General features: G+C 64.2%; 58 protein-coding genes (2 of these 58 running past the window's edge). 21 read left to right on the forward strand and 37 right to left on the reverse strand.

The annotated features are described in order from the left end of the window. From H2509_RS03620 to H2509_RS03630, 3 genes are all read left to right on the forward strand, one after another. A protein-coding gene (locus tag H2509_RS03620; protein WP_182162386.1) for a putative bifunctional diguanylate cyclase/phosphodiesterase crosses the window boundary here: on the forward strand, positions 1–731 show its end. The gene continues 1,519 nt to the left of window position 1, outside the view; 731 of the gene's 2,250 nt are visible here — the last part of the coding sequence; its start codon lies beyond the left edge, outside the window; the stop codon is at positions 729–731. Positions 732–835: 104 nt separating this feature from the next. Further along, complete coding sequence (gene argB / locus H2509_RS03625; RefSeq protein ID WP_182162388.1) at positions 836–1,723, forward strand: acetylglutamate kinase; 888 nt, start codon at positions 836–838, stop codon at positions 1,721–1,723. Between the two features lie 5 nt (positions 1,724–1,728). Further along, entirely contained in the window at positions 1,729–2,469 is a 741-nt protein-coding gene (locus H2509_RS03630) for a pyrimidine 5'-nucleotidase (RefSeq protein WP_408022661.1), read from the forward strand. 9 nt (positions 2,470–2,478) lie between these two features. Here the strand turns inward: H2509_RS03630 and H2509_RS03635 are convergent, their stop codons facing one another. Then, entirely contained in the window at positions 2,479–3,384 is a 906-nt protein-coding gene (locus H2509_RS03635) for a DMT family transporter (RefSeq protein ID WP_182162392.1), read from the reverse strand. A 243-nt stretch (positions 3,385–3,627) separates the two neighbouring features. Between H2509_RS03635 and dapD the strand changes: the two genes are divergently transcribed. The 5 genes from dapD to H2509_RS03660 all read left to right on the forward strand — a co-directional run bounded on the left by dapD (position 3,628) and on the right by H2509_RS03660 (position 7,876). Then, positions 3,628–4,485 (forward strand): 2,3,4,5-tetrahydropyridine-2,6-dicarboxylate N-succinyltransferase, encoded by an 858-nt coding sequence (gene dapD, locus H2509_RS03640; protein ID WP_182162394.1) that lies wholly within the window; start codon positions 3,628–3,630, stop codon positions 4,483–4,485. A gap of 97 nt (positions 4,486–4,582) precedes the next feature. Further along, positions 4,583–5,011 carry a DUF805 domain-containing protein gene (locus H2509_RS03645; RefSeq protein ID WP_182162396.1) on the forward strand — a complete coding sequence of 143 codons (429 nt, stop codon included), beginning with the start codon at positions 4,583–4,585 and terminating at the stop codon, positions 5,009–5,011. Between the two features lie 29 nt (positions 5,012–5,040). Then, entirely contained in the window at positions 5,041–6,210 is a 1,170-nt protein-coding gene (dapE, locus tag H2509_RS03650) for a succinyl-diaminopimelate desuccinylase (RefSeq protein WP_182162398.1), read from the forward strand. 27 nt (positions 6,211–6,237) lie between these two features. Continuing rightward, a complete protein-coding gene (locus H2509_RS03655) occupies positions 6,238–6,831 on the forward strand; it encodes a hypothetical protein (RefSeq protein ID WP_182162400.1) in 594 nt (197 codons plus the stop codon). Positions 6,832–6,994: 163 nt separating this feature from the next. After that, positions 6,995–7,876, forward strand: coding sequence for a DUF2189 domain-containing protein (locus H2509_RS03660; protein ID WP_182162402.1), 882 nt, complete (start codon positions 6,995–6,997; stop codon positions 7,874–7,876). Here H2509_RS03660 and truA read toward each other — a convergent pair. The 5 genes from truA to def all read right to left on the reverse strand — a co-directional run bounded on the left by truA (position 7,828) and on the right by def (position 11,454). Next, positions 7,828–8,673 carry a tRNA pseudouridine(38-40) synthase TruA gene (gene truA, locus H2509_RS03665; protein ID WP_182162404.1) on the reverse strand — a complete coding sequence of 282 codons (846 nt, stop codon included), beginning with the start codon at positions 8,671–8,673 and terminating at the stop codon, positions 7,828–7,830. The genes H2509_RS03660 and truA overlap by 49 nt on opposite strands. Before the next feature lie 12 nt (positions 8,674–8,685). Further along, entirely contained in the window at positions 8,686–9,225 is a 540-nt protein-coding gene (locus tag H2509_RS03670; protein ID WP_182162406.1) for a GNAT family N-acetyltransferase, read from the reverse strand. A 72-nt stretch (positions 9,226–9,297) separates the two neighbouring features. After that, positions 9,298–10,224, reverse strand: coding sequence for a methionyl-tRNA formyltransferase (fmt, locus tag H2509_RS03675; RefSeq protein ID WP_182162523.1), 927 nt, complete (start codon positions 10,222–10,224; stop codon positions 9,298–9,300). Between the two features lie 33 nt (positions 10,225–10,257). After that, entirely contained in the window at positions 10,258–10,893 is a 636-nt protein-coding gene (locus H2509_RS03680) for a MarC family protein (protein WP_182162408.1), read from the reverse strand. Positions 10,894–10,935: 42 nt separating this feature from the next. Continuing rightward, complete coding sequence (def, locus tag H2509_RS03685) at positions 10,936–11,454, reverse strand: peptide deformylase (RefSeq protein WP_182162410.1); 519 nt, start codon at positions 11,452–11,454, stop codon at positions 10,936–10,938. Positions 11,455–11,572: 118 nt separating this feature from the next. Here def and H2509_RS03690 point away from each other — a divergent pair, with 118 nt between their 5' ends. Together H2509_RS03690 and H2509_RS03695 are read left to right on the forward strand one after the other, a co-directional pair. Further along, positions 11,573–12,790, forward strand: coding sequence for a DNA recombination protein RmuC (locus H2509_RS03690; protein WP_182162412.1), 1,218 nt, complete (start codon positions 11,573–11,575; stop codon positions 12,788–12,790). A 30-nt stretch (positions 12,791–12,820) separates the two neighbouring features. Next, positions 12,821–13,765 carry a 2-hydroxyacid dehydrogenase gene (locus H2509_RS03695; protein WP_182162414.1) on the forward strand — a complete coding sequence of 315 codons (945 nt, stop codon included), beginning with the start codon at positions 12,821–12,823 and terminating at the stop codon, positions 13,763–13,765. A gap of 12 nt (positions 13,766–13,777) precedes the next feature. On the opposite strand, the gene H2509_RS03700 is transcribed toward H2509_RS03695, so the two are convergent. The 3 genes from H2509_RS03700 to H2509_RS03710 form a co-directional block, all read right to left on the reverse strand. Next, a complete protein-coding gene (locus tag H2509_RS03700; RefSeq protein WP_182162416.1) occupies positions 13,778–14,662 on the reverse strand; it encodes a C40 family peptidase in 885 nt (294 codons plus the stop codon). A gap of 40 nt (positions 14,663–14,702) precedes the next feature. After that, positions 14,703–15,053, reverse strand: a complete 351-nt coding sequence (locus tag H2509_RS03705; protein WP_182162418.1) for a MarR family transcriptional regulator — start codon at positions 15,051–15,053, stop codon at positions 14,703–14,705. A 107-nt stretch (positions 15,054–15,160) separates the two neighbouring features. Continuing rightward, positions 15,161–16,549: a leucyl aminopeptidase family protein gene (locus H2509_RS03710; RefSeq protein ID WP_182162420.1), complete on the reverse strand. Its 1,389-nt coding sequence runs from the start codon at positions 16,547–16,549 to the stop codon at positions 15,161–15,163. A gap of 45 nt (positions 16,550–16,594) precedes the next feature. Here H2509_RS03710 and H2509_RS03715 point away from each other — a divergent pair, with 45 nt between their 5' ends. Beyond that, on the forward strand, positions 16,595–17,827 hold the full coding sequence (locus H2509_RS03715; RefSeq protein ID WP_235974668.1) for a tetratricopeptide repeat protein: 1,233 nt from the start codon (positions 16,595–16,597) through the stop codon (positions 17,825–17,827). An 88-nt stretch (positions 17,828–17,915) separates the two neighbouring features. Here H2509_RS03715 and H2509_RS03720 read toward each other — a convergent pair whose 3' ends face one another. The 9 genes from H2509_RS03720 to H2509_RS03760 all read right to left on the reverse strand — a co-directional run bounded on the left by H2509_RS03720 (position 17,916) and on the right by H2509_RS03760 (position 27,035). Beyond that, positions 17,916–18,899, reverse strand: coding sequence for a type II secretion system F family protein (locus H2509_RS03720; protein ID WP_182162422.1), 984 nt, complete (start codon positions 18,897–18,899; stop codon positions 17,916–17,918). 46 nt (positions 18,900–18,945) lie between these two features. Continuing rightward, the gene (locus H2509_RS03725) at positions 18,946–19,968 is read right to left on the reverse strand and encodes a type II secretion system F family protein (RefSeq protein ID WP_182162424.1); all 1,023 of its coding nucleotides are present in this window, start codon (positions 19,966–19,968) and stop codon (positions 18,946–18,948) included. Continuing rightward, positions 19,961–21,460, reverse strand: a complete 1,500-nt coding sequence (locus H2509_RS03730; RefSeq protein ID WP_182162426.1) for a CpaF family protein — start codon at positions 21,458–21,460, stop codon at positions 19,961–19,963. The genes H2509_RS03725 and H2509_RS03730 overlap by 8 nt, the downstream gene beginning before the upstream one ends. 66 nt (positions 21,461–21,526) lie before the next feature. After that, positions 21,527–22,837, reverse strand: a complete 1,311-nt coding sequence (locus tag H2509_RS03735; RefSeq protein ID WP_182162428.1) for an AAA family ATPase — start codon at positions 22,835–22,837, stop codon at positions 21,527–21,529. 19 nt (positions 22,838–22,856) lie between these two features. Further along, positions 22,857–23,576 carry a CpaD family pilus assembly protein gene (locus H2509_RS03740; protein WP_209001777.1) on the reverse strand — a complete coding sequence of 240 codons (720 nt, stop codon included), beginning with the start codon at positions 23,574–23,576 and terminating at the stop codon, positions 22,857–22,859. An 11-nt stretch (positions 23,577–23,587) separates the two neighbouring features. Further along, positions 23,588–25,000, reverse strand: a complete 1,413-nt coding sequence (locus H2509_RS03745; protein WP_182162430.1) for a type II and III secretion system protein family protein — start codon at positions 24,998–25,000, stop codon at positions 23,588–23,590. A 43-nt stretch (positions 25,001–25,043) separates the two neighbouring features. After that, entirely contained in the window at positions 25,044–25,820 is a 777-nt protein-coding gene (gene cpaB / locus H2509_RS03750; RefSeq protein WP_182162432.1) for a Flp pilus assembly protein CpaB, read from the reverse strand. Positions 25,821–26,264: 444 nt separating this feature from the next. Next, positions 26,265–26,771 (reverse strand): A24 family peptidase, encoded by a 507-nt coding sequence (locus H2509_RS03755; RefSeq protein ID WP_182162434.1) that lies wholly within the window; start codon positions 26,769–26,771, stop codon positions 26,265–26,267. Positions 26,772–26,864: 93 nt separating this feature from the next. Beyond that, positions 26,865–27,035, reverse strand: coding sequence for a Flp family type IVb pilin (locus tag H2509_RS03760; protein ID WP_182162436.1), 171 nt, complete (start codon positions 27,033–27,035; stop codon positions 26,865–26,867). Between the two features lie 405 nt (positions 27,036–27,440). On the opposite strand from H2509_RS03760, the gene H2509_RS03765 reads away from it, so the two are divergent. From H2509_RS03765 to H2509_RS03785, 5 genes are all read left to right on the forward strand, one after another. Then, positions 27,441–27,917, forward strand: a complete 477-nt coding sequence (locus H2509_RS03765; protein ID WP_182162438.1) for a pilus assembly protein N-terminal domain-containing protein — start codon at positions 27,441–27,443, stop codon at positions 27,915–27,917. 54 nt (positions 27,918–27,971) lie between these two features. After that, a complete protein-coding gene (locus tag H2509_RS03770; protein ID WP_182162440.1) occupies positions 27,972–28,553 on the forward strand; it encodes a TadE/TadG family type IV pilus assembly protein in 582 nt (193 codons plus the stop codon). After that, positions 28,532–29,155 (forward strand): TadE/TadG family type IV pilus assembly protein, encoded by a 624-nt coding sequence (locus H2509_RS03775; RefSeq protein ID WP_182162442.1) that lies wholly within the window; start codon positions 28,532–28,534, stop codon positions 29,153–29,155. The genes H2509_RS03770 and H2509_RS03775 overlap by 22 nt, the downstream gene beginning before the upstream one ends. Before the next feature lie 204 nt (positions 29,156–29,359). Continuing rightward, entirely contained in the window at positions 29,360–30,787 is a 1,428-nt protein-coding gene (locus H2509_RS03780; protein WP_182162443.1) for a bifunctional enoyl-CoA hydratase/phosphate acetyltransferase, read from the forward strand. Continuing rightward, positions 30,787–31,965 (forward strand): acetate/propionate family kinase, encoded by a 1,179-nt coding sequence (locus tag H2509_RS03785; RefSeq protein WP_182162445.1) that lies wholly within the window; start codon positions 30,787–30,789, stop codon positions 31,963–31,965. The genes H2509_RS03780 and H2509_RS03785 overlap by 1 nt, the downstream gene beginning before the upstream one ends. 144 nt (positions 31,966–32,109) lie before the next feature. Here H2509_RS03785 and H2509_RS03790 read toward each other — a convergent pair whose 3' ends face one another. Continuing rightward, a complete protein-coding gene (locus H2509_RS03790) occupies positions 32,110–33,135 on the reverse strand; it encodes a phosphate/phosphite/phosphonate ABC transporter substrate-binding protein (RefSeq protein ID WP_182162447.1) in 1,026 nt (341 codons plus the stop codon). A gap of 116 nt (positions 33,136–33,251) precedes the next feature. Between H2509_RS03790 and H2509_RS03795 the strand changes: the two genes are divergently transcribed. Then, a complete protein-coding gene (locus tag H2509_RS03795) occupies positions 33,252–33,896 on the forward strand; it encodes an HAD family hydrolase (RefSeq protein ID WP_182162449.1) in 645 nt (214 codons plus the stop codon). Positions 33,897–33,899: 3 nt separating this feature from the next. On the opposite strand, the gene H2509_RS03800 is transcribed toward H2509_RS03795, so the two are convergent. The 18 genes from H2509_RS03800 to H2509_RS03885 form a co-directional block, all read right to left on the reverse strand. After that, complete coding sequence (locus H2509_RS03800; RefSeq protein ID WP_182162451.1) at positions 33,900–34,934, reverse strand: histone deacetylase family protein; 1,035 nt, start codon at positions 34,932–34,934, stop codon at positions 33,900–33,902. A 116-nt stretch (positions 34,935–35,050) separates the two neighbouring features. Beyond that, a complete protein-coding gene (locus H2509_RS03805) occupies positions 35,051–35,551 on the reverse strand; it encodes a retropepsin-like aspartic protease family protein (protein ID WP_182162453.1) in 501 nt (166 codons plus the stop codon). 291 nt (positions 35,552–35,842) lie between these two features. Further along, positions 35,843–36,748: a ribokinase gene (locus H2509_RS03810; protein ID WP_182162455.1), complete on the reverse strand. Its 906-nt coding sequence runs from the start codon at positions 36,746–36,748 to the stop codon at positions 35,843–35,845. A gap of 22 nt (positions 36,749–36,770) precedes the next feature. After that, complete coding sequence (locus H2509_RS03815) at positions 36,771–37,535, reverse strand: SDR family NAD(P)-dependent oxidoreductase (RefSeq protein WP_182162457.1); 765 nt, start codon at positions 37,533–37,535, stop codon at positions 36,771–36,773. A gap of 67 nt (positions 37,536–37,602) precedes the next feature. Further along, entirely contained in the window at positions 37,603–38,232 is a 630-nt protein-coding gene (gene upp / locus H2509_RS03820) for a uracil phosphoribosyltransferase (RefSeq protein WP_182162459.1), read from the reverse strand. Between the two features lie 329 nt (positions 38,233–38,561). Further along, a complete protein-coding gene (locus H2509_RS03825) occupies positions 38,562–39,563 on the reverse strand; it encodes an adenosine deaminase (protein ID WP_182162461.1) in 1,002 nt (333 codons plus the stop codon). Between the two features lie 13 nt (positions 39,564–39,576). After that, positions 39,577–40,479, reverse strand: coding sequence for a phytanoyl-CoA dioxygenase family protein (locus H2509_RS03830; protein WP_209001778.1), 903 nt, complete (start codon positions 40,477–40,479; stop codon positions 39,577–39,579). Positions 40,480–40,503: 24 nt separating this feature from the next. Continuing rightward, positions 40,504–41,511, reverse strand: a complete 1,008-nt coding sequence (locus H2509_RS03835; protein ID WP_182162463.1) for a proline racemase family protein — start codon at positions 41,509–41,511, stop codon at positions 40,504–40,506. 42 nt (positions 41,512–41,553) lie between these two features. Continuing rightward, positions 41,554–42,774 carry a phosphopentomutase gene (locus H2509_RS03840; RefSeq protein ID WP_182162465.1) on the reverse strand — a complete coding sequence of 407 codons (1,221 nt, stop codon included), beginning with the start codon at positions 42,772–42,774 and terminating at the stop codon, positions 41,554–41,556. Between the two features lie 15 nt (positions 42,775–42,789). Beyond that, positions 42,790–44,115 carry a thymidine phosphorylase gene (gene deoA, locus H2509_RS03845; RefSeq protein ID WP_182162531.1) on the reverse strand — a complete coding sequence of 442 codons (1,326 nt, stop codon included), beginning with the start codon at positions 44,113–44,115 and terminating at the stop codon, positions 42,790–42,792. Between the two features lies 1 nt (position 44,116). After that, positions 44,117–44,893, reverse strand: a complete 777-nt coding sequence (gene deoC / locus H2509_RS03850) for a deoxyribose-phosphate aldolase (protein ID WP_182162467.1) — start codon at positions 44,891–44,893, stop codon at positions 44,117–44,119. After that, positions 44,886–45,701, reverse strand: coding sequence for a purine-nucleoside phosphorylase (locus H2509_RS03855; protein WP_182162469.1), 816 nt, complete (start codon positions 45,699–45,701; stop codon positions 44,886–44,888). The genes deoC and H2509_RS03855 overlap by 8 nt, the downstream gene beginning before the upstream one ends. Beyond that, the gene (gene cdd, locus H2509_RS03860; protein ID WP_182162471.1) at positions 45,698–46,102 is read right to left on the reverse strand and encodes a cytidine deaminase; all 405 of its coding nucleotides are present in this window, start codon (positions 46,100–46,102) and stop codon (positions 45,698–45,700) included. Before cdd ends, H2509_RS03855 begins: the two co-directional genes overlap by 4 nt. Further along, positions 46,099–47,067, reverse strand: coding sequence for an ABC transporter permease (locus H2509_RS03865; RefSeq protein ID WP_182162473.1), 969 nt, complete (start codon positions 47,065–47,067; stop codon positions 46,099–46,101). The genes cdd and H2509_RS03865 overlap by 4 nt, the downstream gene beginning before the upstream one ends. A 12-nt stretch (positions 47,068–47,079) precedes the next feature. Then, complete coding sequence (locus H2509_RS03870) at positions 47,080–48,186, reverse strand: ABC transporter permease (protein WP_182162475.1); 1,107 nt, start codon at positions 48,184–48,186, stop codon at positions 47,080–47,082. Then, positions 48,183–49,712, reverse strand: coding sequence for an ABC transporter ATP-binding protein (locus H2509_RS03875; RefSeq protein ID WP_182162477.1), 1,530 nt, complete (start codon positions 49,710–49,712; stop codon positions 48,183–48,185). The genes H2509_RS03870 and H2509_RS03875 overlap by 4 nt, the downstream gene beginning before the upstream one ends. Positions 49,713–49,819: 107 nt before the next feature. Next, positions 49,820–50,788 (reverse strand): BMP family lipoprotein, encoded by a 969-nt coding sequence (locus H2509_RS03880; protein ID WP_182162533.1) that lies wholly within the window; start codon positions 50,786–50,788, stop codon positions 49,820–49,822. A gap of 59 nt (positions 50,789–50,847) precedes the next feature. Beyond that, a complete protein-coding gene (locus tag H2509_RS03885) occupies positions 50,848–51,831 on the reverse strand; it encodes a sugar-binding transcriptional regulator (RefSeq protein WP_209001779.1) in 984 nt (327 codons plus the stop codon). A 711-nt stretch (positions 51,832–52,542) separates the two neighbouring features. Between H2509_RS03885 and H2509_RS03890 the strand changes: the two genes are divergently transcribed. From H2509_RS03890 to glk, 4 genes are all read left to right on the forward strand, one after another. Continuing rightward, positions 52,543–53,277: a DUF1194 domain-containing protein gene (locus H2509_RS03890; protein ID WP_235974670.1), complete on the forward strand. Its 735-nt coding sequence runs from the start codon at positions 52,543–52,545 to the stop codon at positions 53,275–53,277. Between the two features lie 570 nt (positions 53,278–53,847). Further along, positions 53,848–54,801, forward strand: coding sequence for a DUF1194 domain-containing protein (locus tag H2509_RS03895; protein WP_235974671.1), 954 nt, complete (start codon positions 53,848–53,850; stop codon positions 54,799–54,801). A gap of 96 nt (positions 54,802–54,897) precedes the next feature. After that, positions 54,898–55,341, forward strand: coding sequence for a methylglyoxal synthase (locus H2509_RS03900; protein WP_182162483.1), 444 nt, complete (start codon positions 54,898–54,900; stop codon positions 55,339–55,341). Then, positions 55,338–55,837, forward strand: partial view of a glucokinase gene (gene glk / locus H2509_RS03905; protein ID WP_182162485.1) — the beginning only. 547 nt of this gene lie beyond the right edge of the window; only the first 500 of its 1,047 coding nucleotides appear in the window; it begins with the start codon at positions 55,338–55,340; the stop codon falls past the right edge of the window. Before H2509_RS03900 ends, glk begins: the two co-directional genes overlap by 4 nt.

The raw sequence follows: 55,837 nt of genomic DNA on the forward strand, positions 1-55,837 counted from the left end.
AGCCGGTCGTCCGGCTTCCCAATGAAGATATCTGCGGTGTCGAGGCACTGTTGCGCTGGAACCATCCGGTGCGTGGCCAGCTGTCGCCAAGCGCCTTTCTGGGCGTGTTGGAGACAAGCCGGCACGCCGCCGATATCGGCTATTGGGTTCTCGAGCGCGCCTGCATGGAGGCGGGATCCTGGCTTGCGGGCGCAGGGCGGGACAGTCGGCTGGCGGTCAATCTTTTCTCCGCCCAGCTGCGCGATCCGGCGCTGGTTTCCCAGGTGCGCGCGATCCTCGACAAGACCGGCTTCGACGGCAGGCAGCTGGAGCTTGAAATCACCGAGGACGTCTTCCTCAATCAGGCGGACGACCTGCTCGACACGTTGGGCGGGCTGAAGCGGCTTGGAATCTCGCTCGCTCTCGACGATTTCGGCACCGGTTTCGCCTCGCTCAGCCACCTGCTGCAATTTCCCGTCGACCGTATCAAGATCGACCGGCAGTTCGTCCACGGCCTCGGCCGCAACGTCGATTACGGCAAGGTCACCAACGCGCTGGTCAAGCTTGCGCTGGAACTCGGACTGAAGGTCACGGCGGAAGGAATCGAGAGCGAGGAACAGCGCAATTTCCTCCGCCTCATCGGCTGCAATGACGTGCAGGGCTACTATTACGCCAAGCCCCTGCCGGCATCGCAAATCAGCACGCTGCTCGCCGAACCGGGCCCGCGGCTCGCCGGCATGAAGCGCCTTTGAGCAGCCTCAATGCGCCGGCCGAAGATGCCGCTGCGGATTGAGAAGGCCGGGCAAAAGGTCTATAGACCGGGGTTCATTCGCCAGGATCGACCAGCAGAGCCGTCATGACCGTTACCGACACGCAGAACCCCGCCCAAGTCATCTCCAAGGCCCTGCCCTACATGCTGCGCTACGACGATCAGGTGGTCGTCGTGAAATATGGCGGCCATGCCATGGGTGATCCCGAACTCGGCAAGGCTTTCGCGCGCGACATCACCCTGCTTCGCCAGTCCGGGGTTCTTCCCGTCGTCGTCCATGGCGGCGGTCCGCAGATCGGCAGCATGCTGGACCGGCTCGGCATCAAGAGCGAGTTCAAGGGCGGCCTTCGCGTCACCGACAAAGCGACGGTGGAAGTGGTGGAGATGGTGCTTGCGGGCGCCATCAACAAGGAAATCGTCCAGCTTATCAACGTGGAAGGCGGTCGCGCGGTCGGGCTTTGCGGGAAGGACGGCAATCTCGTCACGGCCGAGAAGCTGCACCGCACCCATCGCGATCCCAATTCCTCCATCGAGCAGATCCTGGATCTCGGCTTCGTCGGCGAGCCGGTCGAGGTCAAGCCGAAGGTGCTGGAACTGGTCATGAAGGAGGAATTGATCCCGGTGGTAGCCCCGGTCGCTCCGGGGCGGGACGGCGAGACCTACAATGTCAACGCCGATACCTTCGCCGGCGCCATTGCCGGCGCCCTCAACGCCAAGCGGCTCCTGTTCCTGACCGACGTGCCCGGCGTGCTTGACCGCGAGGGCAAGCTGATCAAGGAACTGACCGTTTCCCAGGCGAAGGCATTGATCGAGGACGGCACGATTTCGGGCGGCATGATCCCGAAGGTGGAGACCTGCATCGAGGCTTTGGCGCGCGGCGTGGAAGGCGTCGTCATCCTGAACGGCAAGGTGGCGCATTGCGTGCTGCTTGAGCTGTTCACCGAACATGGCGCCGGAACGCTGATCAGGCCGTGAGCGACATCCCCTTCATTTCTTCCGAGGGACCGCACGCACATCTCAACGACCTGCGCGCGTTTCAGGGCGTGGAAGCGTGGGTCTTCGATCTCGACAACACGCTCTACCCGGCGCATGTCGATCTTTTCGCGCAGATCGACGAACGCATCTCCAATTACGTCTCGCGCCTGCTCGGCATCGCCAAGGAAGAGGCGCGCATCAAGCAGAAGGAATTCTATCGCGACTACGGCACGACACTGCGCGGACTGATGAACGAGCACAAGATCGATGCGGACGAATTCCTGAACTACGTCCACGACATCGACTATTCGCCGGTACCGCCCGATCCGGAACTGGAAGCCCAGATCGCCGCCCTGCCGGGGCGCAAATACATCTTCACCAACGGCGACCGCCCGCATGCGGAACGCACCGCCGCCCGCCTCGGCGTGACGAAGCATTTCGAGGAGATTTTCGACATCGTCGCAGCCGGCCTGCTGCCGAAGCCGAACCGGGAAACCTACGACCGCTTCCTCAAGCGCACCGGCGTTTCGCCTGCCCGCGCCGCCATGTTCGAGGACCTGTCGCGCAATCTTGCCGTGCCGCACCGTCTCGGCATGCGCACGGTGCTCGTCGTGCCCGAGGGCACGCGCGAGGTCTTCCGCGAGGATTGGGAGATGGAAGGCGACGAGGCTCCGCACGTGGAATTCGTCACCGACAGCCTGTCCGGCTTCCTGAAGGCGGTGAACGGCGTTATCCGGGCCGGCTAGCCAATACGGCTAGCGCCCGAGGAGCAGCAGCACGATCCCGCCTGCGATCATCGTGCAGCCGATCACGTCGAGGCGGCTTACCCTCTCCCGGAAGATGAACCAGGACGCGAGGAAGGTGAAGACCAGCTCTATCTGGGCGAGCGCCCTGACATAGGCCACCTTCTGCAGAGTCATCGCCGTAATCCACCCCGCCGAGCCGAGCACGCCGACGAAACCGACCCAGACGGCGATACGCCAGTGGACCAGGCTCGCGGTCAATTGCTCCGGTTCCCGCCAGCGCATCCATGCCGCCATCACGACAGTCTGGAACAGCGTGACGAAGGCGAGCGTGAAAGCCGCCTGCATCAGAAAATTCGGCCCGCCCAGCGACAGCGAGGCGAAGCGGTAGCTGGCAGCCGATGCGCCGAAAGCGGCCGCGGACGAAAGCCCGATCATTGCCGGTCGGCCCATCACGGACGCCGAGAGCGACCGCCAGGATAGCGGCGCATGGGCGACGGAAATCACCGCAACGCCGAGAACGCCGATCAGGATCGCCAGCAGCGCAACGGGCGTCACCGTTTCGCCCAGGATCAGCAGGCCGAAGATCGCCGCCTGCACGGGCTCCGTCTTGGAATAGGCCGTGCCGACCGCGAAATTGCGGAACGAGAACAGGTGCACCAGCAGGAAGGTTGCCAGGATCTGGAATATCCCGCCGGCTGCCCCCGCAATGAAGAAATCCATCCCCGGAACGGGGAACGGATGGCCAAGGCCTTCATGCAGGAAGAAGAGATAGATCAGCGCGAAGGGAAAACCGTAGCCGAAGCGGATGAAGGTCGCCCCGGTCGTGCCGAGTTTGCCTTTCAGATGCTTTTGCAGCGCCGAGCGCAGATTCTGGCAAAAGGCAGCGGCAATGGTGATCGGGATCCACAATTCCATGGGGGACCTGTATCGGAAGACGTGCGTCGGCAGGAAGGCGACTGCCTGTTTAATGCATGTCTCCCGAAAGTGGCTACCGGTTTCGGGCTGCGCGACGCATCAAACGGCGTATTACGGCATGGCAGGCCGCTTTACCGACAATAGCGGCCTGCATTGGCCGGTTCGCCGCCTTTCGGTTGACACCTGCCCGTCGCGGCGCTTACTTCCGCCGAAACGAATGCCATCGAGCGGGAGCCTTTGCCCATGACCCATGCCCATCCGGATCTTGCCGCCCTCGCAAGCACCATCGACACCGCCTTCGACAATCGCGACGAGGTGACGATCCGCACCACCGGCGCAGTGCGCGAGGCGGTGGAGACGACGCTCGATCTTCTCGATCGCGGCGTCCTGCGCGTGGCCGAAAAGAAGGATGGCAACTGGGTCGTCAATCAATGGGCGAAAAAGGCGGTTCTGCTCTCCTTCCGCCTCAACCCGATGACCGTCATCAAGGGCGGTCCCGGCGAAGCCGTGTGGTGGGACAAGGTTCCCTCCAAGTTCGACGGCTGGTCGGCCAATGAATTCGAGGCCGCCGGCTTCCGCGCCGTGCCGAACTGCACCGTGCGCCGCTCCGCCTTCATCGGCAAGGGCGTGGTGCTGATGCCGTCCTTCGTCAATCTTGGCGCCTTCATCGACGAAGGCACGATGGTCGACACCTGGGCGACCGTCGGTTCCTGTGCCCAGATCGGCAAGAACGTGCACCTGTCGGGTGGCGTCGGCATCGGCGGCGTGCTGGAGCCGCTGCAGGCCGGTCCGGTCATCATCGAGGACAACTGCTTCATCGGCGCACGTTCGGAAGTGGTGGAAGGCGTCGTGGTGCGCGAGGGCGCGGTGCTTTCCATGGGCGTCTTCATCGGCGCGTCGACCAAGATCATCGACCGCGAGACCGGCGAAGTCTTCGTCGGCGAGGTGCCGGCCTATTCCGTCGTGGTGCCGGGTTCCATGCCGGGCAAGCCGCTGCCGGACGGCCGCCCCGGCCCGAGCCTCTACTGCGCCGTCATCGTCAAGCGCGTGGATGCGCAGACCCGCGCCAAGACCGCGATCAACGAGCTTCTGCGCGACTGATCCTTCAAAACGGCCCTCCGGCGCAGCGGCGGTCGCCGTGGTGCCGGATCGCTCTGCGCTCTTTGAAGACAGGACGCAAGCTGGTAGACACCGGTCCATGTTATCGCCCGTTCCCCATCAAGGCCCCAACAGCATCTTCTGGCTCCTTCTCAATCCGATCGGAAGGATCTCGCGGGAGCCCTATTGGCTGGGTTTCGCGCTGATGTGGGCGCTGATCGGCATTCCGATCAACATCTGGCTGCGATCCGTCGATTTCGCCGCCGTCGAACGCCTGTCGCTCGAGGATTTCGTCAATTCCAATCCGCTGATCCCCTTGCTGCTCTTTGCCACGCAATGGGTGCAACTGGCACTGGTGATCAAGCGGCTGCAGGATTGCGGCCTGACCGGTTTTCTCGCCATCTTCACTTTCGTGCCACTGTTCAACATCCTCTTTATCATCGGCCTCGGCCTCATTCCCGGCGAAGCTAAGCCCAACCGCTACGGGCCTGGACCGAATTCGCGCTGGCGAAGGCCCGGCCGCACCTGACATTGCCCATTCGAGAGGCCGTCGCTTTCATGACCGAACCGCTTTCGCCCGCCGTCACCATCTGCCGCGACCTGATCCGCTGCCCGTCCGTGACGCCGAACGAGGGCGGTGCATTGACCGTGCTGGAAAAGCTCCTTTCGGCGAACGGCTTCACCGTCTCGCGCGTCTTCTTTCGCGAGGAGGGAACGCCGGACGTGGAAAACCTCTTCGCGACGATCGGCTCCGGGAGCCCGCACCTTGTCTTTGCCGGTCATACGGACGTGGTTCCGGCCGGCGACGAAGAGGCCTGGTCGGCGCCGCCCTTCTCCGGCGAGATCGTCGACGGCACGCTCTACGGGCGCGGCGCCGTGGACATGAAGGGCGGGATCGCCTCCTTCGCCGCGGCGGCCCTTGAGTTCGTGCGCAACCGGGGCGCCGATTTCGGCGGCACCATCTCCTTCCTCATCACCGGCGACGAGGAAGGTCCGGCGATCAACGGCACCGTCAAGCTGCTCGACTGGGCGCAAAAGGCCGGTCATCGCTTCGACGCGGCCATCGTCGGCGAACCGACGAACCCGCAGAGCCTGGGCGACGCCATCAAGATCGGCCGGCGCGGCTCGCTCTCGGGGCAATTGACGGTGACCGGCATCCAGGGCCATGTCGCCTATCCGCATCTGGCGAAAAACCCTATCTCGCTGCTCCTGCGCCTGACGTCGGCTCTCGACACGCTGCAACTCGACGCTGGCAACGAACGGTTCGAACCGTCGAACCTGGAAATCGTCACGATCGACGTCGGCAATCCGGCCTTCAACGTCATCCCCCGCAAGGCGGAGGCGCGCTTCAACATCCGCTTCAACGACGAATGGACGCTGGAGAGCCTGAAGGCGAAGATCGTCGAGACGCTCGACGCCGCTGCTGACGGCGCCCCCTACGAACTGGCCTTCCGCCCGGATGCGAGCCAGAGCTTCCTGACGCGCGACGAACGCCTTATCGACGCCCTGTCGGTCTCCATCGAAGCGAAGACCGGACGCCGGCCGGCGCTTTCCACCGGCGGCGGCACGTCGGATGCCCGCTTCATAAAGAACTACTGTCCGGTGGTGGAATTCGGCCTCGTCGGCCAGACGATGCACCAGGTCGACGAGCGCGTGGACATCCGCGATCTCGACGCGCTTGCCGCCATTTACGGCGACTTCCTCGAGCGGTATTTCCCGCAAGGCTGATTTCTGCAGGACAGGAGTACCGGGCAGGTGCTGACCGGGGAAGAAATCCGACGTTCGTTTTTTGCTGCCTGGGCGCTCTTCAAGGGGCAACCCGAGGGCATGCGCGACTTCGACCTGAGCGTCACAGGCTTCTGGCGCTCCTTCCTCGTCTACTTCCTGCTGCTGCCGCCCTTCTTCCTGTCCGCGCTTGCCGAACGCAAGCTGATCTTCGAAAACGGCAGGCGATTGACCGGCGACTATACCGACGGCCTTTTCTTCACGTCACAGGCCGTCGGCGCGACCGTCGACTGGCTTCTGCTGCCAACCGTGCTGCTCGCGCTGGCCCGCCCCCTCGGCATACAGCGCGGCTATGTGCCTTTCGTCATTGCCCGCAACTGGTCCTCCCTCGTCGCTGCCATAGCCTATACCGTTCCGGCTCTTCTCTACCTCATCGGCATCCTGTCGGCGGGACTGATGATCTTTCTGACCTTCGTCGCCATGGTCGTGGTGCTGCGTTACCGCTACTTCATAGCCCGCGTCGCCCTCGACGCTCCGGTCGGACTTGCAGTCGGCGTTGTCGCGCTCGACTTCCTGCTCAGCGTCATGATCGGTGTGATGCTGAGCCGCATCACCGGCATCTGAACTGGCATCTGATCGGATTTTTCGCTCCTGCCGCGCTTCGCGTTCCTTCGCCAATGCGGGAATACTACGGATCAAAAAGCCCTTGAGCCGGCTCTCGCCTTGCCAATACGATCTATCCCGCAAGAAGGGTGATGATCGATAAAGACCTCGCGGGAGAAAGGCCATGTCGACTACCGAGACCAACGGCTCGGACGGAGCGCCGCCGCCGGCCGCCACGCCCCGCATTGATCCCACGAGGGTCAATGCCGTCACCTTCAACGCCATCGTCGATGCGCTTGCCGCGGGGATGCGGGACTTTCGCACCGCGCCCACCTACGGCATCTTCTTCGGCGCCGTCTTCACCTTCGGCGGCATCCTCGTCGTGCTGACCGCCGCCGCGCTGAAGATCGGCTATCTCAGCTATCCGCTCGCCATCGCCTTCGGCATGATCGGCCCGTTTGCCGCCGTCGGCCTTTACGAGGTCAGCCGCCGGCTTGAAAGGAACATCCCCCTCGACTGGCCGGGCGTCCTCGGCGTCATCTGGGCGCAGCGCAAGCGCGAGCTGGCCTGGATGGCCTTCGTCGTCCTCTTCATCCAGATCATGTGGATGTACCAGGTGCGCCTGCTTCTGGCGCTGTTCCTCGGCTTCCAGTCCTTTGCCAGCTTCGGCGACTTTCTCCAGGTGGTCGTCACCACCCCGGAAGGGATCACCTTCCTCATCGTCGGCAACCTTGTCGGCGCCGCGCTCTCCATCATCCTCTTCTCGCTGACGGTCGTTTCCTTCCCGATGCTGCTCGACCGGGACGTCGACTTCATCACCGCGATGATCACCAGCGTGCGTTCGGTCGTCACCAGCCCCAGGGCGATGATCGGCTGGGCGTTGGTCGTCACCATCACGCTGGTCCTGTCGATGCTGCCGCTGTTTCTCGGCCTGCTCGTGACCCTGCCCGTGCTCGGCCACACGACCTGGCATCTCTATCGCCGGCTCGTGCCCCCGCAGGAAGTCCTGGCCGGCCCTCAGCCGGAAGCGTCGTCCTCGGGATCCTCGGACGGCGATCCGGCCTGAGCGCCGCCGCGCAGCGCGCCATAGGCGGCAAGAGCCGCCAGATCATCCTCGGCCGGACGATAGTCGACCTGCGTGAGGTAAAGCCCGTCCGCCGGCGCCACGGGACCGCAGGCCTTGCGGTCGCGCGCGGCAAGCGCCGCCCGAACGTCCTCCACGTCCCAGCGTCCCTCGCCCACCAGCTTCAGGGTGCCCACCATCGAGCGGACCTGATTGTGCAGGAAGGAGCGTGACGAGCATTCCGCGAGGATCACCTCGCCCTCGCGCCAGACCACAAAACGCTCCAGCGTCTTCACCGGGCTCTTCGCCTGGCAGCGGGTGTGGCGGAACGTGGTGAAGTCGTGGTGGCCGACCAGAACCTTCGCCGCCTCGTTCATCGCCGCCGCGTCCAGCCGGTCCTTTTTCACGTGCCAGGCAAGGCCCTTCTCGTGGGTCAAGGGCGGCAGGCGATTGACGATCCGATAGCGATAATGGCGACGGATCGCGGAGAAGCGGGAATCGAAGCCCTCATGCATTCTTTCCGCCGCAAGGATTGCCACCGGATCCGGCTGGCAATGGAAATTCAGCGCGTTCATAACCGTTTCGGCCGGCCAGTCGCGTTCCAGATCGACATGGGCCACCTGGCCCAGCGCATGCACGCCGGAATCGGTGCGTCCCGCGCCGCCGATCGTCACGGTTTCACCGCTGAAGGCCTTGATCGCCCGCTCCAGCACTCCTTGCACGGTCGGGCCATTGTCCTGCCGCTGCCAGCCGACGAAGGGCCGGCCGTCATATTCCACCGTCAGCTTGTAGCGTGGCATTGCGGGGTGTCTTTACTCGAAGGCCTCGAAGGGCGTGGCGAAGGTCACCTCCACCGGAAGGTCTGTGAGCGCGGCCTCCGAAAGGGCCAGCGCCATGAAGGCATCGCCCGCATAAGGCGCCTTGACGAGCCGCGCAAGGCCCGCATCGAAGCCGAAGCGGGGATAATAGGCGGGATCGCCGAGCACGAGGATCAGGTCCTCGTCTTTTTCCTTCAGGTCCTCGATCACCTGGCGGATCAGCTTGCTGCCGATGCCGGAGCGCTGGAGGTCGGGCAGAACCGAAACCGGCGCAAGGCAGGTAATCGCCAGCCGGTGACCCTGTCCCGCGCCGGTCACCCGGCTTGCCGCCGCATGGCCGACCATCCTGCCCGTCGCATCTTCGGCAACGTAATCGACGACCAGGGCGCCACAGTCGCGAAGCCGGTCCACGAGATCGGCTTCCACCGGCTGGCCGAAAGCCGCTGAGACGACCGCATGGATCGCCCGCCGGTCGGAAGGATTGGCCTCGCGAACGCGAATATCGCCCTTGCCGTCAATGATGCTGGACCTCATCTCGGTGCCGTTCCCCCTTGTCTCGACTTTGCATTCTGGGCGGCAGGCGGGCGCGGGCGCAAGCCCCGTAAATCAATCGAGCCGTGCGCCGGGTCCGATCGCGGCGCCGCGCTGGAATTCCTGCGCGCTCATCGGCTTCTTGCCGGCCCGCTGCACCTGGACGAGGCGCACGCCCCCCTCCCCGCAGGCGACCGTGAGATCGGCGTCCAGCACCGTTCCCGCCGCGCCGGCACCTTCGGCGAGGGCCGAGCGCAGCACCTTCACCCGTTCCCGTTTGCCGCCGATCGTCATTTCGCACCAGGCGCCGGGAAAGGGCGAGAGGCCGCGGATGTGATTGTGAACGTCCTTTGCCGATTTCGACCAGTCGATGCGCGTTTCGGCCTTTTCCAGCTTGCGCGCATAGGTGACGCCTTCCTCCGCCTGCGGCGTCTCGCCGAGGCCGCCGCGCGAAAGGGCCGCGAGCGCGCGCACCATCAGGTCGCCGCCGAGGGCGGAGAGGCGGTCATGCAGGTCGCCCGCCGTCATGTCGGGCGAGATCTCCACCCGTTCGGCCATGCAGACGGGGCCGGTATCGAGCCCCTCCTCCATGCGCATCACCTCCACCGCGGTCTCCCTGTCGCCGGCCATGATCGCCCGGTTGATGGGAGCGGCCCCACGCCAGCGCGGCAGCAGCGAGGCGTGCAGATTGAGGCAGCCATGGCGCGGCGCGTCGAGGATTGCCTTGGGCAGCAGCAGTCCGTAGGCGACCACCACCGCCACGTCCGCATCGAAGGACGCGAAGCGCTCCTGCTCCTCGGCGCCCTTCAGCGACTTCGGGGTGAACACGGGGATGCCGAGCGTTTCCGCCGCCTGATGTACCGGAGAGGGTCTCAACTCCATGCCGCGTCCCGCCGGCCTCGGCGGCTGCGAATAGCAGGCGGCGACGTCATAGCCCTGGCCGACGATCTCCATGAGTGTCGGCACGGAAAACTCCGGCGTTCCCATGAATATCACGCGCAACGTCATTTCTGTCTCCGAAGGATATTGTTCGGCTCAAGTGCCCAGTCCCGGCCAGAGGGATTTCAGGCTTGCCGTCATCATCTCCAGGGCGATCGCCGCCAGGATCATGCCCATGAGCCGGCTCATGATGCTTGTCGCGGTCTGGCCCATCAGCCGGCCGATCGCCGGTCCTGCCAGGAAGACGGCGCCAAGCAGCACGACTGCCGCCGCAATCGCCAGGATCAGCGCCAGTTCCATCGCCCCGCCCGTTGCCTGATGGCGGAAGATGATGATGGTGGAGATCGTACCCGGTCCGAGCAGAATGGGCACGGTCAGCGGATAGACGCCGGGGTTGTCCTGTGCCGCGTGATGCGCCTGCTCGGCGCCCGTCCCGGCATGCGTCGAGCTTTGCGAGCCGTGCAGCATGGACAGTGCGATCAGCAGGATCAGCAGGCCGCCGGCAAGGCGGAAATCCTGGATGCCGATGCCGAAGAGGCGCAGGATCGCCTCGCCGGCGAAGAACACGATCGCCGAGCCGGCGGCCAGTCCGGCGAACACCGTCAGCGCGACGGCACGCTTGCCGGCCTCATCGCGGTCATCCGTGAGCGAGAGAAATACGGGAAGGTTGGCGATCGGGTTCATGATCGCGAATAGCGCAGCGAAAACCTTCAGGAAAAAGCCTGCATCCATCGCGCCTTGCTCCCCGTTTGCCGGCTCGTCCGGACGGCCCGCTCAGCCCTTCTCCGCGAGACGCGCCTGCTTCTGGAACTTTTTCACCACCCGGTCGCGCTTGAGCTTCGACAGATAGTCGATGAAGAGCACGCCGTTGAGGTGATCGATCTCATGCTGCAGGCAGGTCGCAAGCAGCCCGTCGGCTTCGATCTCGCGCTCGTTGCCCTCCCGGTCGAGGAAGCGCACGCCGATACGCGCCGGCCGCTCCACATCCTCGTAATATTCGGGAATGGAAAGGCAGCCCTCCTGATAGGTGGACAATTCATCCGACGCGAAGACGATCTCCGGATTGATGACCACCATCGGCGCCTTCGGCTGGTCTTCCTTGGCGCAATCGAGCACGAGAACCCGCTTGGGCACGCCGATCTGGATGGCGGCCAGTCCGATACCGGGCGCTTCGTACATCGTCTCCAGCATGTCGTCGGCGAGCGCCCGCACGGCGTCATCCACCTTGGCAATGGGCTCGCTCACGACACGCAGCCGCTGATCGGGAAGGATGATGATGTCACGCTTTGTCATGCAGCCTGAGATATGGGATGCATCGGACAAGGTCAATCCATGTCTTTCCAAGGAATTCTGCCGCTATACCCGGGGCGGTGGATTCCGGGGCCTCGTAAAATGTTCTATATTTGTTTCGATGCAGACGATTCTCTTTTACATCGGTGAAATCCCGGTCACCGTCTTTCGCGCCGGCGTTGCCTTCGGTGGCATCGCCTTTTTCATGCTGGCGACGCTTTTCATCGCCATGCTCCGGCAATCCTCGGCCCGTGCCAATGCCGAGGCCGCGGCGGCGAGCCAGACGGCGGAGATGGAGAGCCGGCTCTCCGAACTGCTGCGCGTGCAGGCGGAGATGACCGGGCGCATGCAGACCATGGCCGAGGTCTTCGGCAGCCGGCAGAGCGACATGATGCGCTCCGTCAACGAACGCCTCGACGGCATGGGCCACAAGCTCGGCCAGACCATGGCGGACACGACGAAGAACACCCATGAGGGCCTGCGCCAGCTGCACGAACGGCTGGCGGTGATCGACCGCGCCCAGCGCAATATCACCGATCTTTCCGGCCAGGTGGTGGAGCTGCAATCGATCCTCTCCAACAAGCAAACGCGCGGTGCCTTCGGCCAGGGGCGGATGGAGACCATCATCCGCGACGCCCTTCCGTCCAACGCCTATTCCTTCCAGGCAACGCTCTCCAACAACAACCGGCCGGACTGTCTCGTGACAATGCCGAACGGCACACCGCCGCTGGTCATTGACGCGAAATTTCCCCTGGAAGCCTACAATCTCATCCGCAATGCCAAGCTTGCCGAAGAGGCAAAGCAGGCCCAGGCACAGTTCCGCCGCGACGTGACCAAGCATATCCAGGACATCAAGGAGCGCTATTTCATCAGCGGCGAAACGCAGGACACCGCCTTTCTCTTCGTGCCGTCGGAAAGCGTCTTCGCCGAGATCCACGAGAATTTCGAAGACATCGTGCAAAAGGCGCATCGCCTGCGCGTCGTTCTCGTCTCGCCCTCGCTTCTTATGCTGTCCATTCAGGTTATCCAGGCACTGCTGAAGGATGCGCGGATGCGCGAGCAGGCGCATCTCATCCAGGCCGAAGTCGGCCGCCTTGCCGAGGACGTGAACCGGCTCGACGATCGCGTTCGCAAGCTGCAGAGCCATTTTTCGCGTACAGCGCGCGACATTGACGATATCCTCATTTCTACGGACAAGATTGTGAAGCGGGGCCGCAATATCGGCGAGCTTGACCTTGGCGAGGAAATCGAAGCCAAGACTGCCCGGTCAGGCTCGCTCCAGGCTGCCGACAAGCCATATCTTGCGCCCCGCCCCGAGCAGGCGCGCATTGTGGAATAAAATCTGATCGAGACATTAGCCGGAGGGGTCATGGCCATTCTCGTCGCCGTCAAGGGCTGGGATCCCGCTCCCTGGGTGGAGCGGATGCGGGCTAGATTGCCAGGCCGCGACATCCGTGCCTGGCCGGAGGACGCCGGCAGCGGCGGCGATATCGATTATGTGCTTGCCTGGAAGGCTCCCGCAGAACTGTTCTCCGGCCTCGGCAATCTGAAGGTCATCTTCTCGCTCGGCGCCGGCGTCGATCATTTGCCCCCGGTCGACCGGCATCAAGACATACCGGTCGTCCGCGTGGTCGATCCCGACCTCACCGACCGTATGACCGAATGGGTGGTCATGCAGGTGCTCCTGCACCACCGTCAGCATCTTGCCTACGCCGCACAACAGGAGCAAAAACGCTGGCGCGATCTGCCGCAGCCGGCGGCGAAGGACGTGCGGGTCGGCATTCTGGGGCTCGGCGTGCTGGGACAGGCTTCGGCCCTGGCGCTCGCCTCTTTGGGCTTCAAGGTGGCCGGCTGGGCGCGCTCCCGGAAGCAGATTACCGGTGTCGAATGCTTTGCCGGCAACGATCAGCTCGACGCCTTCCTGCGGCGCACGGATATCCTCGTCAACCTGCTGCCGCTGACGAACGAGACGCGGCATTTCGTGGATTACGCATTCCTGGGCAAGCTTGCCCGCGACGGAGCGCTCGGCGGGCCGGTTTTCATCAATGCCGGGCGCGGCGCCACGCAGGTCGAGAGCGATCTTCAGCTCGCCCTGACCGACGGCACCCTGAAGGCTGCAAGCCTCGACGTCTTCGAACACGAGCCGCTTGAATCCGAAAACCCGTTCTGGGTGATGAAGAATGTCATCCTGACGCCGCATATCGCGGCCGATAGCGATCCGGAATCGCTGTCCTCCTATATCGCCGAGCAGATCATGACCTTCGAGGCTGGCGGAAAGCTTGCAAACGTCGTCGATCCGGCGACCGGCTACTGAAGGAATTGCCCCTTAGCTGGCAACGAGGCGCCTGACCGTCGAGATGGCGTGCCCCTCGCGCTCCCTGATGCGGCGTGCGACATCGGCCAGCGGCTCGCTGGTCACGGCCATTGCGAAGCCGTTGGCGTGAATGAGCGTTTCCCGGTCGCGCATGATGCCGACATGCCCCTTCCAGAAGATCAGGTCGCCGCGTTCAAGCTCGGGCAGGCCGTTGCCGATATCCAGCGTCTCGCCGGCCGACGTCTCCTGCATGTCGCTGTCGCGCGGCAGCGCCATCCCGCCGGCCTGCGCGGCGAGTTGCACCAGCGCCGAACAATCGAGACCGAGCGAGGAGCGCCCGCCCCATAGGTAAGGCGTGCCGGTCAGAGCTTCCGCGACCGCGACCCAGTCCTCGACCCTGTGTCCGGCGGGCACGAGATGACGCTCAACCACTGCAGAGCCATCCGAAAGCACCGCATAATCGAGGCCCCGCAGCGTCTGCCGATCGACGACGCTGACCAACGCGCCGAGGGACAGGATGCCCAGAGGCGGGCTCTTCAGCTCGGCGTAAGGGTAACGATACGTACGCAGCGCCATGACCCGATGCGTCGGCAGGGATAAGGCCGCAGGCCCCGCAAGCGCGGAGGCCGGCATCCAGCCGACGTAGCCGTCGGTCGCCAGTTGGCCCCAGGCCCAGCCTTCCGCGTTTTCCTCGTAGACCGTCACGGTCTCGCCGAAGAGCGCCTGGGTGTCGATCGACTTGTCCGGGCGCGGCGCGCCCTTAAGGTCGACAAGGTCGGCGGCAACGCGCCGCGTCTCCCCTTCCACGAAGCGGTCGGCCGTCACCCGCCCCTCATAGGCTTTGGCGGCAAGGTCCGGGCGGACGGGATGCAGGCGCCGGTCGAGGCTCTCGGTCATCTTGTTCGATCTGTCCAAAACAATTCGATTGTATGGCCTGTCACCGCGGCAGGCTGCGCACCTTCTCGACCACCAGGTCGCCGATGCGCTCCAGATAGAGCGCCCCTTCCACGGTTCGGGTGACGACGACGTTGCGCCGGTCCGCCTCGTCGCGGCGGCGCGAGAGGAGCTTCAGCCCGCCGAGTGTGTCGAGTGCGCGCGTGATGGCGGGCTTCGTGACACCAAGCTTCTGTGCCAGCCCGCGCACCGTGTGCGGCGGCGGCTCCAGATAGACGGTTGTCAGGATGGCCATCTGCCGGGCGGTCAGATCCTGATCCCCGTCGCGCACGAGGGCAAGCGTCACGTCGTGCCACAGCTTCAGCGCTTGTGAGGGGCGCATCTCCAGGGTCATTGGTCGGCCACGCAATCAGGTATCCGGTCAAACGATAGGATACCATCTGCGCCGGATTTCGTTTCGTTTGCGTTATCATCCGCCGTTTCCGCCGCCAATGATCGCTCTTACCTGCGGTATTTCTCGCAAAGATAGGCATAGAGCGCTCTGATCGCCTGCGCTTCGCCGCCCGTCGGCCTTCCCGGCCGTTCCGCCGGCGTCCAGGCGAATATGTCGAAATGCGCCCAGGATGGCGTGTTTTCAACGAAGCGGGACAGGAACAGGGCAGCGGTGATCGAGCCGGCAAAGCCTGCGCCCGTCTGGTTCACGTTATTGATGTCGGCCGTGCGGGAATCGAGATACCGCGCATAGGGCTTCCACAGCGGCAGGCGCCAGAGCGGGTCGTTTGCGGCTTCCGCGTGCCGGGCGATGTCGGCGGCCAGCGCCTCGTCATGGGTGTAGAACGGTGGAAGATCGGGTCCGAGCGCCACCCGTGCCGCCCCGGTCAGCGTGGCCATGTCCACAAGCAGGTCCGGGCGCTCCTCGTCGGCGAGCGCAAGGGCATCTGCGAGCACCAGCCGTCCTTCGGCATCCGTATTGCCGATCTCGACCGTCAGCCCATTGCGGCTGCGGAAGATGTCGCCGGGGCGGAAGGCGTCGCCGCCGATCGCGTTTTCGACCGCCGGGATGATCACCCTGAGACGGACTGGCAATTGGGCGGCGATGATCATCGAGGCGAGGCCCAGAACGTTGGCCGCCCCGCCCATGTCCTTCTTCATCAGCAGCATCGAGCTCGACGGCTTGATGTCGAGGCCGCCCGTATCGAAGACAACGCCCTTGCCGACCAACGTGATCGCCGGATGCGCCGCATCGCCCCACCGGCAGTCGATCAGGCGCGGCGCACGCGCGCTGCCGGCACCAACCGCATGGACGAGCGGGAACCCGGCCGCGAGCAGGTCGTCGCCGACGGTTATCGCCGCCTCGCCACCGTTTTCGACGAAAAGTGCCCGCGTCGTCTCCGCCAGTTCGGCAGGCCCGAGATCGTTTGCGGGCGTGTTGACCAGGTCTCGGGCAAGCTTCACCCCATCGAGCACGATGCCGAGTGCGTCAGCCTCTTCTGCAGTGCCATACAACAGGCGCGGGCGCGGCCTTGCGGAATTGGTGCGATACGCATCGAACCGGTAGGAAGACAGCGCGAAGGCCAGAGCGGCCTTGTCCCTGTCCTCGAAACCGTCGGCCAGCCGGTAGTCGCCGCCGCCGAGCGAGGCGAGTGCGCCTGCGGCAAATTCCGCATGGGCGCCATCGGTATCGAGGCCGATCAACACGGCGCAGATATTTCCCTCCGCATCGGGAACGCTCAGCGCCGAACCGCCCTTGCCCTTGAAATCCTGCGCATTGGCCCAGTTGGCGGCAGCAGGAGGCAGGGCCGACAGCCGATCCTCCAGCGTGGCGGCGGTAACCCCGAAGACGGGAATGGCAGAGCTGGCCGAATTGTCGGCGACGAGAACATCGCGCACGCGCGAACTCCTTGTTTTCGTTCAATAACCTTGGGGTTTCGCTCGATGATCCCCAAGGCCTCTCTCATTGACTCTGGCGGGGCCGCAAATCCCCCTGCCCGGCGCACCATATCAGCCCCGGCAGGTTCGTCGCTAGAGCGCTTTCCACGAAAGCTGGATCGCTTCGGTGATGAGAAATCGCCTCAGAATCAATACTTTGAACAAATCCTGCACGCCGGATCCGGTTGCGGTCCGGCGGAACATGCTGCAGATCGCAGCCGCCTGTGGCAGGCCCCGCTTGTGTCTTTCCGGCAACGGAAAATTAACCGTCCGTTAGGGTTAACCAGCTACTTATTTCTTAGCAAAATGCAAATTTCGGGGGCTTGTCGAATGTTTCTGGTCACGCGCCGCGACGCCGTTGCCAGCCGCACTGGTGGAGCAGGTTTGGCATTTGCATCCCGCGTGCAGCTAAGCTCATGCGCGGCGAGAAAGAGCAAATGCCGGAACTGGACCGTCAGGCACGCGCTCATCCTTTCTGTCGCCGCCCTGGCGCTTGCAGGATGCGCGTCGTCCAAACAATCGGTCGGCACCCACGCCGCGCCATCGCAAAACTATCTCGCCCCCGGCTCCGATGCTGCGCGCCAGTCTGTCGGCTACTGGTCGAAGGCCTATGAATCCAAACCTCAGGACCGAGAGAATATCCTGAACTATTCCGCCGCCCTTGTACGCAACGGGCAGTTGGAACAGGCCGAAGCCGTGCTCCGCAAGGCCATTATCGCCAACCAGAAGGATCGCGACATCGCCGCCGCCTATGGCAAGGTACTGGCCCAGGGCGGTCGCTTTCCGGAAGCGCTTCAGGTGATCCGCGGCGCCCAGACGCCGACCAGTCCGGACTGGCGCCTGCTGTCGGCGGAAGCGGCGATCAACGACCAGCTCGGCCAGACGGATACGGCCCGCAGTCTCTACAATCAGGCGCTGAAGATCGCGCCCGACGAGCCGAGCCTTTTGAACAATATCGCCCTTTCCCACCTTCTGGCCGGCGACATAACCGAAGCAGAGAAGATGCTTCGCAAGGCGGTGGAGAGCCCGAAAGCTGACAGCCGCGTACGGCAGAACCTCGCCCTGACGCTCGGCCTCCAAGGCCGTTTCGAGGACGCCGAGACGGTCGCCCGCTCCGAGATTGATCCCGGTCAGGCGGAAGCCAACATCGCCTACCTGAAGTCGATGCTCGCTCAGCGCAACACATGGGCGGACATCCAGTCGGCCGATGCCGGCTCAGCCGCGAAGCAGGGCGGATAGTCGCCACCAGCTCATTGAGAGAAAAAGAAGCCCGCGGCTCCCGCGGGCTTTTTCGCTTGATAACGCTGCTTGGCGGAGCGCGCGCACCTTACTTGAACGTCGCGAATACCTGAATGAGGCCCGGTCCCATGATCACGGCAAACAGGACCGGCAGGAAGAAGATGATCATCGGCACCGTCAGCTTCGGCGGCAGGGCTGCGGCCTTCTTTTCCGCAAGCTGCATGCGCTGCTCCCGGTTCTCATCGGCCATGACGCGCAGGGCTTGCCCAAGCGGCGTACCGTATCGTTCGGCCTGCGTCAGCGCCAGCACGACGTTTTTCACGCCCTCCACGCCCGTGCGCGACGCCAGGTTTTCATAGGCCTGGCGGCGTTCGGACAGGAAGGAAAGCTCGGCGTTGGTCAGCGTCAGTTCCTCCGCCAGTGCCACCGACTGGATGCCGATTTCCTCGGCCACCCTGCGGAAGGCCGCCTCGATCGAGATGCCCGACTCCACGCAGATCAGCATCAGGTCGAGCGCATCCGGCCAGGCCCTGGTGATCGACAACTGGCGCTTCTGGATCAGGTTTTTCAGATAGAGGTCGGGGGCATAGAAGCCAATGCCCGCGACACCCACGGAAATGGCGAGTTTGGCGAGCGCCGGCATGTCGTGCGGCAGCACGCTGAACGTATAGAAGAGCGCGGCAAGAAAGAGGAGCACCGGCATGACGAGCCGGGCAAACAGATAGGTATAGATCGGCGCCATGCCGCGGAAACCGGCCTGGCGCAACCGCATCTGCGTCGTTTCGTCGGACAGCACGTTCTTCAGCTGCAGCCGGTCCACAAGGTCCTTGATCTGCTGCTTCGGCCGGTTGCGCAGTGATGCGCGTGCATTGTCCCGCTCGCTGGTCAATCGCGAGCGCTCGCGAGCGCGGATCCTCTCCCGCTCGATCGCCACCGACTTCATCCGGCTGCGCAGACGGTCTCCCTCGAAGAGGGGCAAGACCAGGGTGAAGACGGTGCCTGCTACGGCGATCATCGTCAGCCCCGCGATCAGGGTCTGCCGGTCCGTCAAGGTCGCAACGTCGATGCCCATCACTCTCTCCGCATGGCAGACTTGTGAGGCCCGCCCCGATAGCCCGTCAGAAGTCGAAGGAAATCATCTTCTTCATCACGAAGATGCCCATGCACATCCAGATGCCGCCGCACAGCAGGATGAAATTGCCGGTCGGGTGGGTGAAGAGCGTCGCGATGTATTCCGGGCTCGTCAGAGACAGGATGCCCATCACCGCGAAGGGCAGCGAGCCGATGATCAATGCTGAAGCCTTGGCCTCCGCGCTCATCGCCTGGATCTTGCCCTTCATCATCTTCCGTCCGCGCAGCACCTTGGACAGATTCCCGAGCGCTTCCGACAAGGCGCCGCCCGATTGCTGCTGGATACCGACGACAATGGCGAAGAAATTCGCTTCCGCCACGGGCATGCGTTCCGGCAGCTTGCCCACCGCCTCCGCCAGCGACATGCCAAGCGCCTGCGTTTCCACGATCCGGCGAAACTCGGTTGCCACCGGATCGCGCGATTCCCTGGCCACCACCTGGATGCATTCGCCGAGCGGCAGGCCGGATTTCGTGCCGCGCACGATCACGTCGACCGCATTTGGCAGTTCGTCCAGGAACGCGTTGAATCGTCTCTTGCGCTTGAAGGATACATACCAGCGCGGCAGTCCGAGAAAGCCCACAAAGCCGAAGCCGGCGATCAGGATCGGCGATTTCGTGGTCAGGAATCCGGCCAGAGTCATCACGAGGCCCACAATGAGGGAGATGATCCAGAAGCCGTTGCGGGACCAGGTCAACCCTGCCTGCCGCAACCGTATTTCCAGGCCGATCCTGTTGGCCTTCTTCTGCTTGCTCTTTTGCCGTTCCTCGAATTCCTTGAGTTGATCCTGGACATTTCTGCGTCGTTTGTCGGCGTCCCTGAGTTTCAGCCGCTCGATCTGATGACCCGGGCTGCTGCTGGCGACCTCGCGCAACCGCTGTTCCCGGCGCTCGTTGCCGCTGATGCTCGGCTGCAGCAGGGCATAGAGGACGCCGCCGATCGACAGGGCGACGAGCAGGGCGACGGCGATGGACGTGACTTCCGGCGTCAGCAGCTCTTGCAGATCAGACATTGCCCGCTCCCGCGGCTTCAGCCGCATCGAGGGCAGCCGCCAAACGGTTCTCCTCGTTGAAGTACCGCGCGCGCTCCCAGAAGAGCGGTCGGCCGATTCCGGTGGAGCGATGGCGGCCGAGGAGCCTTCCGTTCGCATCCTCGCCGAGGATGTCGTAGAGGAAGATATCCTGGGTAATGATGACGTCGCCTTCCATGCCCACCACTTCGGTGATGTGGGTGATGCGGCGCGAACCGTCCCTGAGGCGCTGCGCCTGGACGATCACGTCGATCGAGGAGGTGATCATCTCGCGCAGGGTCTTGGACGGCAGGGTGAAGCCACCCATGGTGATCATCGATTCGAGGCGGGACAGGGCCTCGCGCGGGCTGTTGGCGTGCAGCGTGCCCATGGAGCCGTCATGGCCGGTATTCATCGCCTGCAGGAGGTCGAAGGCTTCCGGCCCGCGCACCTCGCCCACGATGATGCGTTCGGGACGCATGCGCAGGCAGTTCTTGACCAGATCGCGCATGGTGACCTCGCCCTCTCCTTCGAGGTTCGGCGGGCGGGTTTCAAGGCGCACCACATGCGGCTGCTGCAGTTGCAGCTCGGCCGCGTCTTCGCAGGTGATGATGCGCTCGTCGTGATCGATATAGCGCGTCAGACAATTCAGCAGCGTCGTCTTTCCCGAACCCGTGCCGCCCGAGATCAGGACGTTGCATCGCACGCGGCCGATAATCTGCAAGATGGTCGACCCTTCCGGCGACACCGAGCCGAACTGGACGAGCTGGTCGAGCGTCAGCTTGTCCTTTTTGAACTTGCGGATGGTGAGTGCGGGCCCGTCGATGGAGAGGGGCGGCGCGATGACATTGACGCGCGAGCCGTCGGGCAGGCGTGCGTCGCAGATCGGGCTCGATTCATCCACACGCCGGCCGACCTGACTGACGATCCGCTGGCAGATGTTCATCAGCTGCCTGTTGTCACGGAAGTGGATATTGGTCTGATGCACCTTGCCCTGGGTCTCGATATAGACCGTGTCGGCACCATTGACCATGATGTCGGCGATGTCGTCGCGTGCCAGCAGCGGCTCAAGCGGGCCATAACCCAGGACATCGTTACAAATATCCTCCAGCAGATCTTCCTGCTCGGAGATCGACATGACGACGTTCTTCAGGGCGATGATGTCGTTCACGACATCGCGGATTTCCTCGCGCGCATCTTCCGGCCCCAGCCGCGACAGCTGCGACAGGTCGATCGCTTCCACCAACGCGTTGAAGATCGAGGCCTTGGTCTCGAAATAGTCCTTCGACCGGCGTTGCGCCTCCTTCTTGGGCGCGGGCTGGGGTTCGGGCCGCGGTTCCGGCTTGGGCTTGGCGGCGGGTGCGCTTGCCGCAGCCGCAGGTGCCCGCGCGGGCTCGGATCCGGGCACCGCCATATCGGCCTTCGGCGGCGACGCCGGTGCCGGCGTCACCGGAAGCGACGGAATAGAGCCTGAATTTCCGCGTCTACCGAACATGTCTACCAGCTCTCGTTCATCTTGCGCCCTCTCCCGTGAGGATACTCGTCCCGGGCGGGCTATTCGTCAGGCGGCACCCTTGCGCCGCAGCAGTCGAGCCATCAGCGGCTTGAGCGCAATGCCCTTTTGCTTGCGGACTTCGCTGCGCCCGGTAACGACCTGCGAAACCTGGTCGAAGAGCGCGGCGACCTGGTGCTTGCCGTCGAGTTCGCCGATCATCTGGCCGTTGTTCGCGGCCGTGCCGAAAAGTTGCGGATCAAAGGGGATCACCGCCGCCGCCGGCACGTCGAGTGCGGAAGAAAACTCCGCGACCTTGATCTCCGGCCGCTTCGGCACGTTCACGCGATTCAGGACCAGATGCGGCTTCTGATCGTTCGGCCTGAGCTGATGGAGCGTGTCGAAGACATTCTTCGTGTTGCGCAGATTGGCCAGGTCCGGCTCGGCGACGACCACGATCTCGTCGACCGATGACAGGAGATGACGGGTCCAGCTCGACCAGGCATGGGGCAGGTCGATGACCACCGTAGGCGTACTTTTCTTCATTACGTCGATGAGGCCGTCGAAGACCTTTTCATCGTGATCGTAGGCCCGTTCCAGCGAGGCCGGAGCCGCCAGCAGGCTGAGATGGTCCGTACATTTGGCCAGCAGCCGGTCGAGGAAGGTTTCATCGAGCCTTTCGGGCGAGGAAATGGCTTCCAGCACGCCCTGTAGCGGATCCTGATTGAAGTCGAGGCCGGCCGTCCCGAAGGCGAGATCGAAATCCGCAAGCACGACATCGTTACCGAACTGCCGCGCGATCGACCAGGAAACGTTGTGGGCAACCGTGGAGGCGCCACATCCTCCCTTTGCGCCGATGAAGGCAACCGCCCGCCCCACCGGCTCGGCGGAAGGGTCCGTATACAGATCGGCAATGGTTGCGATCACCTGGTACAGATCGGCCGGGGCTACCAGATACTCGCTGACGCCGCGGCTGATCAACTCGCGATAGAGCATGACATCATTGACATGACCTACCACCACCACCTTCGAGCCCGGATCGCAAACTTCGGCCAGCCGCTCCAGTCCCTGTAGCAGGCCTGCCTGGGCAGCCTGGCTTTCCAGGATGATCAGGTTCGGCGTCGGAGCGGATGCGTAAAAATCCGCCGCCGCGCCAAGACCGCCCATGTGGACCTTCATGTGGGCCTTTGCCATGCGGCGATCGCTTCCGGCCTTCTCGATGGCTTCGGCGATTTCCGGCGTTTCGCAGAAGGCCTGGATCGAGATGCGCGGCACCTGCCGCAGGTTGGCTGCATCCCCGGCGCCATGGCTCTCGGCGGCTTGCTTCTCCTCCGTGCCTGCCGGCGTGTCAGGCGTGGGGTCGAATGCCAGACTGCTCATCTCTCAAGCCCTCGCTACGTCAATTTCCAACCGCTTCCGAGACGCGCGCACCCGTTCCCTCCTTGTAGTCGGAGGCGGTGCGCTCTCCCTTGCGGTATTTCTCGAAGACGGTGTTGCGACGCTCCCGGTCGCCGGGAACGGCCGCGCGCGGATAGATCAGATCCGTCGGGTCGTCCACGATCGCCGCCAGGTTCTGCTGGGTCGCGCAACCGAAATTGTAATAATCGGTATTGGCGAAATCGCTGGCGATGTTTTCGGGCCAGAAGCCGCACGGATTCGTTTCCGCCTTGGTCGTCGGGTAGGCGAGCCGTATAGGCGCGGAAACCGCCTGATCCTCGACTGTGTAGGATCGGGTGACGATCCGCGCCTTGGCTACTCCGCCCCGCGTCAGTGCAGAGCGGATCTGCGGCATCAGCGCATGCACCGCCGCCTCGTTCGCCGAGCCGGAGGGGGCGATGATTTCCACCATGCCCGTTCCACGGCGTTTCGCGTCGTGACCGAAGCTTGAAATCGCCGCCGCCATCTGCGGCGACAGGCGACGCAGACCGGTCCCGATCGGCAGGTCGAGCGTCTCGTTGGCCTCGGTAAGGATGATCGGATGGCGGTAGCGAAAGTCGTTGGCGGCCAGCGAAGACGTCGTCTCCGTGTTCTGGCAGCCGGCGATCGTAACGCTTGCGAGCAAGAGAAGGCTCAGACTGGCAATCTTGCGGCTTCCGCCCATGAGCGCATGGCTAGGCATTGTCGCTTTCCTCACTCGTAGATGAAGCCGATCTGGCCGTGATAGGAGCCCGTCGCCGGCTCACCCGACACGCGGTAGATCTTGTTGAGCCGGTTCAGGAAAATGGTGCTGCCGTCTGTCGCCGGGGCGAAGTTGTCCTCCGGCCGAGCCAGTTTGGTGCGCGCCACTGGCCTGGCAAGATAAGGGGTGACGAAGACCACAAGCTCGGTCTGCTGGCGCAGGAAATCGCGGCTCTTGAAGAGCGCGCCCAGGATTGGCACCTGCATCAGGCCCGGCACGCCGTTGAGGTCCTGCTTGTAGCTCTCCCTCAGGAGGCCGGCCAGGACAAGCGTGCCGCCCGACGGCATCTCCACCGTCGATTCCGCCCGGCGTACCTTCAATCCCGGGATCGAGATGTCGCGCAGGTCAACGGCGCCTTCCTGCGTGATTTCGCTCACTTCGGTCTTCACATGCAGGCTGATATTGCCGCCCGACTGCACGATCGGCGTGAAATCGAGGCCGACACCGAATTTCTTGAATTCCACGGTCAGCGTGTTGTTGTCCTGTGCAACGGGGATCGGAAATTCGCCGCCCGCCAGGAAGCTGGCATTCTCGCCGGAAATCGCCGTGAGCGTCGGCTCAGCCAGCGTCCTGATGACGCCGTCGCGCTGCAACGCCTCGATTTCCGCACCGATCGTTGTCGCACCCGCACTGAAGCCGCCGAGTAAGGAAGACTGTCCAACGACGTTCGAATTGACCGTGAAGGGCGGGCTGTTGTTGAAATCGACCAGATAGTTGCCGAAGCCTATCGTGCCGGCGAGATTAACACCCAGCTGCTTGATGGTGCTGCGCTCGACCTCCGCCACGGTGACCTTCAGATAGACCTGCTCCTTGCCGGCCACCGCGATGGTATTCAGGACCGCTTTTTCCTTGTCCTCGTTCTTGGAAAACCGGACCGCGACGTCGGCGGCGCGCTGCGCATCGGCGGGCGTCGCGGCGGTGCCAGACAACACGATGCTGCCGTTGATCGCCTCGGCGGTGATATTGGAGTCCGGGACTATCCGGCGCAGGATCGCGTTCAGGTCTGATGTGTCCTGTTCCACCAGCAGGTCGAAACTCGCGACTTGCGCGCCGCCGACACCGAAGAGGAAGAGGCTCGCCTGCCCGGTCTTGTTGCCAAGGACGAAGACGCGCCTGGTATCTCGTACGACCGCGTCGGCGACTTCAGGGTTGGAGACGAGAACGTCCGTGACCTCTTCGCCCAGATTGATGACGACCGAACGCCCCAGTCCGACCCTCAGAAGCCGGCCGGCAACGCGGTCGCCGGCGGCCACGTTCACCGTTTTCGGATAGGAACTGGACGCGGCAGCCGGTTCGCTGACCAAGAAACCGCAGAATAGGGCGAAGGCCGCCAAACCTGTGCCGATCAGTCTCTTGCAGTCCATCTCACGTCTCCTTACCGCAACTTTCCGCTACGGCCGTTTCGTCTTATCGACGCGTCGACACCTGGCTGGTAAAGCCGTATTTCACAAAGTTCACGCCGCCGCCGACCAGTTGATCGTCGGCGTCATCGGCCGAATCCTGAGCGCTTCGCAAGGCGAGCGAGATGGTGCCGATCTGCTGCGCCTGCGTGATCAGTTCTGACTGGTCCGGTGTAAGCTCAAGGGTTGCCGACTGGGTTGGCGGCAAGGCCTTTTCGTCCTTCTCGCCGGCCGTGGTCGTGTCGATCGCCAGCACCCGCACATTGGTCAGGAGGGTGTCGCTCGTATAGGTGTTGCCATTGCGGGCACCCGTCGACTTGGTCAGGATCAGGTCGACCTTGTCGCCCGGAAGGATGAAGCCGCCGGCAGTCGTTACCGCCTCGACGGGGACTGCCACCGCCCGGCGCCCCTTCGGCAGGATCGCCGCCATGAAGCCGCGATCGGTGGCGATCAGCCTTTCCTCACGCACAGGCTCGCCGGAATAGACCGGCGCCTTGGCGATGCGCCCCGCCATTTCCTCCAGCGCCCCCGGCCGATCGGATCTGCGGATGACGCCGTGCGGCGTGGAATCCTTTGGCCAAACCGCCCAGGAGAGATCCGATGACGAAAGCTGGCTGCCAAGCTTGATGTCCTGGGTGGCGACGAGGACTTCGTCGAGTTCGGGAGCCGAGGCCTCCGCCGTGACCTGCGGCACCGGCGCTTCGGATCCGCTCGTCACGAGGCGTGCGGCAAGCAGGCCTGCTCCAAGGGCAATTCCGAGTATGGCAATCCGTGCAATCTTCATCTCACTCATCCACACCATGAAGGCACGCACCGGAAGCGGCGCTTGTTCGGGCGGCGGACGGGCGCGAATTGCGCCACCGATCACCCTTCAGCCTAATGTGGATGAAAAATGGTCAAGACATGGTTAATAACAGATGATCAAAGTTACTTAACGGCCCTTAATACTTGCAACATATAAGGAATCTGCAAACCTTCATTAACGACCTATTAATTCCAGGTTGCAAAATCAACACCAAAAGCATATCTCTTGATTGGTAGAGTTGTATATCGAATACTCGCTTCGATTGCATTTTGCGCACCGACAAAACGCTTCGAAAACTGAACTTTTCTTAAATTTGCGAGGATTTCGTATATGCTGGTCATTTCGTCCGGCCCGCGGCGCAATACGCACGATTGTCGATGACACTCGTCAACGTCTGCGTTGTTTGACCGGCCCGGGAGGAAATTACCCGAGCGCTGAGAACCAGATCGTCTTGGGAAAGACCTGGACCGCCGCCGCCGCGATGGCAACACCGTAGGGCACCCCGCTTTTCGGATTGTGCAGACGCATCAGCCATTCCTGCTTCTGGGCGAAAACCGGGATCAGGGCGTATTTGCGGAACAGGATGATGGCGAGCGTCAGCAGACCGCCATAAATCGCCACCAGTTGCACGAATTCAAGCGTCGGCAGCGACAGACCGAACCAGAGCGAGATGGCCGTCGCCAGCTTGACGTCGCCGCCTCCCATCCATCCTGCCGCGAAACAGGCGAAAAGAACGCAAAAAACCGCGAGCCCCGCGAGAAGGCTGTAGCCGAATTCCGCAAGAGAAAGTCCTGCGACCGGCGCCAGGCCGAAAAAGGCGGCCACGAGAGCGAGCGAAATCCTGTTGGGGATCGTCATGGTGAGAACGTCGCTGACCGCCGCATAGATCACAAGGCAGGGAAAGATTGCCACGAGTACGGCAGACAGCATGTTTCGTCCTCCACTCAACACCCCGAAATGCCAGCGGACGGCAAGATGCCGTCCGCTGCGATAGCCATGCCGATCGGTCGGCGAAAGCGTATATTACGGCGTGGTCAGACCGGTCTTGATCTTGCCGAGCACGGTGTTCAGCTCCCCGCCGACGCCGCTGGCAGCACCAACGATAACGATGGAAATCAGGGCGGCGATCAGGCCGTATTCGATGGCGGTCGCGCCGGATTCATCCTTGGCGAAACGAGCAAAAAGATTCTTCATGGGACAGCTCCTAGCTCCACGTGTTTTGACAGCACCAGCTCGTCGACCTTGTTTTGACTGGTGGCCGATCGAAGCTGAGGAGGACTTTACGGGGCGCACCTTGCCACAAAGTTAATTTGATCAAATAACAGACCCCAAAATTACCTAACAAAGAAAGTGGTTAATCATTCGTATAAATAATGATGCGGGTTTTATCTACAAAAATAACTTACATTTATTTTGCCCTTTTCTAATGACATGAATAATAAAGATTTTGCGTCTCCCAATATTAACAACACCACTCTCCCGAACAGATTTACCTACCTAACGGAACTTTCCTTGTCCGATGCGTTACAGAACTGTGCGTTAGGGGTTCCTTCACCAAGTTCGCGTCAATATGGGCCACTTCATGAGCCGGAGGCAGTGATGCACGAATTACCGAGACGGAATTTGGTCCAGGCGGCCTTTGCGGTCCTGGCTTTCGCCTGCGCCCTTCCGGCTGCGGCCGAGGACGGCGGAGTGGTGGTGATGACCGACCGCGCGAAAGTCTTCCGTATCGACAAGCCCGCCGATACGGTCATCGTCGGCAACCCGGCGATCGCCGACGTGACGATGCATGACCGCAACACGGTGGTCGTGACCGGCAAGGTCTTCGGAACCACGAACCTCGTCATTCTCGACAGAAACGCCGAGCCGATCATCGACGAGGTCATCATCGTGCGCCCGAGCGACACCGGCCTGGTCACCGTTCAGCGCAATGTCGCCCGCTTCAGCTACTCCTGCAGCCCGGTCTGCGAGCCCACCCTGCGGGTCGGCGACCAGAAGGACACGTTCGAGCTGACGACGCAACAGGTTGAAAGCCGCAACAAGATGGCGGAGGCGCAGGCGGGCGTCGCCAACTGAGCCCCCGCGCAGGCCTGTCTCGTATGTAGCGCGTAGAGAGGAAAGGCTTTGTCCATGAGCCCCATTCCGCCCCCCGGCGAAGAGAAGCAGCAAAGCCGCCTGGTCCGGCTGCTCTCCAGATTCCGTGCGGACAGGCGCGGCGTGACGATGATCGAATTCGCCTTCGTCGGCGGCCCCTTCCTGCTCCTTCTCTTCTCAATCCTGGAAGTTGGCATATCCTTCTTCGTCAATCAGGTGATCGACAACGCGATGCTCACCACCGCCCGGCTCATCCGCACGGGCCAGGCGCAGCTGCAGGGCTTCGACGCGGCGAAATTCAAGACGGAGATCCTGAAAAACGCCGCCGGCTTTCCGCTGAGCAACGAGCGGCTTTACGTCGATGTCGAGAAGCTGAACAATTTCGCCGCCTTCACGCCGAAGCCGCTGATCGACGAGAACGGCAACGTCAAGGACGATTTCGGCTACGATGATGGCGAGGCGGGCGACATCATCATCGTGCGGGTGCTCTATCGCTGGCCGATGGTCACCAACTGGCTGAGGCTCAACTATGCCGACCTCGCCTCCGGCGACCGGCTGCTGACCTCCGTCGCCATTTTCCGCAACGAACCGTTCCCATGGAAAAGCAAGGGAAGCTGAAGATGATGCGCGGCCTCCTTTTCCGTTCCGCGTCCGGCAGACGCGGCCGGCCTTCCCTCCTCCAAGCCTTCGGCAAGGATCGACGCGGCATCGCGGCGGTCGAATTCGCCCTCGTCCTGCCGATTCTGGTCGTGCTTTTCATCGGCACGGTGGAAATAAGCGCGGCGCTGACTGTCGACCGCAAGCTCAGCCAGGCGGCCAGCGCCGTTGCCGACCTCGTGGCCCAGGAAAGCAACATCACGCAGGCCGAACTCAACGACGTGATGGACATCGCCCGCTCCACCTTCGATCCCTATCCGTCCAACGAAGTCCATCTGGTCGTCGCCGGCGTTCTCATGGAAGATGACTACAAGCCGCGCGTTCAGTGGAGCGAAGGCCTGAATGCGGCAAAATGGGCGAAGGGCGCAGCCCCTCCCATCGTCATCCCCAACGAGCTGACGAAGTCGAAGGACACATTCCTGGTGGTAACCCACGCCACCTACACTTACCGGCCGACCTTCGTAAATCTGTTCAAGGACATCTTCAGCACCAGCCAGATCGAGCTGGAAGATCAATACTATCTAAGGCCGCGCATCAGCGCCCAGGTTGCCTGCTGCTCATAGGCGAAAGCGCTCCAGGCGCACGATCTTGAGCATATCCCGCCAGATCCAGTCTGGATCTGGCGGGATATGCTCGGCTCCATTTTTGCCGCCACCCGGCACGCCTTCCTTCCGTCAGACCGGAAACTGACAAAGATCAAGGGTAGGATGCCCGCAATCTGCGAAAAGGGCAGATAGCGGTCCCGGTCTTGTCCGAGGAGGCGGAAAATGGCACGCAACAGGCTTTACGACGAGATTTCGGTCGGTGACAGCGCATCGACGTCGCGCATCCTGACCGCGAACGATCTCTATGTCTTCGCCCATGCCTCGGGAAACGTGAACCCGATGCATATTCCCGGCATCGACTGGACGGGAGACGGCAAGAAGGACGATCCGGTCGCGCCGTCCATGTGGGTCGGCGCCCTGATATCGGCGGTGCTGGGCAATGTCCTTCCCGGTCCCGGCACGGTCTACCGGTCCCAGACCTTCCGTTTCCTCGACCGCGTGCATCTCGGCAACCGGCTGACGGTCACGGTCACCGTGACCGCCAAGAAGCCGGAGCGGATCCTCGAACTCGAAACGAAGGTGACGCGCGAGGATGGCACGGTGATTGCCGACGGCATGGCGGTTGTCACCGCCCCCGATCATCCGATCACCTTCGACACCCGCCACCTGCCGGGCATTCTGGTCGAAAGCCACCAGCATTTCGACCGTCTCACCGAATGCGCCTCGGCGCTTGACCCGCTGCCGACCGCGGTCGTCGCGCCGGACGATCCGAATTCGCTCGGCGGCGCGGTGCTCGCTGCCAGGCAGGGCCTGATCACGCCGGTGCTGATCGGCGCCCGCGCCCGTATCGAAGGCGTCGCCGACAAGGCCGGCATCGACCTTTCGCCCTACGAGATCATCGATATCGACCTGCCCGCCGAGGCCGCCGCGCGGGCCGTCGCCCTCGTCCATGAAGGGCGCGTGCGCGCCGTCATGAAGGGGCATCTGCACACCGACGACCTGCTCCACCACGTGGTCAAGCGCGATGGCGGCCTGCGTACCGGCCGGCGCATCAGCCATTGCTTCGTCATGGACGTCCCGGGCCGCCCGACGCCGGTGATCATTTCCGATGCCGCGATCAACATCACCCCGGACCTGACCACCAAGGTCGACATCGTCCAGAACGCCATCGATGTCGGTCATGCGCTCGGCATCGAAACGCCGAAAGTCGGCATCCTGTCGGCGCTGGAGACGGTCAATCCGGCCATACCTTCCACGATCGACGCAGCCGTCCTGTCGAAAATGGCCGAGCGCGGCCAGATCAAGGGCGGTATCGTCGACGGGCCGCTGGCCATGGACAACGCCATCGACGTTCAGGCGGCGCTCACCAAGGGCATCACCTCGCTGGTTGCCGGCCATGCCGAAATCCTGATCGTGCCCAATCTCGAGGCCGGCAACATGCTCGCCAAGGAGTTGACCTTCGTCGCCCATGCGGAGGCCGCGGGCCTCGTCGTCGGCGCCAAGGTGCCGATCATGCTGACGAGCCGGGCCGACGACGACCGCGCGCGGCTGTGCTCCTGCGCGCTCGCCCTGCTCTACGAATACTGGCAGCGCACCGGCTCGGCCTATCCCTGCCCGCCGCTGGAGGGCAATGGCGGGGAGGCCGGCTGATGGCGACCGCAAAACCCGCCGTGCTGGTGATCAATTCCGGCTCCTCTTCCATCAAGTTCAAGGTCTATCTCGGCGAGGAACCGTTGCTCGGCGGCCAGGTCGAAGGGCTCGGCACCACACCGCGGCTTGCCGCGCGTTCCGCGAATGGAGAAGCGCTCGCAGAACGCGCCCTGTCGCCGGGCGAAGGCGGCAGCCATGAGGCCGCGCTCGGCGTCGTCATCGGCTTCCTCTCGCAGCGCTACGGCGATCTCGACATCGCCGCCGTCGGCCACCGTGTCGTTCATGGCGGCATCGACTATGCCGAGCCGATCCTGGTGACGGAGACCGTGCTGGCCGCTCTTTCGAAACTCTGTTCCCTGGCGCCGCTGCACCAGCCGCACAATCTCGCCGGCATCCGCGCCGCCATCGCCGCCTTTCCCGGCAAGCCGCAGGTCGCCTGCTTCGACACCGCCTTCCATCGCCACCATCCCTGGGTCAACGACACCTTCGCCCTGCCGCGCGCCTTTTTCGAGGAAGGCGTGCGACGCTACGGCTTTCACGGTCTCTCCTACGAATTCATCACCGGCCGCTTGAAGGAGGTGGCACCCGAGATCGCGGAAGGACGGGTCGTCGTCGCCCATCTCGGCAACGGCGCTTCGATGTGCGCCATTCGCGACGGCCGGAGCGTTGGCTCGACCATGGGCTTTTCCGCCCTCGACGGCCTGCCTATGGGCACGCGCTGCGGCCAGCTCGATCCGGGCGTCATTTTGTATCTGCTGCAGGAAAAGGGAATGAACGGCGACGAGATCGCCGATCTGCTTTATCACGAATCCGGTCTCAAGGGCCTGTCCAGCCTCACCAGCGATATGCGCGCCCTGGAAGCTTCCGACGACCCCGCTGCGAAACAGGCCATCGATTATTTCGTCTTCCGCATCCGGCGGGAGCTTGGCGCCATGGCCGCCATCCTGGGCGGCATCGACGGGCTCGTCTTCACCGGTGGCATCGGCGAGAACTCCGCCCTCATCCGCTCGCTCGTCTGCCGGGATCTCGGCTGGATCGGCATCGATGTCGACGAGGCAGCGAATAAATCAGGCGCCACCTGCATCTCGGGCAGGGATGCGGCCACGCAGGTCCTCGTTCTCAAGACTGACGAAGAGCGCATGATTGCCCGTCATACCCTTCATCTGATTAGCTCCTGATCCGGTCGGGGCAACGGGAATATTGCACATTCAGGGCAGGCAGCCAGTCAGCCGCACGGCATGGTCCTCTCTCCCTGAAGGGAGAGGGTCGGGGTGAGGGTCGAATAAGAGGGGTTGGCGCAGAATGCATGCCCTGACCCGCGCTCACTCTTTCGGCGTCGTCACTTCCCTGAGGCGGCCGCTGCCCGTCAGCGGCGTGGCTGCATTCTCAAGCGGTTCCAGCAGCGGCGCGAAATCCTCTGCCCTGGCCTGCACGAAGCCCGTCTCGACGCCGGTTTCGTCCGCCTGCCGCCAGGACATCAAAAACTCGGCCAGCCGCTCGCGAACGATCGGCGGCAGGTTCTTGCGTATGGCGTGCGGCGGATTGGGAATGGCCCGCGAAGCCCAGATCACCTTCAGCGAACGCGGCTCCATGATGCCGCGCGCCACCATGTCCCGCAGCGTGCCGCGGCTGAACCCCGCCGCCTCGTCGCCCTCAAGGCTCGACCAGCCGAGCGACGCGTCCGCCGCCCCGGTCATCACCAGTTCGGCCGCGCGGATCGGCCCGTCCGCCTGGACAATGGAGGAAAAGAACGTGCCGGGTTCCAGTCCCTCCCGGCGCATCGCCGCCAACGGCACCCGGTAGCTTGCGACCGAGAACGGCGGCGGCGCGGCAAGTTTCGCGCCCTCGAGATCCGCCAGTTCCCCGAAGTCGCTTCCCGTCCGCACCAGGATCACCGCGTGATAGGCCGGCGTGCCGTCCACCGCGAGCTGCACGCCGAGCGGTTCGATGCAGCGGCAGCGCTGCCAGGCATCGGCGAAGGCGGAGGCCGAAAGCGGCGCATAATGCACCTCGCCGTTGACGATTGCCTGCTGCAGCCGCGCAAGCGAGCCATAAGCGACAAGGTTTGCCGGAACGCCGAGCGCCTGCTCCAGCCCCGCGCGGAACGCCTCGTAGCGCAGGAAGCCGCGACGGTCGGGATCGTCGACGGCCTTCACCACCACGCCGATGCGAAGGGTGGGCAGCACCGCATATATTTCCGGGTCGAGCGGCACCGACCACGTCACCGGGCCTTGCGTATCCCATGGCGCGTCGTAATCGTCGGGCAGCGGCTGGTCGTATTCGTAGACCTCCGGCTCCGCTCCCTCCTCGTCGGCAATGTCCTGCGCCAGGACGGGCAGGGCGAACATGGTCGCGACACCGATCGCACCGCAAAGCATCGCAAGCGGCCGAAAGCGGCATCCAGGCTTCCCGTTCTGTGCTATTTCCGCCATCGGCATCGGTCGAATCGTATCGGAGAGCGACAATGGCAGTATCGGACAACGATAACGGCATTTCCATGCCCGACAGTGTCGTCTTCGACATCGGCAACGTCCTGCTCGAATGGGACCGCCGGCTGCTGTACCGCCAGATCTTCGCCAGCGAGGAAGAGGTGGAGCGCTTCCTGGCCGAGGTCTGCCCGATGGACTGGCACCTGGAATTCGACCGCGGCAGGAGCTTTGCCGACGGCATTGCCGAGCGCATCGCCCTTTTTCCGCACTACGAGGCCGAGCTTCTCGCCTATGACAGCCGCTGGAACGACACGATCCCGGGCGCCATCGAGGGGACCGTCGCCATTCTCGGCGAGTTGAAGGCCGCCGGCGTCCCGCTCTATGCGATCACCAACTTCAACCGCGACAAGTTCGATGACGCGATGGAGCGTTTTCCGTTCCTCGCCACGTCCTTCATCGACACTGTCGTTTCGGGCGACGAGCGGCTGATCAAGCCCGACCCGCGCATCTACCAGATCCTGTTTGCGCGCAACGACCTGCATCCGGGCCGCACGGTCTTCATCGACGACACGATGAAGAATGTCGAGGCGGCACGCGGCGTCGGCATGCACGCCCTGCATTTCAGCAGCCCGGACAGGCTGCGGCGCGACCTCGTGGATTTCGGATTTCCGCTGAAGTAGCGATCAGGCCTTGCCGTCGAAGGCTGAAAGCACGTTGACGCAGTTGACGCCGAGCGCGTCGACCGCATAGCCGCCCTCCATCACGAAGACGGTCGGCAGGCCAAAGCCCGCCAGTTCCTCGCCGAGCCGCAGGAAATCCTCGCTCGTCAGGCGGAACTTGGAGATCGGGTCGCGCTCGAAGGCGTCCAGCCCCAGCGACACCACCAGCGTGTCGGGCGCGAAGCGCGAAATCCGGTCGGCCGCCGCCTTCAGCGCCGTCGACCAGCCCGCCCAGTCGGTGCCGAGCGGCAGCGGGAAATTGACGTTGAAGCCTTCGCCCGCCCCTTCGCCGGTCTCGTCGGCATGGCCGAGGAAATAGGGATATTCTTCCAGCGGATCGGCATGCAGCGACAGGAAAAGGACGTCGCTGCGGTCGTAGAAGATCGCCTGCGTGCCGTTGCCGTGGTGATAGTCGACATCGAGCACGGCCACCTTTTCCGCTCCCGCGTCCCGCAGCCACTGCGCGGCGATCGCCGCGTTGTTGAGGAAGCAGTAGCCGCCGTAGAAGCCGCCATGCGCGTGGTGGCCCGGCGGGCGGCAGAGCGCGAAGGCCGCCCGCTCGCCGCCGGCGACGAGCTTGGCCGCGGTCAGCGCCGCATCCGCGCTGGCGCGGGCGGCGAACCAGGTCTCTTCGCCCAGCGGCGTGCCGGCGTCGAAGGAATAGCGGCCGAGCAGGCCGTCGATATGGTCGGGCACCGGGCTGGTGCGCAGTTCCCTGACCGGCCAGACGAAGGGAAAGGCCTCGCCGCTGCGCCCGGCATTTGTCCAGCGCTCCCAGAAGCTTTCAAGGAAGGTCAGGTAGTCGGCGGCATGCACCCGCGCCAGCGGATCGAGGCCGAATTCCTCCGGCGGCAGGATCTCGCCGAGCCCGGTTTCCAGAATGCGGCTGCGCACGATTTCCGCGCGCGAGGGAATTTCCACCGCCGGCTTCAGCATGCCGTCGGAAATCTCGTGTTTGGGATCGTGCGCCAGCTGGACGGGGGAAAAGATCGTCTTCATGGGAGGCCACCGGGGGATTTTCAGGTCGAAACGCGGGCGAAGCGCCGCTTGACTGCCCCCAGCTTATGACGGTGCCGGCTCCGTTGCACAAGCTTCCCCTGTTGAACGAGCATCCCCTATTGCACCAGTTTCATGGTGCCGTTGCGGATATCCACCTTGGAAAGCTTCGACAGGGCCGACATGCCGACAAGCGTAATGCCGAGCGCGCCTTCCGGCAACACCAGCGCCCTGACATTGGTCAGCCGGATCGTCCCGAGCCGGAATTCGCGGAGATCGACGGGCGCCGCTCTGGCCACGCCGTTTGCGGTACGGACGGAGGCGGTGAATTCGTCAGCGCGCGGGATCACGCCGGCCGACCGCGCCACGCTCATCGGCAGGGCGATTGTCGAAGCGCCCGTATCGATCAGCGCGTCGATCGCCCGGCCGTTCACCCAGGCCTTGGTGTAATAGTGCCCGTCGGATTTCGCCTGCAGCACCAGTATGCGCCCGCCGGAGGACGCAGCCGCCTTCGCCTCGACCGCCGCCGCCTGCTGCTCGGCCTGGAATCGCTCCATGACGTCCGGCACGACCAGTGCCGTCACGATCACCACGCCAAGAAGAGAAAGATACCGAAACATCGCTTTCCGCCGGCAAGACCTGTCGAGACAACCAAGTCTGCCCGGACAGGCTTACCGTGGCGTGAAACCTCGGCAGAAACAGGCAAAAGGCTTAACGAAACCTTGTCAAAGCTCCAGCCGTACGGCGTCCAGCCTGTCGGCTAGTGGTTCGATTCCGACATTTGCCTCCCTTGGCGGCATTCGCCCAAGCAAATGTCGGAATCAAATGAACCACTAGTAAATATATGATTCTAGTGGAGCTTTTGAATTTGACATTTGAGCGCCAGCCTCGCTGCAACCGGAACCCAAATGTCAAATTCGCTCCACTAGCGCCGCGATCGCGGCCTTGTCGGGCGAGCTTGTCTGCGCGCCCGTCGCCTGGCAGGCCAGCGCACCCGCCGCCGTCCCTTCCTTCAGGGCACGCTCCGTATCCGCGCCGCGGTCGAGCGCCGCCGCCAGCGCGCCGACGAAGGCATCGCCCGCGCCGGTCGTGTCCACTACGTCGATCTTCGGCGCCTTGACGCGCCACAGGATGTCGCCCTCGCGCGCCACCAGCCCGTCGCCGCCAAGCGTGATCACCGTCAGCCTGTCGGGGGATGACAGCACGCCCAGCAGGTCTTCCGGTGAGGCAGATGCGTCCGCCTTGCCCCGCTCGGCGGCAAGTTCCGCCGCCTCCTGCCGGTTGGCGACCAGAATGTCCACGTCGTCGACCAGCCGCGCCAGCCCGCCGCCAGCCGAAGGCGCCGCGTTCAGCAGCACCCGCGCCCGGTTGCGTCGCGCCATGGCGATGGCCTTCTCGATCGGCTCCAGCGCCAGTTCCCGCTGCAGCACGAGCAGATCGTGCTCGCGCACCTCGCCTTGCAGCCAGTCGGCGACCACCCGCGCGTTCACCCCGCTTGCGCACATGATCAGGTTCTCGCCGGCCGCATCCACGCCGATCATCGCGATACCCGTGGAGCCCGGCAGGTGCCGCACGTGGGACAGGTCCACCCCCGCCTTCTCCAGGTTCGCCAGCGCCGGCGCCGCATGGGCGTCATTGCCGACGGCGCCGATCATCCGCACGCGCCCGCCGGCACGCGCTGCGGCCAGCGCCTGGTTCGCGCCCTTACCGCCGGCAAAGGTCTGATGGTCCGGCCCCACCACCGTCTCGCCCGGTTGCGGCAGGCGCGGCAGAGCGACAACCAGATCGAGGTTGATCGAACCGAAGACGATGATCACGCCAGATCCCCTTTTTTGCCTTTCAGACCCAGCCGCCGTCCACGATATAGGTCTGGTTGGTGCAGGCCGAGGCCTCGTCGGAGGCGAAGAACACCACCACGCGCGCCACGTCGTTGGGATAGAGCTTGCGCTTCAGGCACTGGTGCTCGATCAGGTTTTCCTCGCCCTTCTCGTCGAGCCACAGGTCGATCTGGCGGTCGGTCAGGATCCAGCCCGGCGCAATGCAGTTGACGCGGATATTGTCGGGGCCGAGATCGCGGGCAAGCGAGCGGGTCAGTCCCACGATCGCCGATTTCGAGGCCGTATACGCCGCCATCCCGCCCTGGCCGATCATCCAGGAGATCGAGCCCATGTTGATGATCGAGCCGTTCTTCGCCGCCTGCATGTCCGGGATCACCGCCTTGGCGACGAAGAACTGGTGCTTCAGGTTCACCGAGATCCGCTGGTCCCAGTAGTCCGGCGTCATGTCCTGCCACGAGTGGCGCTCGTCATGGGCGGCGTTGTTCACCAGCACCGTGATCGGGCCGATCCGCCCGCGCAGGCGGGCGATCGCGGCTTCCGTCGCCGCGATATCGGTCAGGTCCGCCCTCTCGAAATGGACCTCGTGCCCGTTGCCGGCCAGTTCCGCGGCAAGCCTGCGCGACGGCTCCTCGGCGATATCGATGAACCCCACCCGCGCGCCTTGCCCCGCGAAGTGGCGAACGATCGCCTCGCCGATGCCGCTGCCGCCTCCCGTCACCAGCACCGGCCGGTCCTTCAGGCTTGGATAGCTTGCTCCGTACTGCATGGGCTACTCCCTCGCATGGATTTATTTTGCTATCCAAATTATATCGAACGGCGGCGCGCCGCAAAGCCTATTTCGTACCGTACATGCGGTCGCCCGCATCTCCCAGTCCCGGCATGATATAGCCATGGTCGTTCAGACGCTCGTCGATCGCCGCCGTGAACACCGGCACGTCCGGATGCGCCTTGTTGAACTTCTCGATGCCTTCGGGCGCGGCGAGCAGGCAGAGGAAGCGGATGTTGGTCGCTCCCCGCTCCTTGATCTTCTGCACGGCGGCAATCGCCGAATTCGCGGTCGCCAGCATCGGATCGACGACGACCACCATGCGCTCTGCCAGGTCTTCCGGCGCCTTGAAGTAATATTCGACCGGCTGCAGCGTCTCGGGATCGCGGTAAAGGCCGATATGGGCGACGCGGGCCGCCGGAACCAGCTCCAGCATGCCCTCCAGCAAACCGTTGCCGGCACGCAGCACCGAGGCGAAGACCAGCTTCTTGCCCTCGATGATCGGCGCATCCATCGGCTGCAGCGGCGTCTCGATCGGTACGGTGGTGATCGGCAGGTCGCGCGTCACCTCATAGGTCAGAAGTACCGAGATTTCCCGCAACAGCCGGCGAAAGCCCTGCGTGGAGGTTTCCTTCATGCGCATGTGCGTGAGCTTGTGTTGCACGAGCGGATGGTCGATGACGGTCGCGCCTGCCATTGTCTGCCCCTGTTTTCCGTTGTTTCCCCTTCATGCCGCGATCGGCGGCGAATTGGTAGCCCGTTTCGCCATCTGCCGCGCGCCTTTTCCCGCGCCTTCGCGCGCCACCTGTGCGTAATGGGGATTTGGCGGAGCATGTTGCCGCAGAAGGCGGTTACGAACGCTCCACACGCTCTTTTGTCATTCCCGCGAAGGCGGGAAGCCAGTAACCACTTGGTTTTATGGCAAAATCACCGTCGCCAATGCGGACTGGATGCCCGCCTGCGCGGACATGACAGCGTATGCGGCAACTGCTCTCGCCGACACGCCACCCCGGACCATCCACCCCCTCACTCCGGCGGGCGCACCTCGGTCACGGCGAGCTTCTTCAGCAGCCGATCTTTCGTCTGCCTGTCGCAGAAGGCCGCCTCGATCGCCGTGCGGGTGATCTGGCGCTGCACTTCGCCGTCCCAGCCGAATGTCGCCGAACAGGAGCGGTATTCGTTGCCGAGCGTGGTGCGGAAGAAGGGCGGATCGTCGGAATTCAGTGTGATGCGGCAACCGGCGCGCCTCAGCAGGTTGACCGGGTGGAAGCGCAGGTTCGTGTAGAGGCCCAACGCAACGTTGGAACCGGGGCAGACCTCCAGCACGATCCCTTCCTTGGCGATCCGCTCAACCAGCCCCTTGTCCTCGATCGCCCGGACCCCGTGCCCGATCCGCCGGACCCGGAGAAAATCGAGCGCGGCGACGATGCTCTCCGGTCCGCCGAACTCCCCGGCATGGGCGGTCAGTCCCAGGCCGCCCTCCGCGGCAAGGCGGAAGGCGCGCGCGAAATTCGCCGGATGGCCGGAACGCTCGTCGCCGGCAAGGCCGAAGCCCGTCACCAGCGGGTGGCCGTGGGAAATCACTTGCTCCGCGACCCGCTCCACCGCGCCCGAGCCGAAATGGCGCACGCCGATGGCGATCATCCGCCCTTCGATCCCCGTCTGGGTTTTCGCCCGTTCGATCCCCTCGGCAAGGCCCGCGACATAGTCGGCATAGGAGAGACCGGCCGCCGCCGCATGATCGGGCGAGATGGTGATCTCCGCATAGATCGCCCCTTCCGCCGCCAGCATGCGAAAATAGGTTTCGCTCAGCGCCATATAGTCTTCCGGCGTGCGGAACACCTGCGAGGCCCGGTCGTAGCAGGACAGGAACGAGGAGAAATCCGTCCAGGCATAGTGCCCCTTGCTGTCGAAGAGGCCCGCGCTGTCGATCCCGTATTTCGCCGCAAGCCGCTTCACGAGGTCCGGCATCGCCGCACCTTCGATATGCACATGCAGTTCTGCCTTCGGAATGACGTCGCTCTTCATGCCATCCACGATCTCAGAAGCCGCGCATCGGGCTGTTATCCGCCCGCTTCAGCCAGTTGTCCGCCGACCATCGTGCCGCACCATCGACCAGATGGAGCGCATAGGCGTGGCGGGATTTCGGCGAGCGGTTCGGCGCCGATTTATGCGGCACGAGACCATGCAGGATCACCAGCGTCCCTTGCGGCGCAACAAGCGCCGCGTCCTCGCCCCCAAAGGGCGTTTCGTCGAGCGTTTCCATCACCAGGGAGCCGTCGCGTTCCCGGAACCGCTGGCGCAGCGGCCCCTTGTGGCCGCCGGCGATGCCGTAGAGCCCGCCGTTGGTCTCGTCGGCATCCTCCAGCGCGAACCAGAAGCCGGTGCAGGTCAAGGGCGTGGTGTGCAGGAAGGTCGAATCCTGATGGCTGCCGACCTCCCCGCCGATATGCGGCGGCTTGAAGATATACATCGACTGGGCAAGCAGCGGCTCGGCCAACCCCAGCCCCTCGGCGGTGCGTTTCAATCTCGGATCGCGGGAAAACGCCTCGAAGACCGGATCGAGATCGTGCAGCGCATGGCCGACCTTGTTCAGCGCTTCCCGCTTCGGCCTGCTCAGCCTCCCGCTTGCATCGAAGGCTTCCTGTTCGAAGAAGAAGCGGATCTTGTCGCCGCTTTCTCGGAAATAGGCGTCGCGGGCATGCGACTGGCTGCCGGTCTCGAAGACCGACGCGGTCGTGGCCGGATCGAAGGCGTCGATCAGTTCGCCCATGCGCGCCTTCAACCGCTCGCAATCGGCCGCGCTCTTGTAGCCGCGCAGGATGAGAAAGCCATCCTCGGCATAGGCCTCGCGCATGGCCTGCGAGAGCACGCCATCGGAAGGGGCATCAAACCATCTCGCCTGCATGTCTTTTCCCGGCACCGCGAAACCCGAATCGCCCATCTCTTCGGCATCCAGCCGAAGCGATCATCGCACGAGGAAGCCTCGTCCCAAATCGTCATCCTCTTCAAGCCAAAAGCGCGCCTCGCCGTAAAAATGCGCCTTGCCGCCCACCCTGACGGTTACGGCCTTGTGGTCCTTGAGGGTTGCCGCTCCCTCGACCTCGCCCCAGAAGCGCGACCCGGTGATGCTTTCGAAGACCCGCCTTTCGCCGGGCTTCACCTGTCCGCGCGCATGCTGCTGCGCCAGCCGCGCCGTCACGCCGGAGCCGGTCGGGCTGCGGTCCACCTGCCCCTCGGCGAAGACACAGACATTGCGCGTCGGCCGTCCATCGGCACCCGTGCCGCCGTCGGTCAGGATGGCGCCGTAGAGAAAGCCCAGATCGGCGTGGTCGGGATGCAGGATCGGTGTCTCCCGGTTGACGCTTGCCGTCAGCGACGTCGCCGCGCGGATGATGTCGGCGACCGGCGACACGCCGATCTCAAGCCCGAGTTCCCTCGCCTCGACGAGCGCGTAGAAGGCGCCGCCATAGGCGACATCGCAGGTCACGCGGGCGAAGCCCGGCACCTCGACCTCCAGGTCGCGCTTCAGCAGGAAGGCAGGCACGGAGGAGAACCAAACCTCGCCGGCCCGGCCGTTCTTCACCGCCACATGCGCCGTCACCAGCCCGCAGGGGCATTCGATGCGCACCACCGTTTCCCCTTCGCGCACGTCGACAAGGCGGCGTTCCACCGCGTAGCGGCCAAGCGCGATGATCGCGTGGCCGCACATGGTCGAATAGCCTTCGTTATGCATGAAGAGGACGGCAAGATCGGCCTGCGGGTCGGACGGCTCGACCAGCAGCGCGCCATACATGTCCATGTGGCCGCGCGGCTCGAACATCAGGAACTTGCGCAGGCCGTCGAGGTTCTCCCGGACGTAGCGCCGCTTGTCGAGGATCGTCGCGCCCTCGATCGGCGGATAGCCGCGCGTGATGATGCGCAGGGGCTCGCCGCCGGTATGCATGTCGACCACCTCGATCGATATCGCTTCCATGCGCCCCTCCCTTGACCCGCGAAATGCCGGAAGATCACCGCGTCACAGGAACGACGCCCCGTGCCTGCCCGGCGCGATGCCCAGATGCGCCGCCACCGTCTCGCCGATATCGGCGAAGGTCGGCCGCGCGCCGATCGGCCGTCCCTCGATACCGGGGCCGAAACAGAGGATCGGCACATGCTCGCGCGTGTGGTCCGTGCCCTTCCAGGTCGGGTCGCAGCCGTGGTCGGCGGTCAGGATCAACAGGTCGCCGGCCTTCAGCTTCGCCTGCAGTTCCGGCAGCCGGCGGTCGAAGGCCTCGAGTGCGGCTGCATAGCCGGCCGGGTCGCGCCGGTGACCGTAGAGAGAGTCGAAATCGATGAAATTGGCGAAGACCAGATCGCCGTCGCCGGCCTTGTCGATGGCCTCCAGCGTCCTGTCGAACAGCGCGTCGTTGCCAGCTCCCTTCAGCACCTCGCTGACGCCTTGATGGGCAAAAATGTCTGAGATCTTGCCGATGCCGTAGACGCGGCGCCCCGCCGCCACCAGCCGGTCGAGCACGGTCGGCTCGGGCGGCAGCACCGAATAGTCGCGCCGGTTCGCCGTGCGCTGGAAGTCGGCCGCGCTTTCGCCGACAAAGGGCCGGGCGATCACCCGGCCGATATTCAGCGGATCGACCAGTTTGCGAACCGTTTCGCAGAGCCTGTAGAGCCGCTCCAGCCCGAAATGGTCCTCATGCGCTGCAATCTGGAACACGCTGTCGGCGGAGGTGTAGCAGATCGGCTTGCCGGTGCGTATATGCTCCTCGCCCAGTTCCTCGATGATCACCGTGCCCGAGGCGTGCCTGTTGCCGAGAATGCCCGGCAATTCCCCCTCGCGGATCACAGCCTCCGTCAGCTCGGCCGGAAAGCAGGGCTCGGTATCGGGGAAATAGCCCCAGTCGAAGGCGACGGGCACGCCGGCGATCTCCCAATGGCCGGACGGCGTGTCCTTGCCGCGCGAGGTCTCGATGCCGTAGCCCCACAGCCCTTTCGGCTCGCCGGCAAAATCCAGGCCCGCAGGATGGCGACCCGTCGAAAGCTCCGCTGCCCGGCCGAGGCCGAGCCGGTCCATCGCCGGCATCCTCAGCGGTCCCGCGCGCAGGCCCTCGCGGTCGGCCTTGCCCGCCTCGCAGGCGCTCGCGATATGGCCCAGCGTATCGGCCCCCGCATCGCCGAAGCTTGCCGCATCCGCCGCATCGCCGATGCCGAAACTGTCGAGCACACACACTATCGCGCGAGCCATTCTGGTCATTCCTTATTATCTTGTATTCGGAGCGATACGCTCTGCGATAACCGGGTGATCGGTCGCATCGCGCGCCTCGCCCACCGTATAGGCGGCAATGATCGCCTCGCTCGCCCGCCAGGCGCTTTCCTCGTCAGCAGCATGGACGATCGCCAGCGGCGCGTCGCTGTCGACAGAATGGGCGATGCCGGCAAGGTCGCTGAAACCGACCGACGGATCGATCACGTCCTCCGCGCGCCGCCGTCCGCCGCCAAGCTCGATCACCGCCACGCCCACGGCCCGCGTATCGATCGCCGTCACCGTGCCGGATTGCTTTGCATAGATCGCCCGCTCCACCGGCGCCTTCGCCAGATAGCTGTCGGCCCGCTCCATGAAATCGGCGGGTCCGCCAAGCGCGGCGACCATCCTGCCGAAATGTTCGGCCGCGTAGCCGCTCTCGAAGGCGTCGCGCATGCGCCTTGCGCCATCCTCCGCATTGCCGGCGATACCGGCGGTCGCCAGCAATTCGCCGCCAAGCGCCACCGTGACGTCATGAAGCCGGTTATCGATCGCCTTGCCGGTCAGGAAGTCGACGGCATTCCTCACTTCCAGCGCGTTGCCGGCAGCCGAGGCCAGCGGTTCGTTCATGTCGGTCAGAAGCGCCGTCGTCGGACAGCCCGCGCCATTGGCGACCGTCACCAGGCTCTCGGCCAGCGCCCGCGCCTCCTCCAGCGTCGCCATGAAGGCGCCCGAACCCCATTTCACGTCGAGCACCAGCGTCTGCAGCCCGGCGGCGAGCTTCTTCGACAGGATCGAGGCGGTAATGAGGTCGATGCTCTCCACCGTGCCCGTCACGTCGCGGATGGCGTAGAAGCGCTTGTCGGCGGGCGCAAGATCCGCCGTCTGGCCGATGATGGCGCAGCCGACATCTTTCACCACCTTGCGGAACAGCGCGTTGTCCGGCTGCGTCCTGTAGCCCGGTACGGCGTCCAGCTTGTCGAGCGTCCCGCCCGTATGCCCGAGCCCACGGCCAGAGATCATCGGCACCGCCGCGCCGCAGGCGGCAAGTGCCGGCGCCAGCATCAGGGAAACGTTGTCGCCGACGCCCCCGGTTGAATGTTTATCGACCACCGGGCGACCGATATCCGACCAGTCGAGCACCGTTCCGCTGTCGCGCATGGCGCACGTCAGCGCCACGCGTTCGTCGAGATCGAGCCCGCGAAAGAAGATCGCCATGGCAAGGGCCGCCACCTGCCCCTCGCTCACCGAACCGTCGGAGAGCCCCTTGACGAAATGGGCGATCTCCGCGCCCGCCAGCCGCCTGCCGTCGCGCTTTTGGCGGATCAGTTCCTGGGCGAGCATCTCAATAGCCCTCGCCAAGCTGCGCGGCCGTCCCGTCGAGCGCGGCAACCAAAGCGTCGAGCAGCCCGCTCGCGCCGAAGCGGAAGGTCTGCGCGCAGACCCAGTTCGCCCCCAGGATCTTGTCGGCGATCGCAAGATACGCCCCGGCGTCGGCGATGGTGCGGATGCCGCCGGCCGGCTTGAAACCGACATCGATGCGGCCGTGCCTGCGGTTTTCCTCGATCACGGTAAGCATGATCTCGGCCGCCTCCGGTGTCGCGTTCACCGCCACCTTGCCGGTCGAGGTCTTGATGAAGTCAGCGCCCGCATCGACGGCAAGCTGCGAGGCGGCGTGGATCAGCAGCGGATCGCCGATCTCGCCCGTCTCCAAAATTACCTTCAGCTTCGCCTCGCCCGCCGCCTTCCTGACGCGGCGGATCTGTTCCTCGGCAAAACCCGGACGGCCCGCCTTGAACGCGCCATAGGCCATCACCAGGTCGATCTCGTCGGCGCCGTCCGCCACGGCCTTCGCCGTCTCGTCCACCACCTCCAGCGTCTTCTCGCCGCCATGGGGAAAGTTCACCACCGTCGCGATCTTCACGCCCGAACCGGCAAGCAACGGCCTGGCATCGGCCACGAAGCGCGGCCAGATGCAGATCGCCGCCACATTGCCATGCGCCGTCACCGCCCTGTCGCAGAGGATCGCGACATCCTTCGCCGTGCAATCGTCGTTCAGATTCGTCAGGTCGACGAGCGGCAGGGCGCGCTTGGCAATGGCTTTGGGGTCGAAGTCAGGCATCGTTCAGCTCTTTCAGGAATGCGCGGATCAGCCGCTTCAGCCGGTCCACGGCCGTCAGCGCGGTGGATTTGGTCTCGTCATGGGAAAGCGCGTGCGCCTGCATGCCGGCGCCGAAATTGGTGATCGTCGAGATCGCCGCCACCCGCATGCCGAGATAGCGGGCGAGGATCACCTCCGGCACGGTGGACATGCCGACCGCATCCGCTCCCAGCGTCTTCGCCATGCGGATCTCCGCCGGCGTTTCGAAGGAAGGGCCGGAGAACCACATGTAGACGCCCTCGCCGAGCGCGATCCCTTCCGCCTCCGCCGCCGCCTTCAGCTTGGCTCGCAGCTCCCCGTCATAGGCCCGGCTCATGTCGAGGAAGCGGCGGTCGTCCTCCTCGCCGATCAGCGGGTTCATGCCCGACCAGTTGATATGGTCGGTGATCAGCATCGCCGATCCGGGCGCCAGATCCTCGCGCAGCGATCCGGCCGCGTTGGTCAGTAGCAGCGTGTCGCAACCCAGCGCCTTCAGCATCTCGATAGGCGTGCGCATGATATCGGCCTGGCCGCTTTCGTAGTAATGCGCCCGGCCCGAAAGCGCCACCACAGGTACGCCTTCGAGGCTTCCCGCCACGATCTGGCTGCTGTGCGAGGACACGGTCGAGACGGGAAAGCCGGTCAGGTGCGAATAGGGAATGCGCACCGCGTCCTCGACCTCGTCGGCCAACTGCCCGAGGCCGGAGCCCAGGATCATCCCCACCTTGTAGCTGCCGTCGCGCGCCGCCTGCACGATATCGGCGCATTCCTTGCCATAGCCGCTCGTCACGATTTGCGGTCCTCTCCATGCAGCACGAAACCGGCCGGCAGCAGGTCCGCCATCCGGAAGCTCTTCATCAACCCCCCGGTGTCGCAGACATGCACGCTCGCCTCGCCGGGGGCGAATTCGGCAAGCCGCTGCCGGCAGCCGCCACAGGGCGTGCAAAGCGCGGCGTCGGCGGTCACCACCGCCTCCACGATGCGTCGGCCCCCGGCCGCCACCATCGCGCCTATTGCCGTCGTCTCCGCGCACCAGCCTTCCGGAAAGCTTGCGTTTTCCACGTTGCAGCCGGCGAAGATGCGCCCGTCGTCGGTCAGCACCGCAGCCCCCACCGCAAAGCGCGAATAGGGCGCGTGGGCATTGAGGCGCGCTTTTTTCGCGGCCTCGAACAACTCGTCGAAACGGCTCATGTGCGTTCCTTCACATAGGCGACGCCGCCGGCCTTCGGCGGCACGGCGCGGCCGATGAAGCCGGCAAGCAGCACCACAGTCAGGATATAGGGCAGCGCCTGGAAGACCTGCACCGGCACCTGCCCGATCACCGGCAGCGGTTGGCCTTGCAGGCGGATCGCCAGCGCATCGAGGAAGCCGAAGAGCAGGCAGGCGAACATCGCCGGCACAGGCCGCCACTTGGCGAAGATCAGCGCGGCCAGCGCGATGAAGCCGCGCCCCGCCGTCATGTCCTTGATGAAACCCGCCGACTGCGCGGTGGACAGATAAGCGCCCGCCACGCCGCACAGGATACCGGTGCAGATCACCGCCCGGTAGCGCAGCCACGTCACCGAAATGCCGGCCGTATCGACCGCCGCCGGATTTTCGCCGACGGCCCTGAGCCGCAGGCCGAAGCGCGTGCGGTAGAGCACCCACCATGTCAGCGGCACGCTCAGGAAAGCCACATAGACCAGCAGGTTGTGACCGGAGAATAGCTCCGAATAGAGACCGCCGATCACCGGCACGTCACGCAGGCTGTCGGCGAAGGGCCAGGTAATGTCGGTGAAGCGCGCCTCCTGCGGCAGGCGCGGCGTCTGTCCGCCCTGCTGGAACCACGCCTGGCCGAGCAGCGCCGTCAACCCGATCGCCAGGAAGTTGATCGCCACGCCCGAGACGATCTGGTTGCCGCGATGGGTGATGGAGGCAAAGCCGTGCAGCAGCGCCAGCGCGATGGAAGCCGCGATACCGGCGGCAAGGCCTGCCCAAGCGGAACCGGCAAGGGCCGCCACCGCGCCGGCGGCGAAGGCCGCGCCGAGCATCTTGCCCTCCAGGCCGATGTCGAAGACGCCGGAGCGCTCCGAATAGAGGCCGGCGAGGCAGGCCAGCAGCAGCGGCGTGGAAAGCCGCACGGTGGAATCGAGAATGAGGATCAGCATGTCGAACATGGGCGCTTTTCCTCAGGCTGCCTGGGCGGCGGTTGGCCGGAATGCCGCGAGAAGGCGCACCAGCCCCGGGCGGAACATATGCTCCAGCGCGCCGGCGAACAGGATGACGAGGCCCTGGATCACCACGATCATGTCGCGGGTGATCGCGGGCTTTTCGAAGGCCAGCTCCGCGCCGCCCTGATACAGCATACCGAACAGGATCGAGGCTAGGATAATTCCGACCGGATGGGCCCGGCCCATCAGCGCCACGGCGATGCCGACGAAGCCGTAACCGGAAACGAACTCGATCAGCAGCCGGTGCTGCGAGCCCATGATCTCGTTAATCGCCATCATGCCGGCAAGCCCGCCGGAGATCATCATCGTCACCACGGTGATGCGGACCGGAGAGATGCCCGCATAGACGGCAGCGACCGGATTGGCGCCGAAGGTGCGGATCTCGTAGCCAAGCTTCGTGCGCCAGATCAGCGCCCACACGGCCATGCAGCACATGAGGGCGACGATCAGCGACAGGTTGAGCGGCGCGGTGCCGAAATCGGCGCCCGGAATGACATCCTGCAGGAACGGCAGTCGCCCGCCCGGCTCGAAGGTGCGGGTTTCCGGCTGCATCGAGCCCGCCTTTGCCATCACGTTGACGAGCAGATAGACCATCAGCGAGGCGGCGATGAAGTTGAACATGATGGTGGTGATCACCACGTGGCTGCCGCGCTTGGCCTGCAGGATCGCCGGCACGAAGGCCCAGGCCGCGCCCGCCGCCGCGGCCCCCAGCACCGCGAAGGGCAACGTCACCCACCAGGGTACGTAACGGTCGAGCGCCAGGCAGGCGAGCGCCACGCCGAGGCCGCCGAGATAGGCCTGCCCCTCGCCGCCGATATTGAACAGTCCGGCGTGGAAGGCGACCGCCACGGCAAGCCCGGTAAAGATGAAATTCGTGGCGTAGAACAGCGTGAAGCCAATGCCCTCGTTCCAGCCGAGCGAACCCCAGACGAGGATCTTCACCGCCTCGACCGGATTCTCGCCGATGAAGAGCACCACGAGGCCCGAGGCCAGGAACGCGGCTGCGAGGTTGAGTGCCGGCATCAGGCCGTAATCGGCCCAGCGCGGCAGGGCTCCTCTAGTCATTCCGCCGCCTCCCGGTTAACGCCGGCCATCATCAGGCCAAGCTCGCCTTCGTCCGTTTCCGGCGGCCTTTCGCCGACCAGCGCCCCGTCGAACATCACCAGCACCCGGTCGGCCAGCGAGCGGATCTCGTCCAGCTCGACCGAAATCAGCAGGATCGCCTTGCCCGCGTCCCGCAGTTCCACCAGCCGGCGGTGGATGAACTCGATGGCGCCGATATCGACGCCGCGCGTCGGCTGGCCCACCAGCAGCACCGCCGGGTCGCGCTCGATCTCGCGCGCCAGCACGATCTTCTGCTGGTTGCCGCCGGAGAAATTCGCCGTCTTCAGCAGGCAGTTGGGGGGGCGGATATCGTATTTCTCGATTTCGCCGCGAGCGGCGTCGCGGATCGCCTTGATGTCGAGGAACGCGCCCTTGCCGTAGGCCGGATCGCGGTGATAGCCGAGGATCGCGTTCTCGTATTCGAAGAAGCGGGTGACGAGGCCCATCCGGTGCCGGTCTTCCGGCACATGGGCGACACTGAGCGCGCGAATCCTGGAGGGATCGATATCGCGCCGCGTGGGATCGACCGCCGTGCCGTTTACCTCGATCCTGCCGGCGACCGCATGCCGGATGCCGGCCAGCGTCTCGATCAGTTGCGACTGGCCGTTGCCGGAAACGCCCGCAATGCCCACGATCTCGCCTTCGCGCAGGTCAAACGACACGTTTTTCACCACGTCGACGCCGCGGCTGTCGCGCACGGTAAGGTCGCGCACCGACATGACGGTCCGGCCCGGTTCGCGCGGAGCCTTGTCCACCCGCAGAAGCACCCGGCGTCCGACCATCAGTTCGGCGAGCTCCGTCATCGAGGTCTCCGCCGTCTTGCGGGTTGCCACCATCTCGCCCCGGCGCATGATCGACACCGTGTCAGTCACCGCCATGATCTCGCGCAGCTTGTGCGTGATCAGCAGCACCGTCTTTCCCTCGTCGCGCAGCACGCGCAGGATGCGGAACAGGTGATCGGCCTCCGCCGGCGTCAGCACGCCGGTCGGCTCGTCCAGGATCAGGATATCGGCGCCGCGAAACAGCGCCTTGAGGATTTCCACGCGCTGCTGGAGGCCGACCGGCAGATCCTCGATCAGCGCGTCGGGGTCGACCCGGAGATCGTAGTCATCGGCCAGCCGCTTCAGTTCCGCCCGCGCCTTCGCCACGCCCCGGCCGAGCAGGCCGCCGCCCTCGGCGCCCAGAACCACGTTTTCCAGCACGGTGAAATTCTCCACCAGCATGAAATGCTGGTGCACCATGCCGATGCCGTGCGCGATCGCCGTCTTGGAATCGGGAATGTCGACCCGTTTGCCGTCGACCAGGATCTCGCCCTCGTCGGCCTGGTAGAAGCCATAGAGGATCGACATCAGTGTCGACTTGCCGGCGCCGTTCTCGCCGACGATGCCGTGGATCGAGCCCTTGGCGACCGTGAGGTCGATCGCCTTGTTGGCGTGGACGGCGCCGAAGCTCTTGTCGATTTTCTTCAGTTCGATGGCGGGCGTCATGAAAGCGCCTCCACGGCCGGCGGCAGCGCCGCGCACCGGATCGATTCATTCGGAAGCAACGAAAAATGCGTCCGCCGACGGACCGGCGGACGCATCGCACCTGCCAATCAGAACGGGCAGTTCTGGTCGGCCATGTAGTCGTGCACTTCCACCTTGCCGGAAATGATGTCGCTCTTGGCCTTTTCGACCGCCGCCTTCATCTCCTCGGTGACCAGCGCCTTGTTGTTGTCGTCGAGCGCCCAGTCCACGCCGCCTTCCTTGAGGCCGAGCACGTAGACGCCGGAGGTCCACTTGTCGTCCTTGGCGTCGCCGAAGGCGGTGGCCACGGCAACGTCGACGCGCTTCAGCATGGAGGTCAGCACCGAGCCCGGATGGAGGCCGTTCTGGTTGCTGTCCACGCCGATGCCGAGCTTGCCGGCGTCGGCCGCCGCCTGCAACACGCCGATGCCGGTGCCGCCGGCGGCGTGATAGATCACATCCGCGCCGCGATCGAACTGCGACTTGGCAAGCTCGCCGCCCTTGACCGGATCGTTCCAGGCCGCGCCCGTCGTGCCGGTCATGTTCTCGAACACTTCCGCGCCCTCCTTGGCCGCCAGCGCGCCCTGCTTGTAGCCGCAGGCGAACTTGCGGATCAGCGGAATGTCCATGCCGCCGACGAAGCCGACCTTGCCGGACGAGGAGGCGAGTGCGGCCAGCGTGCCCACCAGGTAGGAGCCTTCATGCTCCTTGAACACCACCGAACGGACGTTCGGCGCATCGACGACCGCATCGACGATGGCGAACTTGGTGTCGGGAAATTCCGCCGCGACCTTCGCCAGCGCGTTTTCGTAGGAGAAGCCGATGGCGACGACCGGGCTCATGCCGTTGCGGGCGAAGCGGCGCAGGGCCTGCTCGCGCTGGGAGTCGTTCTGGATCTCGAAATCCTGATAGTCGATCCCGCTTTCCTTCTTGAACTGCTCCGCGCCCGTATAGGCCGCCTCGTTGAAGGACTTGTCGAACTTGCCGCCGAGGTCATAGGCGACGGCCGGCTTGATATCCTCCGCGAAGGCCGAGGCCGACAGGATGCTGCCTGCCATCAGAATTCCAAGTGCTGCGATCTTCCTCACGTTCCACCTCCGTTTTATTCGAAGCTTCTTCAAGCTGTCTTTCGCTGTTTCACGCCGATTTCGGCCGCCAGCGCGCGCGCCAGCGCCTCGTCCGCCACCAGATCGGTGACCACCCCCGTCCGCAAGGCGGCCAGCGTCGCCAGCCGCTTCCCCATCCCCGCAGCCAGCGCCACCACGCGCTTGCCGCGAACCTCGTCGTAATGCAGGCCGACAGCCTGCTCGCCGAGTTGGTTGGGAACCGGATTTCCATCGACATCGACAAAGCGGCCCATCAGGTCGCCGCAGGCGCCGTCCTCGATCAGCCGCGCCTGTTCCGCCTGCGAGATCAGCCCGCGGCGCACCAGATGACCCTCGTCCTCGATCGAGCCGATGCCGATCACGAAGAGGTCCGAGGAGCGGGCGAGATCCAGCATCGCCTGCACGCTCTTCTGGCTCAGGAACATCGCCTTTTCGCCGGCGCTTTCGGCAAGATAGGGCACCGGCAGATAATATCCCTCGCCGCCCGTGCGCTCCACCATCTGCTGGACCACGTCATAGGGATTGGCCGAAAGCTTGCGCGTCAGCGAGCCGGAGATCGAAATCACCCGCAAATCCGGCCGCTGGATCTTCGGCATCGCTTCCACGGTCGCCTTCAGCGTGCGGCCCATGCCGACGCCGACCTGGGCAACCGAGGCGTTGGATAGAAAATTCGCGAGATGGGCGCTCGCCACCTCCGCAACCGCCCGGATTGCGGCGGTCTCGTCATCATGGCCGAGATCGGGAGCGATCAGGCAGGAGGACAGGCCGAAGGCGTCGCAGATGCTGCCTTCGAGCTCGAGGCATTCGCTCGGCCGCCCCTCGACACGGAACCTGACGAGACCGGACTTCTGGGCATGCGAGATGAGGCGGTGGATCTTGGCCGAGGACATGCCGAGGCGCTCGGCGATCTCGCCCTGCGTCGCCCCGCCGACGAACGACATCCACGCGGCGCGGATCGCCATGTTGGTGGTCCAGTCGCTCTCGCCGTCCGCCATGACCGGCCTCGCTCCCCCGCCTGTCCGCCGCGGCCGCGTCTTCGGCGGCTTCGCGAAAATTTATTCACCTGCTGAGAATTCTTTCAGACCAGAAATCCGGGAAGAGGTCAAGCAGCCTGTCGACCAGGCGGCGAATTTGTTTCCGGCAGACCAAAACGCACCGGATGCGACGTGAAAGATCGGCAAATCGTTGCCGGCGGATTCCGCAAATCCAACCTGTCGCGACAAGCGGATACCAAACCCGTTCACGAATTCGTAAGAATTAATCCTTCTTCGCAAGTTATTTCGGCAATTGCTCAAAACAGAGGCGTCAGTTTCCGTAAAAACCCTCAGGCCTGAAGTAACCGGTTGCCGCAATTTCGGGCAAACCCGTACAGGAATATTACGAAAGCGCAATTTCTTTTGATGCCATGTAGATTGATTCGTAGAGACTTTCGCTTGTGGCACGGTCGTTGCTTAGTCATATTTATATTTGCCGACTCAGTAAAAGACGGATCAAACTTCGCAATGTGAGTCGCATCGAAAGAGTTTCGAAAAGGAAAAGCCAACGACGTCAACGGAGAAAACAGGGGGAGGAGCGCTCGTAAAGCAGAAGGAGAATGACCTATGCATTCTTTGTGCGAGTCGTATCCGATAAAACGCGTAATCTTCAAGTTGAATGCTGCGTTTTTTGCGTTCCTTCTCATGATTGCCCCCGCGGTTTCGGCCGGTATGGGACCCGTTCACCAAAGCGCGATACCGGCCACGACCGAGGTCGATGTCGAGCTCGTCCTTGCCGTCGACATCTCCCAGTCGATGGATCGCGACGAACAGGAAATCCAGCGCGCCGGCTATGTCGCCGCCCTGACGTCACCGGAAGTCCTGGAGGCGATCCGTTTCGGCCCGATCGGCCGTATCGCCGTCACCTACCTGGAATGGGGCGGCATCGGCGAACACTTTGTCGTCGCCGAATGGGCGGTGATCAGCGACATGCAGACGGCCCAGGCTTTCGCGGGCAAGGTCGCGGAAGCACCGCTGCACCAGAAGCAGCGCACCTCGATCGCTTCCGCCCTCGGCCAGGCCGTCACCATGGTTCAGGTCAACGAATTCGAAGGCCTTCGCAAGGTCATCGACATTTCCGGCGATGGCCCGAACAACCAGGGCGGCAAGGTCACCGAGAGCCGCGACGCCGCACTTGCCTCCGGCATTACCATCAACGGCCTGCCCTTGATGATGAAGAACGAGCAGAACGCCTGGCAGGGCATTCTCCACCTCGATCATTACTACGAGGATTGCGTGATCGGCGGCCCCGGCGCCTTCGCCATTCCCGTCCGGTCGAAGGAAGGCTTTGCCGATGCGATCCGCATGAAGCTGGTGCTGGAAATTGCGGGCCTGTCGCCGAATTCCGATGCCCGCGTCATGCCGGCGGCCGGCCGCGAAAGGGTGAGCTGCGCTCTCTTCGATTGAGGTTGGAGCAAACCGGAAGCAGGCGGAAACGCACGGCATGATTGTGCGAAATTTCCGCCGCGCTCCGGTTGCCGTCCGCGCCCGTCGGCGCAACGGTGTGGCGCGAAAGCATGCGCCGACCCCGTGCGCGAGCCGCAACCATCTGAAATAACTATCTTTAATGCCGCAAGTGCGCCCATCGCATTCAGGGAGTGGATCGAATAAGCTCTGGCCAGAAACGTCGGATTCTGCCACACTGAACGGTGCGGCATTGAACTCGGGCCGATCGGGCTCGCTCCTCCTGCAAGTATTGCGGGCAGAGCTTGCCTGGAGCGCTTGTCCTGAAAGCGGGATCGCTTTCGTGGCAAGAAATCGCTCAAGGATCGGTATCCTGAGCATATCCTTGTCGCCAGACCCGAGTCAGGTTTGGCGGGATATGTTCAGGATGACATTCGATGCATTCTTGCCGTGGGCGCGGATGCTGCCTTTGTCGGTCCGGTTTGTTTCGGAACGGCAGCCGTCATTGGCGGCATGGCGCTTGAGCCAATCGAGGCATCGGTCAGGCCGATGCTCCGGGAACGGAGCCGAGCCATGCGACTGCGTACAGTATTTTCGTATATGCGAAGCCGGCTCCCGAGGCCCGGCGACCGGAGTTTCACACGCCGCGACAAGGTCCTGGCGCTCTTCACCGGCCTGCTGGCAGCGAGCCTTGGCCTCATTGCGCCGGGCCAGTCCCGGGCCGAGGAGGTCGACCTCCTTCTCGTCCTTGCCGTCGATATCTCCTATTCGATGGACGAGGACGAACAGCGCCTGCAGCGAATGGGCTATATCGAGGCGATCACATCGGACGAAGTGCTGATGGCGATCCGTGAAGGCCTCACCGGCCGCATTGCCGTTGCCTATACCGAGTGGGCGGGCGCCACCACCCAGCGCGTGCTGGTCGACTGGCACATCATCGCCGACCGCGACGATGCCGAGCAATTCGCCGGCGCGCTTGCCGAAGCCCCGATATCGCGCGCCTACCGCACGTCGATCGGCGAAGCCCTCTATCACGCGGCCGACCTGCTGGAAAAAGCTCCGCACCAGGCTTATCGGAAAGTCATCGACATTTCCGGCGACGGACCGAACAACCAGGGCCGCAACGCCCCGGGAGCGCGCGACGCCGCCGTGGAAAAGGGCATCACGATCAACGGGTTGCCCCTGATGCTGAAACGTCCTGTCTACGGCTGGTTCGACATCGAGGATCTGGACCGCTATTTCGCCGATTGCGTGATCGGCGGGCCGGCCGCGTTCTCGATCCCCGTTCGCGATACGGAAATTTTCCCCGAAGCGATCCGGCGCAAGCTGGTGCTGGAGATTGCCGGACGGCAGTCCGGGCCGCAGCAGAGGCGGGAACCGGGCCACGAGCCAGGCATTTGGCCGGATATGCCGGCGGAAAACGGGGACAGGGACGGCAGGGTCACCCGCGCCGCGCAGGAATACGACCCCTTCTGCCTGATCGGCGAGAAATTGTGGATGCAGCGCATGCTGAACGGCGACCGGTAGCCCGGCGGGAAACCCGTGGATGCGAAGGGGGTTTATTGTGCCTCGACAAGAGGGTAAACCCGGTATCCTTTCCCGATTTCCCTGAAAGCCTGAGCCATGCAAGACGCCGATAGTCCCAAGCCGATGCTGGCGCTGGTCGCACATGACGCCAGGAAGGACGCCATGGTCGATTTTGCCCGGCGCAACGCGACGAAGCTTGCCGATTACCGCCTCGTGGCCACCGGCACCACGGGCGGGCGCATCAAGGAAGCCTGTCCCCAACTGGACGTGACCCCGCTGAAGAGCGGGCCGCTCGGCGGCGACCAGCAGATCGGCGCCCTGATTGCCGAAGGCGCGCTCAACGGGCTTTTCTTCTTCGTCGACCCGCTGACGCCCATGCCTCATGACGTCGATGTCAAGGCGCTGATGCGGCTTGCACTTGTCTACGACATCCCGATGGCTCTTAATCAGGCAACGGCGGAGATCCTGCTTCGCTCCGCCCGGCTGTCCGGCCTGGCGACTTCTTCCCAGACACCCGAGATTTCCAAGCTCCGCCAATGACGCTTCAAGCCAATACCCTTCGCGCGCTGCGTTTTCCCGTCCTGATCGCCGATATCGGCGGCACCAACGCCCGCTTCGCCCTGGTCAGCGACGCCCACGCGGCGACACAGGTCTTCGGGCAATGCCCGACCGAGGCCCATCCCGGCTTTGCCGAGGCGGCGACCGCGATGGTGCTGGACAAGACCTCGCTTCTGCCGCGCACGGCGGTACTGGCGGTCGCAGGCCCCGTTACCGGCGACCGGATTCCGCTGACCAATGCCAATTGGGTGATCGAGCCGAAGCGCCTGCTGGAGGATATGAACCTCGACGCGGTGATCGTGCTGAACGACTTCGAGGCACAGGCGCTCGCCCTGCCCGGCCTTGAAGGAAATGACGTCGAGGCGATCGGCGGCGGAACGGCCCTGCCGTTCGGCGCGAAGGTGGTGGTCGGCCCGGGCACCGGCCTCGGCGCGGCGGCCATGGTGCATGCGCACGAGACCTGGGTGCCGATTCCCGG

This window comes from Stappia albiluteola, assembly GCF_014050225.1.
Lineage (GTDB): Bacteria > Pseudomonadota > Alphaproteobacteria > Rhizobiales > Stappiaceae > Hongsoonwoonella > Hongsoonwoonella albiluteola.

What these genes read in the sequence shown, in the direction of transcription:
- argB (WP_182162388.1), top strand. Translation starts at nt 836, where the DNA reads ATGACCGTTACCGACACGCAGAACCCCGCCCAAGTCATCTCCAAGGCC.
- H2509_RS03635 (WP_182162392.1), bottom strand. Translation starts at nt 3,384, where the DNA reads ATGGAATTGTGGATCCCGATCACCATTGCCGCTGCCTTTTGCCAGAAT.
- dapD (WP_182162394.1), top strand. Translation starts at nt 3,628, where the DNA reads ATGACCCATGCCCATCCGGATCTTGCCGCCCTCGCAAGCACCATCGAC.
- H2509_RS03645 (WP_182162396.1), top strand. Translation starts at nt 4,583, where the DNA reads ATGTTATCGCCCGTTCCCCATCAAGGCCCCAACAGCATCTTCTGGCTC.
- dapE (WP_182162398.1), top strand. Translation starts at nt 5,041, where the DNA reads ATGACCGAACCGCTTTCGCCCGCCGTCACCATCTGCCGCGACCTGATC.
- H2509_RS03660 (WP_182162402.1), top strand. Translation starts at nt 6,995, where the DNA reads ATGTCGACTACCGAGACCAACGGCTCGGACGGAGCGCCGCCGCCGGCC.
- truA (WP_182162404.1), bottom strand. Translation starts at nt 8,673, where the DNA reads ATGCCACGCTACAAGCTGACGGTGGAATATGACGGCCGGCCCTTCGTC.
- H2509_RS03670 (WP_182162406.1), bottom strand. Translation starts at nt 9,225, where the DNA reads ATGAGGTCCAGCATCATTGACGGCAAGGGCGATATTCGCGTTCGCGAG.
- H2509_RS03680 (WP_182162408.1), bottom strand. Translation starts at nt 10,893, where the DNA reads ATGGATGCAGGCTTTTTCCTGAAGGTTTTCGCTGCGCTATTCGCGATC.
- def (WP_182162410.1), bottom strand. Translation starts at nt 11,454, where the DNA reads ATGACAAAGCGTGACATCATCATCCTTCCCGATCAGCGGCTGCGTGTC.
- H2509_RS03690 (WP_182162412.1), top strand. Translation starts at nt 11,573, where the DNA reads ATGCAGACGATTCTCTTTTACATCGGTGAAATCCCGGTCACCGTCTTT.
- H2509_RS03695 (WP_182162414.1), top strand. Translation starts at nt 12,821, where the DNA reads ATGGCCATTCTCGTCGCCGTCAAGGGCTGGGATCCCGCTCCCTGGGTG.
- H2509_RS03700 (WP_182162416.1), bottom strand. Translation starts at nt 14,662, where the DNA reads ATGACCGAGAGCCTCGACCGGCGCCTGCATCCCGTCCGCCCGGACCTT.
- H2509_RS03705 (WP_182162418.1), bottom strand. Translation starts at nt 15,053, where the DNA reads ATGACCCTGGAGATGCGCCCCTCACAAGCGCTGAAGCTGTGGCACGAC.
- H2509_RS03715 (WP_235974668.1), top strand. Translation starts at nt 16,595, where the DNA reads ATGATCCCCAAGGCCTCTCTCATTGACTCTGGCGGGGCCGCAAATCCC.
- H2509_RS03720 (WP_182162422.1), bottom strand. Translation starts at nt 18,899, where the DNA reads ATGGGCATCGACGTTGCGACCTTGACGGACCGGCAGACCCTGATCGCG.
- H2509_RS03725 (WP_182162424.1), bottom strand. Translation starts at nt 19,968, where the DNA reads ATGTCTGATCTGCAAGAGCTGCTGACGCCGGAAGTCACGTCCATCGCC.
- H2509_RS03730 (WP_182162426.1), bottom strand. Translation starts at nt 21,460, where the DNA reads ATGTTCGGTAGACGCGGAAATTCAGGCTCTATTCCGTCGCTTCCGGTG.
- H2509_RS03735 (WP_182162428.1), bottom strand. Translation starts at nt 22,837, where the DNA reads ATGAGCAGTCTGGCATTCGACCCCACGCCTGACACGCCGGCAGGCACG.
- H2509_RS03740 (WP_209001777.1), bottom strand. Translation starts at nt 23,576, where the DNA reads ATGCCTAGCCATGCGCTCATGGGCGGAAGCCGCAAGATTGCCAGTCTG.
- H2509_RS03745 (WP_182162430.1), bottom strand. Translation starts at nt 25,000, where the DNA reads ATGGACTGCAAGAGACTGATCGGCACAGGTTTGGCGGCCTTCGCCCTA.
- cpaB (WP_182162432.1), bottom strand. Translation starts at nt 25,820, where the DNA reads ATGAAGATTGCACGGATTGCCATACTCGGAATTGCCCTTGGAGCAGGC.
- H2509_RS03755 (WP_182162434.1), bottom strand. Translation starts at nt 26,771, where the DNA reads ATGCTGTCTGCCGTACTCGTGGCAATCTTTCCCTGCCTTGTGATCTAT.
- H2509_RS03760 (WP_182162436.1), bottom strand. Translation starts at nt 27,035, where the DNA reads ATGAAGAATCTTTTTGCTCGTTTCGCCAAGGATGAATCCGGCGCGACC.
- H2509_RS03765 (WP_182162438.1), top strand. Translation starts at nt 27,441, where the DNA reads ATGCACGAATTACCGAGACGGAATTTGGTCCAGGCGGCCTTTGCGGTC.
- H2509_RS03770 (WP_182162440.1), top strand. Translation starts at nt 27,972, where the DNA reads ATGAGCCCCATTCCGCCCCCCGGCGAAGAGAAGCAGCAAAGCCGCCTG.
- H2509_RS03775 (WP_182162442.1), top strand. Translation starts at nt 28,532, where the DNA reads ATGGAAAAGCAAGGGAAGCTGAAGATGATGCGCGGCCTCCTTTTCCGT.
- H2509_RS03780 (WP_182162443.1), top strand. Translation starts at nt 29,360, where the DNA reads ATGGCACGCAACAGGCTTTACGACGAGATTTCGGTCGGTGACAGCGCA.
- H2509_RS03785 (WP_182162445.1), top strand. Translation starts at nt 30,787, where the DNA reads ATGGCGACCGCAAAACCCGCCGTGCTGGTGATCAATTCCGGCTCCTCT.
- H2509_RS03790 (WP_182162447.1), bottom strand. Translation starts at nt 33,135, where the DNA reads ATGTTCGCCCTGCCCGTCCTGGCGCAGGACATTGCCGACGAGGAGGGA.
- H2509_RS03795 (WP_182162449.1), top strand. Translation starts at nt 33,252, where the DNA reads ATGGCAGTATCGGACAACGATAACGGCATTTCCATGCCCGACAGTGTC.
- H2509_RS03800 (WP_182162451.1), bottom strand. Translation starts at nt 34,934, where the DNA reads ATGAAGACGATCTTTTCCCCCGTCCAGCTGGCGCACGATCCCAAACAC.
- H2509_RS03805 (WP_182162453.1), bottom strand. Translation starts at nt 35,551, where the DNA reads ATGTTTCGGTATCTTTCTCTTCTTGGCGTGGTGATCGTGACGGCACTG.
- H2509_RS03815 (WP_182162457.1), bottom strand. Translation starts at nt 37,535, where the DNA reads ATGCAGTACGGAGCAAGCTATCCAAGCCTGAAGGACCGGCCGGTGCTG.
- upp (WP_182162459.1), bottom strand. Translation starts at nt 38,232, where the DNA reads ATGGCAGGCGCGACCGTCATCGACCATCCGCTCGTGCAACACAAGCTC.
- H2509_RS03825 (WP_182162461.1), bottom strand. Translation starts at nt 39,563, where the DNA reads ATGAAGAGCGACGTCATTCCGAAGGCAGAACTGCATGTGCATATCGAA.
- H2509_RS03830 (WP_209001778.1), bottom strand. Translation starts at nt 40,479, where the DNA reads ATGGGCGATTCGGGTTTCGCGGTGCCGGGAAAAGACATGCAGGCGAGA.
- H2509_RS03835 (WP_182162463.1), bottom strand. Translation starts at nt 41,511, where the DNA reads ATGGAAGCGATATCGATCGAGGTGGTCGACATGCATACCGGCGGCGAG.
- H2509_RS03840 (WP_182162465.1), bottom strand. Translation starts at nt 42,774, where the DNA reads ATGGCTCGCGCGATAGTGTGTGTGCTCGACAGTTTCGGCATCGGCGAT.
- deoA (WP_182162531.1), bottom strand. Translation starts at nt 44,115, where the DNA reads ATGCTCGCCCAGGAACTGATCCGCCAAAAGCGCGACGGCAGGCGGCTG.
- deoC (WP_182162467.1), bottom strand. Translation starts at nt 44,893, where the DNA reads ATGCCTGACTTCGACCCCAAAGCCATTGCCAAGCGCGCCCTGCCGCTC.
- cdd (WP_182162471.1), bottom strand. Translation starts at nt 46,102, where the DNA reads ATGAGCCGTTTCGACGAGTTGTTCGAGGCCGCGAAAAAAGCGCGCCTC.
- H2509_RS03865 (WP_182162473.1), bottom strand. Translation starts at nt 47,067, where the DNA reads ATGTTCGACATGCTGATCCTCATTCTCGATTCCACCGTGCGGCTTTCC.
- H2509_RS03870 (WP_182162475.1), bottom strand. Translation starts at nt 48,186, where the DNA reads ATGACTAGAGGAGCCCTGCCGCGCTGGGCCGATTACGGCCTGATGCCG.
- H2509_RS03875 (WP_182162477.1), bottom strand. Translation starts at nt 49,712, where the DNA reads ATGACGCCCGCCATCGAACTGAAGAAAATCGACAAGAGCTTCGGCGCC.
- H2509_RS03880 (WP_182162533.1), bottom strand. Translation starts at nt 50,788, where the DNA reads ATGGCAGGCAGCATCCTGTCGGCCTCGGCCTTCGCGGAGGATATCAAG.
- H2509_RS03885 (WP_209001779.1), bottom strand. Translation starts at nt 51,831, where the DNA reads ATGGCGGACGGCGAGAGCGACTGGACCACCAACATGGCGATCCGCGCC.
- H2509_RS03890 (WP_235974670.1), top strand. Translation starts at nt 52,543, where the DNA reads ATGGGACCCGTTCACCAAAGCGCGATACCGGCCACGACCGAGGTCGAT.
- H2509_RS03895 (WP_235974671.1), top strand. Translation starts at nt 53,848, where the DNA reads ATGCGACTGCGTACAGTATTTTCGTATATGCGAAGCCGGCTCCCGAGG.
- H2509_RS03900 (WP_182162483.1), top strand. Translation starts at nt 54,898, where the DNA reads ATGCAAGACGCCGATAGTCCCAAGCCGATGCTGGCGCTGGTCGCACAT.